Source organism: Pseudarthrobacter oxydans (assembly GCF_030812335.1).
GTDB lineage: Bacteria > Actinomycetota > Actinomycetes > Actinomycetales > Micrococcaceae > Arthrobacter > Arthrobacter oxydans_B.
On sequence record NZ_JAUSSN010000008.1, the window covers coordinates 171,362 to 227,702 of the forward strand.

At 67.7% G+C, this 56,341-nt stretch carries 53 protein-coding genes (1 of these 53 only partly in view); 20 read left to right on the top strand and 33 right to left on the bottom strand.

Annotated features, from left to right (window positions below):
• On the bottom strand, nucleotides 1-1,087 hold the 5' end (the start) of the coding sequence (locus J2W14_RS14575; protein WP_307463787.1) for an excinuclease ABC subunit UvrA. The gene continues 1,547 nt to the left of window position 1, outside the view; 1,087 of the gene's 2,634 nt are visible here — the first part of the coding sequence; the start codon lies at nucleotides 1,085-1,087; its stop codon lies beyond the left edge, outside the window.
• Between the two features lie 48 nt (nucleotides 1,088-1,135).
• Between J2W14_RS14575 and J2W14_RS14580 the strand changes: the two genes are divergently transcribed.
• Complete coding sequence (locus J2W14_RS14580; RefSeq protein WP_307463788.1) at nucleotides 1,136-2,227, top strand: adenosine deaminase; 1,092 nt, start codon at nucleotides 1,136-1,138, stop codon at nucleotides 2,225-2,227.
• 180 nt (nucleotides 2,228-2,407) lie between these two features.
• Nucleotides 2,408-4,141, top strand: a complete 1,734-nt coding sequence (locus J2W14_RS14585) for a SulP family inorganic anion transporter (protein ID WP_307463790.1) — start codon at nucleotides 2,408-2,410, stop codon at nucleotides 4,139-4,141.
• Between the two features lie 87 nt (nucleotides 4,142-4,228).
• Here J2W14_RS14585 and J2W14_RS14590 read toward each other — a convergent pair whose 3' ends face one another.
• Genes J2W14_RS14590 through J2W14_RS14600 form a run of 3 tightly spaced genes read right to left on the bottom strand, consistent with a single transcriptional unit; the run spans nucleotide 4,229 to nucleotide 6,986 of the window.
• Nucleotides 4,229-4,663 (bottom strand): DUF2177 family protein, encoded by a 435-nt coding sequence (locus tag J2W14_RS14590; protein WP_307463793.1) that lies wholly within the window; start codon nucleotides 4,661-4,663, stop codon nucleotides 4,229-4,231.
• Nucleotides 4,660-6,528 (bottom strand): AMP-dependent synthetase/ligase, encoded by a 1,869-nt coding sequence (locus J2W14_RS14595; RefSeq protein WP_307463795.1) that lies wholly within the window; start codon nucleotides 6,526-6,528, stop codon nucleotides 4,660-4,662. The genes J2W14_RS14590 and J2W14_RS14595 overlap by 4 nt, the downstream gene beginning before the upstream one ends.
• A complete protein-coding gene (locus tag J2W14_RS14600) occupies nucleotides 6,525-6,986 on the bottom strand; it encodes a MarR family winged helix-turn-helix transcriptional regulator (protein WP_307463797.1) in 462 nt (153 codons plus the stop codon). Before J2W14_RS14600 ends, J2W14_RS14595 begins: the two co-directional genes overlap by 4 nt.
• A gap of 164 nt (nucleotides 6,987-7,150) precedes the next feature.
• Between J2W14_RS14600 and J2W14_RS14605 the strand changes: the two genes are divergently transcribed.
• The 3 genes from J2W14_RS14605 (at nucleotide 7,151) to J2W14_RS14615 (ending at nucleotide 10,279) form a co-directional block, all read left to right on the top strand.
• The gene (locus J2W14_RS14605; protein WP_307463799.1) at nucleotides 7,151-8,017 is read left to right on the top strand and encodes a DUF1295 domain-containing protein; all 867 of its coding nucleotides are present in this window, start codon (nucleotides 7,151-7,153) and stop codon (nucleotides 8,015-8,017) included.
• A 274-nt stretch (nucleotides 8,018-8,291) separates the two neighbouring features.
• Nucleotides 8,292-9,257 carry a pullulanase X25 domain-containing protein gene (locus tag J2W14_RS14610; protein WP_307463801.1) on the top strand — a complete coding sequence of 322 codons (966 nt, stop codon included), beginning with the start codon at nucleotides 8,292-8,294 and terminating at the stop codon, nucleotides 9,255-9,257.
• Between the two features lie 227 nt (nucleotides 9,258-9,484).
• On the top strand, nucleotides 9,485-10,279 hold the full coding sequence (locus J2W14_RS14615) for an alpha/beta fold hydrolase (protein ID WP_307463804.1): 795 nt from the start codon (nucleotides 9,485-9,487) through the stop codon (nucleotides 10,277-10,279).
• A gap of 366 nt (nucleotides 10,280-10,645) precedes the next feature.
• Here J2W14_RS14615 and J2W14_RS14620 read toward each other — a convergent pair whose 3' ends face one another.
• Both J2W14_RS14620 and J2W14_RS14625 read right to left on the bottom strand, forming a co-directional pair.
• Entirely contained in the window at nucleotides 10,646-12,430 is a 1,785-nt protein-coding gene (locus tag J2W14_RS14620) for a glycoside hydrolase family 13 protein (protein ID WP_307463807.1), read from the bottom strand.
• Between the two features lie 137 nt (nucleotides 12,431-12,567).
• On the bottom strand, nucleotides 12,568-13,833 hold the full coding sequence (locus J2W14_RS14625) for a mechanosensitive ion channel family protein (RefSeq protein WP_307463809.1): 1,266 nt from the start codon (nucleotides 13,831-13,833) through the stop codon (nucleotides 12,568-12,570).
• A 185-nt stretch (nucleotides 13,834-14,018) separates the two neighbouring features.
• On the opposite strand from J2W14_RS14625, the gene J2W14_RS14630 reads away from it, so the two are divergent.
• The 3 genes from J2W14_RS14630 to J2W14_RS14640 all read left to right on the top strand — a co-directional run bounded on the left by J2W14_RS14630 (nucleotide 14,019) and on the right by J2W14_RS14640 (nucleotide 16,733).
• Nucleotides 14,019-14,741, top strand: coding sequence for a hypothetical protein (locus tag J2W14_RS14630; RefSeq protein WP_307463811.1), 723 nt, complete (start codon nucleotides 14,019-14,021; stop codon nucleotides 14,739-14,741).
• 1 nt (nucleotide 14,742) lies between these two features.
• Nucleotides 14,743-15,600 (top strand): hypothetical protein, encoded by an 858-nt coding sequence (locus J2W14_RS14635; RefSeq protein ID WP_307463813.1) that lies wholly within the window; start codon nucleotides 14,743-14,745, stop codon nucleotides 15,598-15,600.
• A 98-nt stretch (nucleotides 15,601-15,698) separates the two neighbouring features.
• Nucleotides 15,699-16,733 (top strand): alpha/beta fold hydrolase, encoded by a 1,035-nt coding sequence (locus J2W14_RS14640; RefSeq protein WP_307463814.1) that lies wholly within the window; start codon nucleotides 15,699-15,701, stop codon nucleotides 16,731-16,733.
• A gap of 56 nt (nucleotides 16,734-16,789) precedes the next feature.
• Here J2W14_RS14640 and J2W14_RS14645 read toward each other — a convergent pair whose 3' ends face one another.
• From J2W14_RS14645 to J2W14_RS14655, 3 genes are read right to left on the bottom strand one after another with little or no spacing between them, the layout of a single operon-like run.
• A complete protein-coding gene (locus J2W14_RS14645; RefSeq protein WP_307463816.1) occupies nucleotides 16,790-18,046 on the bottom strand; it encodes an ABC transporter permease in 1,257 nt (418 codons plus the stop codon).
• A gap of 4 nt (nucleotides 18,047-18,050) precedes the next feature.
• A complete protein-coding gene (locus J2W14_RS14650; RefSeq protein ID WP_307463817.1) occupies nucleotides 18,051-19,007 on the bottom strand; it encodes an ABC transporter ATP-binding protein in 957 nt (318 codons plus the stop codon).
• Between the two features lie 53 nt (nucleotides 19,008-19,060).
• Entirely contained in the window at nucleotides 19,061-19,324 is a 264-nt protein-coding gene (locus J2W14_RS14655; protein WP_307463818.1) for a YegP family protein, read from the bottom strand.
• Nucleotides 19,325-19,526: 202 nt separating this feature from the next.
• Here J2W14_RS14655 and J2W14_RS14660 point away from each other — a divergent pair, with 202 nt between their 5' ends.
• Complete coding sequence (locus J2W14_RS14660; RefSeq protein WP_307463820.1) at nucleotides 19,527-19,832, top strand: acylphosphatase; 306 nt, start codon at nucleotides 19,527-19,529, stop codon at nucleotides 19,830-19,832.
• Here J2W14_RS14660 and J2W14_RS14665 read toward each other — a convergent pair.
• Nucleotides 19,807-20,631 carry an alpha/beta fold hydrolase gene (locus J2W14_RS14665; RefSeq protein WP_307463822.1) on the bottom strand — a complete coding sequence of 275 codons (825 nt, stop codon included), beginning with the start codon at nucleotides 20,629-20,631 and terminating at the stop codon, nucleotides 19,807-19,809. The two genes, J2W14_RS14660 and J2W14_RS14665, sit on opposite strands and share 26 nt — an antisense overlap.
• Nucleotides 20,632-20,771: 140 nt before the next feature.
• Here J2W14_RS14665 and J2W14_RS14670 point away from each other — a divergent pair, with 140 nt between their 5' ends.
• Complete coding sequence (locus J2W14_RS14670) at nucleotides 20,772-21,107, top strand: cupin domain-containing protein (RefSeq protein WP_282383819.1); 336 nt, start codon at nucleotides 20,772-20,774, stop codon at nucleotides 21,105-21,107.
• Between the two features lie 77 nt (nucleotides 21,108-21,184).
• On the top strand, nucleotides 21,185-22,525 hold the full coding sequence (locus J2W14_RS14675) for a diacylglycerol/lipid kinase family protein (RefSeq protein ID WP_307463825.1): 1,341 nt from the start codon (nucleotides 21,185-21,187) through the stop codon (nucleotides 22,523-22,525).
• A gap of 50 nt (nucleotides 22,526-22,575) precedes the next feature.
• Here J2W14_RS14675 and J2W14_RS14680 read toward each other — a convergent pair whose 3' ends face one another.
• Entirely contained in the window at nucleotides 22,576-24,207 is a 1,632-nt protein-coding gene (locus J2W14_RS14680; RefSeq protein ID WP_307463827.1) for a PucR family transcriptional regulator, read from the bottom strand.
• Nucleotides 24,208-24,341: 134 nt separating this feature from the next.
• Here J2W14_RS14680 and J2W14_RS14685 point away from each other — a divergent pair, with 134 nt between their 5' ends.
• The 6 genes from J2W14_RS14685 (at nucleotide 24,342) to J2W14_RS14710 (ending at nucleotide 30,711) form a co-directional block, all read left to right on the top strand.
• Nucleotides 24,342-25,613, top strand: coding sequence for an alpha-hydroxy acid oxidase (locus J2W14_RS14685; protein ID WP_307463829.1), 1,272 nt, complete (start codon nucleotides 24,342-24,344; stop codon nucleotides 25,611-25,613).
• An 84-nt stretch (nucleotides 25,614-25,697) separates the two neighbouring features.
• Entirely contained in the window at nucleotides 25,698-26,600 is a 903-nt protein-coding gene (locus J2W14_RS14690) for an ABC transporter substrate-binding protein (RefSeq protein WP_307463831.1), read from the top strand.
• A 6-nt stretch (nucleotides 26,601-26,606) separates the two neighbouring features.
• A complete protein-coding gene (locus J2W14_RS14695) occupies nucleotides 26,607-27,644 on the top strand; it encodes an amino acid ABC transporter permease (RefSeq protein ID WP_307463833.1) in 1,038 nt (345 codons plus the stop codon).
• On the top strand, nucleotides 27,641-28,408 hold the full coding sequence (locus J2W14_RS14700) for an amino acid ABC transporter ATP-binding protein (RefSeq protein WP_307463835.1): 768 nt from the start codon (nucleotides 27,641-27,643) through the stop codon (nucleotides 28,406-28,408). Before J2W14_RS14695 ends, J2W14_RS14700 begins: the two co-directional genes overlap by 4 nt.
• Nucleotides 28,409-28,566: 158 nt before the next feature.
• On the top strand, nucleotides 28,567-29,169 hold the full coding sequence (locus J2W14_RS14705; RefSeq protein WP_307463836.1) for a class I SAM-dependent methyltransferase: 603 nt from the start codon (nucleotides 28,567-28,569) through the stop codon (nucleotides 29,167-29,169).
• A gap of 180 nt (nucleotides 29,170-29,349) precedes the next feature.
• On the top strand, nucleotides 29,350-30,711 hold the full coding sequence (locus J2W14_RS14710) for an MFS transporter (RefSeq protein WP_307463838.1): 1,362 nt from the start codon (nucleotides 29,350-29,352) through the stop codon (nucleotides 30,709-30,711).
• Here the strand turns inward: J2W14_RS14710 and J2W14_RS14715 are convergent.
• From J2W14_RS14715 to J2W14_RS14750, 8 genes are all read right to left on the bottom strand, one after another.
• Nucleotides 30,647-31,393 (bottom strand): YoaK family protein, encoded by a 747-nt coding sequence (locus tag J2W14_RS14715; RefSeq protein ID WP_307463840.1) that lies wholly within the window; start codon nucleotides 31,391-31,393, stop codon nucleotides 30,647-30,649. The two genes, J2W14_RS14710 and J2W14_RS14715, sit on opposite strands and share 65 nt — an antisense overlap.
• Entirely contained in the window at nucleotides 31,386-32,624 is a 1,239-nt protein-coding gene (locus J2W14_RS14720) for an amidase (RefSeq protein WP_307463842.1), read from the bottom strand. Before J2W14_RS14720 ends, J2W14_RS14715 begins: the two co-directional genes overlap by 8 nt.
• Nucleotides 32,621-33,748, bottom strand: coding sequence for an acetamidase/formamidase family protein (locus J2W14_RS14725; protein ID WP_370871309.1), 1,128 nt, complete (start codon nucleotides 33,746-33,748; stop codon nucleotides 32,621-32,623). The genes J2W14_RS14720 and J2W14_RS14725 overlap by 4 nt, the downstream gene beginning before the upstream one ends.
• Before the next feature lie 67 nt (nucleotides 33,749-33,815).
• Nucleotides 33,816-34,517, bottom strand: coding sequence for a FadR/GntR family transcriptional regulator (locus J2W14_RS14730; protein ID WP_307463844.1), 702 nt, complete (start codon nucleotides 34,515-34,517; stop codon nucleotides 33,816-33,818).
• 62 nt (nucleotides 34,518-34,579) lie between these two features.
• Entirely contained in the window at nucleotides 34,580-35,962 is a 1,383-nt protein-coding gene (locus tag J2W14_RS14735) for an MFS transporter (protein ID WP_307463846.1), read from the bottom strand.
• A gap of 190 nt (nucleotides 35,963-36,152) precedes the next feature.
• Nucleotides 36,153-37,205 carry a sigma-70 family RNA polymerase sigma factor gene (locus tag J2W14_RS14740; protein ID WP_307463848.1) on the bottom strand — a complete coding sequence of 351 codons (1,053 nt, stop codon included), beginning with the start codon at nucleotides 37,203-37,205 and terminating at the stop codon, nucleotides 36,153-36,155.
• A 253-nt stretch (nucleotides 37,206-37,458) separates the two neighbouring features.
• A complete protein-coding gene (locus J2W14_RS14745) occupies nucleotides 37,459-38,484 on the bottom strand; it encodes an integrase catalytic domain-containing protein (RefSeq protein WP_307463849.1) in 1,026 nt (341 codons plus the stop codon).
• Between the two features lie 24 nt (nucleotides 38,485-38,508).
• Nucleotides 38,509-38,703 (bottom strand): hypothetical protein, encoded by a 195-nt coding sequence (locus J2W14_RS14750; protein ID WP_307463851.1) that lies wholly within the window; start codon nucleotides 38,701-38,703, stop codon nucleotides 38,509-38,511.
• Nucleotides 38,704-39,008: 305 nt separating this feature from the next.
• Between J2W14_RS14750 and J2W14_RS14755 the strand changes: the two genes are divergently transcribed.
• Nucleotides 39,009-39,428: an ester cyclase gene (locus tag J2W14_RS14755; protein WP_307463853.1), complete on the top strand. Its 420-nt coding sequence runs from the start codon at nucleotides 39,009-39,011 to the stop codon at nucleotides 39,426-39,428.
• 158 nt (nucleotides 39,429-39,586) lie between these two features.
• Here J2W14_RS14755 and J2W14_RS14760 read toward each other — a convergent pair whose 3' ends face one another.
• Nucleotides 39,587-39,997: a hypothetical protein gene (locus J2W14_RS14760; RefSeq protein ID WP_307463855.1), complete on the bottom strand. Its 411-nt coding sequence runs from the start codon at nucleotides 39,995-39,997 to the stop codon at nucleotides 39,587-39,589.
• Between the two features lie 85 nt (nucleotides 39,998-40,082).
• Between J2W14_RS14760 and J2W14_RS14765 the strand changes: the two genes are divergently transcribed.
• Both J2W14_RS14765 and J2W14_RS14770 read left to right on the top strand, forming a co-directional pair.
• Complete coding sequence (locus J2W14_RS14765; protein WP_307463856.1) at nucleotides 40,083-40,226, top strand: 4-hydroxythreonine-4-phosphate dehydrogenase PdxA; 144 nt, start codon at nucleotides 40,083-40,085, stop codon at nucleotides 40,224-40,226.
• A gap of 201 nt (nucleotides 40,227-40,427) precedes the next feature.
• A complete protein-coding gene (locus J2W14_RS14770) occupies nucleotides 40,428-40,808 on the top strand; it encodes a VOC family protein (protein ID WP_307463857.1) in 381 nt (126 codons plus the stop codon).
• On the opposite strand, the gene J2W14_RS14775 is transcribed toward J2W14_RS14770, so the two are convergent.
• The 13 genes from J2W14_RS14775 to J2W14_RS14835 all read right to left on the bottom strand — a co-directional run bounded on the left by J2W14_RS14775 (nucleotide 40,809) and on the right by J2W14_RS14835 (nucleotide 56,289).
• Nucleotides 40,809-41,891, bottom strand: a complete 1,083-nt coding sequence (locus tag J2W14_RS14775) for a glycerophosphodiester phosphodiesterase family protein (protein ID WP_307463859.1) — start codon at nucleotides 41,889-41,891, stop codon at nucleotides 40,809-40,811.
• A gap of 395 nt (nucleotides 41,892-42,286) precedes the next feature.
• On the bottom strand, nucleotides 42,287-42,865 hold the full coding sequence (locus tag J2W14_RS14780) for a cysteine hydrolase family protein (protein ID WP_307463861.1): 579 nt from the start codon (nucleotides 42,863-42,865) through the stop codon (nucleotides 42,287-42,289).
• Entirely contained in the window at nucleotides 42,862-43,206 is a 345-nt protein-coding gene (locus J2W14_RS14785; RefSeq protein WP_307463864.1) for a hypothetical protein, read from the bottom strand. Before J2W14_RS14785 ends, J2W14_RS14780 begins: the two co-directional genes overlap by 4 nt.
• A 97-nt stretch (nucleotides 43,207-43,303) precedes the next feature.
• Nucleotides 43,304-43,702 (bottom strand): hypothetical protein, encoded by a 399-nt coding sequence (locus tag J2W14_RS14790; protein ID WP_307463867.1) that lies wholly within the window; start codon nucleotides 43,700-43,702, stop codon nucleotides 43,304-43,306.
• Nucleotides 43,703-43,900: 198 nt separating this feature from the next.
• A complete protein-coding gene (locus J2W14_RS14795; protein ID WP_307463870.1) occupies nucleotides 43,901-44,353 on the bottom strand; it encodes an SRPBCC family protein in 453 nt (150 codons plus the stop codon).
• 55 nt (nucleotides 44,354-44,408) lie between these two features.
• Complete coding sequence (locus J2W14_RS14800; protein ID WP_307463872.1) at nucleotides 44,409-46,178, bottom strand: RecQ family ATP-dependent DNA helicase; 1,770 nt, start codon at nucleotides 46,176-46,178, stop codon at nucleotides 44,409-44,411.
• 248 nt (nucleotides 46,179-46,426) lie between these two features.
• A complete protein-coding gene (locus J2W14_RS14805; RefSeq protein WP_307463874.1) occupies nucleotides 46,427-47,572 on the bottom strand; it encodes a flavin-containing monooxygenase in 1,146 nt (381 codons plus the stop codon).
• Nucleotides 47,573-47,610: 38 nt separating this feature from the next.
• Nucleotides 47,611-47,919 carry a hypothetical protein gene (locus tag J2W14_RS14810; protein ID WP_307463876.1) on the bottom strand — a complete coding sequence of 103 codons (309 nt, stop codon included), beginning with the start codon at nucleotides 47,917-47,919 and terminating at the stop codon, nucleotides 47,611-47,613.
• Between the two features lie 106 nt (nucleotides 47,920-48,025).
• The gene (locus J2W14_RS14815) at nucleotides 48,026-49,723 is read right to left on the bottom strand and encodes a helix-turn-helix transcriptional regulator (RefSeq protein WP_307463878.1); all 1,698 of its coding nucleotides are present in this window, start codon (nucleotides 49,721-49,723) and stop codon (nucleotides 48,026-48,028) included.
• A gap of 347 nt (nucleotides 49,724-50,070) precedes the next feature.
• On the bottom strand, nucleotides 50,071-51,444 hold the full coding sequence (locus tag J2W14_RS14820; RefSeq protein ID WP_307463880.1) for an MFS transporter: 1,374 nt from the start codon (nucleotides 51,442-51,444) through the stop codon (nucleotides 50,071-50,073).
• 39 nt (nucleotides 51,445-51,483) lie between these two features.
• The gene (locus J2W14_RS14825; RefSeq protein WP_307463881.1) at nucleotides 51,484-52,959 is read right to left on the bottom strand and encodes an NAD-dependent succinate-semialdehyde dehydrogenase; all 1,476 of its coding nucleotides are present in this window, start codon (nucleotides 52,957-52,959) and stop codon (nucleotides 51,484-51,486) included.
• Nucleotides 52,960-52,978: 19 nt separating this feature from the next.
• Entirely contained in the window at nucleotides 52,979-54,229 is a 1,251-nt protein-coding gene (locus tag J2W14_RS14830; RefSeq protein WP_307463882.1) for an iron-containing alcohol dehydrogenase, read from the bottom strand.
• Between the two features lie 164 nt (nucleotides 54,230-54,393).
• Nucleotides 54,394-56,289 (bottom strand): helix-turn-helix domain-containing protein, encoded by a 1,896-nt coding sequence (locus tag J2W14_RS14835; RefSeq protein ID WP_307463884.1) that lies wholly within the window; start codon nucleotides 56,287-56,289, stop codon nucleotides 54,394-54,396.
• Nucleotides 56,290-56,341: the final 52 nt, after the last annotated feature.

A 56,341-nucleotide genomic window follows, 5' to 3' on the forward strand; every position in this document is an offset into this window, starting at 1 on the left:
TGACGCGTTGGAGCAGGTCCCGGGTGATGGCGACCGCCACCTCATTGGACTCACCGGAGCTCTGCTTGCGCGAGGCGGTGCCGGCCTCCGTGAGCTCGGCGGTGGGGCGGATGATCCCGGCCAGCTCGCTCATGGGCACGGCGTTGAGTTCGGCGATGGTGCGGCCGGCGAACGTCACGGCCAGGGCGGCCGGGGTCAGGCCGGAGCCCCCGCAGACCGGGCAGGGGCCGGTTTCCATAAAGCGCAGCACCCGGTCGCGCATCGTGGTGCTCTTGGAATCGGCGAGGGTGTGCAGCACGTAGCTCTTGGCGCTCCAGAAGCGGCCCTTGTAGGGTTTCGCGACCCGGTCGCGCTGGGGCGTCACCTCCACGACGGGCTGTTCCTCGGTGAAGAGGATCCAGTCGCGGTCCTTCCGGGGCAGCTTCCGCCAGGGGGTGTCGACGTCGTAGCCCAGATGCGTGAGGATGTCGCGCAGGTTCTTGCCCTGCCAGGCGCCGGGCCAGGCGGCGATCGCGCCGTCGCGGACGCTCAGTGAGGTGTCCGGAACCAGCGAGGACTCGGTGACGGTGTGGGCGATGCCGAGGCCGTGGCACTCCGGGCACGCGCCGGCGGCGGTGTTGGGGGAGAACGCGTCCGAATCGAGCTGGCCGGCGCCGTCCGGGTAGCTGCCGGCGCGGGAGAAGAGCATCCGCAGCGAGTTGGAAAGTGTGGTGACCGTGCCGACCGTGGACCGCGAACTCGGCGTGCCGCGGCGCTGTTGGAGGGCGACGGCGGGCGGCAGCCCCGAGATCATTTCCACCTTGGGGTTGTGGCCCTGCTGGATCAGCCGGCGGGCGTAGGGCGCCACGGACTCGAAGTAGCGGCGCTGGGCCTCGGCATAGATGGTCCCGAAGGCCAGCGAGGACTTGCCGGAGCCGGAAACCCCGGTGAACGCGACGATCGCGTCGCGGGGCACGTCCACGTCCACGTTCCGCAGGTTGTTCTCCCGGGCACCGCGCACCCGGACAAAGCCGTCCGTGGGACGGTCGGCGCCCAGCCCCTCAAGGGCCGGAACGGAAAGATGGGAAGCATGCTGATCACTGTGCATCCAATCGACTCTATCGGTCTCTGCTGCCCGCGGGCATATCCTTACCGAATGGAAACTAACGACGGCGTCGCTGCCACCGGGGACGCTGCAGCGGACAGCCCGGTACCTCCCGCCCCCGAGAGTCCCGCCTTCGCCGAGGTTCCCGAGGAGGTTCACGGTCCGTTGCCGGTCGCTGAGCTGCATTTGCATATCGAGGGAACCCTCGAGCCCGGGCTGATCTTCGACCTGGCGGAACGCAACGGCATCCAGCTGCCGTACGCGGACCTGGACGAGTTGCGTTCGCGCTATGAATTCACGGACCTGCAGTCGTTCCTGGACCTCTACTACGCCAATATGGCGGTGCTGCGGACCAAACAGGACTTCGCGGACATGACCCGGGCGTACCTGGCCCGGGCTGCGCTCGCCGGAGTCCGGCATGCCGAGATCATGCTGGATCCGCAGGCGCACCTGTCCCGCGGGGTGGCCCTGGAGACCTGCGTGAACGGTGTGGCGTCCGTGCTGGCCGTGTCGGAGGAGGAGTTCGGGATCTCCACCCTGCTCATCGCCGCGTTCCTGCGCGACCTGACCGAGGACGCCGCCCTGGAGGTGCTGGAGAAGCTGCTCGCCATGAACGCACCGATCGCGGGCATCGGCCTGGATTCCGCCGAGGTGGGGAACCCGCCGGCCAAATTCGAACGGCTCTTCGCCCGGGCCAAGGACGCCGGGCTGCGCCGGACCGCGCACGCCGGCGAGGAGGGCCCGCCGTCGTACATCATCGATGCGCTGGACCTCCTGGACGTCGAACGGATCGACCACGGGATACGCTGCATGGAGGACCCGGACCTGGTGGAACGGCTGGTGCAGGAGCTCACGCCGCTGACCGTGTGCCCGCTGTCCAACGTCCGGCTCCGCGCGGTGGACACCCTGGCGGACCACCCGCTGCCGGCCATGCTCGCCGCGGGGCTGAACGTGAGCGTGAATTCGGATGACCCGGCGTATTTCGGCGGGTACGTGGACGACAACTTCGCGCAGCTGAAATCCGTGATCGGGCTGTCCGAGTTCGACTGCGTGCGGATGGCGGCCAACTCGATCCGTTCCTCCTTCGCGAGCGAGGAACGCAAGTCCGAGCTGCTGGCCGAACTGGCCGCCTCCGGGCACTAACCCTCCCGTTGCCCTATCACTCCTGGTTGCTAAAACCGGCGGATAGGGCCCAAAACTGATAGGGCAATTGGGCGTGACGGCGGTCCGCCGCCGTCTGCTGCGCGGCCCGCTGCGCCCGTCGGCCCGGATCACCCCCGGCGGAGGATGCACCGGGCGCCGGTGCCCGGCAGAGTGCTGCTTATGACGACGACCGGACAACGCCGGAGCGGCTGGCTGCGCCAGCTGATGCCAGGGCTCGACGTCGCCGCGACGTACCAGAAGAGCTGGTTCGGCAAGGACATCGTCGCAGGCATCGTCCTGGCGACACTGCTGGTTCCGCAGGGCATGGCTTACGCGGAACTGGCCGGGCTGCCCCCGATCACCGGGCTGTACACCACCGTCCTGTGCCTGCTCGCCTATGCGGTCTTCGGCCCGTCCCGCATCCTCGTGCTCGGGCCGGACTCCTCGCTCGGCCCGATGATCGCCGCGACGGTCCTGCCGCTCGTCGCGTCCGACGGCGACCCGCAGAAGGCGGTCGTCCTCGCGTCGATGCTCGCGCTGATGGTCGGCGTCATCATGATCCTCGCGTCCGTCGCCAAGCTCGGCTTCATCGCGGACCTCATCTCCAAGCCGACCATGATCGGCTACATGAACGGCCTCGCGATCACCATTCTGGTCGGCCAGCTCCCGAAGCTCTTCGGGTTCTCGGTGAGCGGCGAGGGTTTCATCGGGGACCTCGTCGGCTTCATCCAGGGCCTGGCCGCGGGCGAGGCGGTGGTGGCCGCGGCCGCCGTCGGAATCAGCGGGATCGTGCTGATCCTGGCGCTGCAACGGTGGCTGCCCAAGGTCCCGTCAGTGCTGGTCATGGTGGTGCTCGCGATCGGCGCGACTACGCTCTTCGGCCTCGCCGACCGGGGCGTCTCACTGGTCGGGGAGCTCCCGCAGGGCTTCCCGCCGTTCACCATCCCCACCCTGGACTTCTCGGACTTTGCCCTGATGTTCGCCGGCGCCCTGGGGATCGCGCTGGTGTCGCTGACCGACACGATCTCGACAGCCTCGGCGTTCGCCGCGCGCTCCGGTGAGGAAATCCGCGGCAACCAGGAAATGATCGGCATCGGGGCAGCGAACCTCGCAGCGGGCCTGTTCCAGGGCTTCCCGGTCAGCACCAGCGGCTCCCGGACCGCGGTCGCGGAACGTGCCGGCTCGAAGACCCAGCTCACCGGCGTAACCGGTGCCGTGCTAATCCTCCTCATGCTGGTGCTGCTGCCGGGGCTGTTCCGGAACCTGCCCCAGCCGGCGCTGGCGGCGATCGTGATCACGGCATCAATATCCCTGGCCGACATCCCGGGCACCATTCGGCTCTGGCACCAGCGCAAGACCGAGTTCAATCTCTCGCTCGCGGCCTTCCTCGGGGTGACCCTGCTGGGGGTCCTGCCCGGCATCGGCATCGCCGTGGGCCTGTCCATCCTCAACATCTTCCGCCGGGCCTGGTGGCCCTACGAGACGGTGATCGGGCGGGTGCCGGGAGTCGAGGGATTCCACGATGTGCATTTCCACCCGGACGCGCAGCACCTGCCCGGCCTGGTGATCTACCGCTTCGACGCCCCGTTGTTCTTCGCCAACGTCAGGCCGTTCCGCGAGAACATCCGGCGGCTGGCACGCACCGAACCCAAGCCGCGCTGGATCGTCATCGCGGCCGAACCCATCACCGACGTCGACACGACCGCCTCGGACGTGCTGCTCGAGCTGGATCAGGAGCTGAACGCGCAGGGAACGTCCCTCGTGTTCGCGGAGCTGAAGCACGGGGTCCGGGTGAAGATCGAGCGCTATGAACTGACCCGCCAAATCGACCCGCGCCACTTCTACCGCACCGTCGATGCCGCCGTGGCCGCCTACATGGCCGAGACCGGGGCCGAATGGAGCACCGGGGACTGACGGCCAAACAACGCGGGGTCACTCCCGGCCCATCCCAGGGTCCGGGACGGGCCGGAAGTGGCCCCGTGTTGGTTGGTGTCGGCGAGCCTACTTTGAGGTGCCGGCCCGGGCGAACATGCGCCGCAGGAGGGTGGCGGTGAGCCACGTGACGGCGCTGCAGACCGCGACGCCCCAGGCGATGTCGGTCAGCGCCACGACGGCGGGGAAGTCCTTGAGGACGGCGAGCGCGGTCAGGGCCCAGGTCGCGTAGGTGAAGAAGCCGAACAGGGCGGCTCCCGTCACCCGCTGCCGCAGGGTGGCGTCCGGGTCGTTGGGCCGGATGCCGTAGTGCACGATCCCCACGACGTAGATCAGGTAGAAGGCGACGGCGCCGGCGAGGTTGACGCTCGGCGCCAGCAGGTCGCCGATCTGGCTTTCGTACTGGTTGTTCGCCACGGTGCGGATCCAGACGACGTCGACGACGGCGAAGATCACGGCGGCGACCGCGTAGGACAGCAGCCACTTTTTGACGTGAGTGCTCATGCTTGGCTCCTTTGGTCCGCGTAAAGGTTGTCGACGATATGGCGGGCGCGTTGGGTGAACGCGCCGCGCTTGAGCTTCATGGTGGGGGTCACGAAGCCGTTGGCCTCACTGAGATCGGCGAGCAGCAGCACAAAACGCCGCACCTGCTCGGAGCCTGCGATCTTCGCGTTGGCGGCGCTGACCGCCTTGCCGATCGCGGTGAGGAGCCGCGCGTCGTCGACCTGGACGGCGCCGCCGTCGTCCGGGATCCGCACCCCGGCCAGATCGGCGATGCCCTCGCGTTCCGCCCAGGCCGCGACGGATTCCGGGTCCAGCAGCACGAGCCCGCCAAGGTAGGGCTTTCCCTCTCCCACCATCACGGCGTGTGCCACGAGGGGGTCGCCCTCCACGTAGCCTTCCCAGATGGCGGGAGAGACGGTCTTGCCGCCGGCGGTGACGATGACGTCCTTGATCCGGCCCTTGAGGGTGAGCCGGCCCAGCTCATCGAGCTCCCCGAGGTCGCCGGTGCGGAAGAACCCGTCCGTGAACGCGTCCGTGTTGTCGGCCGGCCTGCGGTAGCCGGCGAACACGCCGACGCCGCGGGCGAGCACCTCGCCGCGGTCCGAGAGGCGCACGGTTGTTCCCGGCATCGGGACGCCCACCGACCCGGCCTTGATCGACCCGGGCATGTTCCCAGTCAGCGGGGCGGTTGTTTCGGTGAGGCCGTAGCCCTCGATGACCGGCAGGCCCAGGCCGCGGAAGAAAAGGGACAGTTCGGCGTCCAGCGCTGCGGCACCGGAGAGCAGGTAATCGAGGCGCCCGCCCACGAGCTTCCGGAGCCGGGCGTAGAAGAGGCGGTCGAACAGTGCATGCCGGACCCGCAGGCCGAGCGGTGCCCGGGCGGCCGGGTCGGCGTCGCGGGCTTCGGCGAACCGGCCCCACGCGACGGCGGTGCGCTGCGCTGACGCCCACACCGGCCCGAGGTGTTTTTTCCTCGCGGCGGCCTCGGCGGAGGCCTGGATCTTCTGCAGCACGCGGGGGACCACCACGAGGAAGGTGGGCTTGAGGGCACCGAGGGCGGGCACCACATCCCGGGGGTCAGACAGGTGAGCGATGCGCATGCCGTTGGCCAGACAGGTCAGCTGCAGTCCGCGGGCCAGCACATGGGCCATCGGCAGGAAGATGATGGTGTTGCCGCCCTCGCGGACCACCTCCGTGTAGGCGGCGGCCACGTTCAGCACCTGCCCGACGAAGTTGCCGTGGGTGATCAGCGCGCCCTTGGGCGCGGCGGTCGTGCCGGAGGTGTAGACGATGGTCGCCACCGAGCCGAGATCTGCCAGCAGGCGCCGTTCCTCGACCGCGCTGTCGGAAATTCCGGCGCCGCGGAGCACGAGGTCGTCCAGGTCCGCTCCGGGGCGGGCGTCCATCGTCCAGATCCCCAGGCACGGCGTCCCGGCCTGCTCGAAGCCCTGTTCCAGGAGGAGGGCATGCTCAGCGGTGCCGGCGATCGCGAGGCGCACGGCGGCGTCGGAGAGGATCGCGGTCACCTGGGGAGCGGCCGACGTCTCGTAGATCGGGACGACGACGGCGCCGGCGAACCACGCTGCCATGTCCGCCAGCGCCCACTCATACCGGGTGGGGGACATGATGGCGAGTGATTCGCCGGGCTGGAGGCCGACCGCGATGAAGCCCTTGGCCAGGGCGCGCACCTCGTCAACGAACTGCCGGGTGGTCACCTGGCGCCAGGGATCCGTGATCGCCGCGTCCGGTTCCCGTACCTCGAAGGCGACGTGGTCGGGGGAGGCCCGGAACCGCTGCATGAGCAGCTCGGTCGCGTTCCGGTGACCGGTTGCCTCAACCAGCAGCTGGGTCGTGAACTCTCTCATCGGGTGTCCTTCTCCGAAAGTGTGTGCAGGTGGTCCTGCATCAGGTGCTGGGCGACGTCGAGGAAATCGGCGACGACGGCCTGGTGGTCGGCTGGCAGGGCTTTGATGTGCTCGTTCGTGGCGGTCATAAGGGGTCGCATCAGGTTCATGATTCCAAGGTTGGCTGCCGGGGTGACGCTCACCTGGACCTGGCGGCGGTCCTCGGTGTTCCGGTGGCGTGCCATGTAACCGCGGGCCTCCATCCGGCTCACGATCGCGGTGGCGGTGGCCGGCGTGGCACCCAGGTCCTCGGCGAGTTTGCCCACCGTGACCGGTCCCGACTGGGCGAGCGCCGACAGGGCGCGGTAATCGGTGAGGTTCAGCCCGAGTCTCCGGGCGACTTCACGCTCGGTCTCGTTGGCGAGTGAGAACAGTCCCTGCAGGGCCAAGGCGGCCGGGTGATAAGACGACGCGGTCATAGTGCCTCCTTAGGTTCCGACGTTCGGTGCGATTCAATCTTGTTCGATGAACTATTATTCAATCTTATTTGATCATCTAATAGCATTGCTAAAACTGCTGATGCCCGGCGGTACTTCGTGGGTCGTGCCGGGCGCGGCCGGCACTGTGTGAAAGGAACTTCCTGATGAAGGAATCAGACCGTAAGGCGCTCATCGCCCTCCCCGTGGTGGTGCTGATCGGGGCGCTTGTCGCCGTGGCCGGCAGCCAGGGCGGCGCCACCCTGGGCGGGATCCCCGTCTTCGCGATGGCGGTCGGGGCCGCGTTCCTCATCCAGTGGCTGGCGTTCATCCCGTCCTTTATGGCCCAGACCGAGAAGTTCTACGACCTGACCGGCACCCTGACCTACACCGCCATCACCCTTCTGCTCATCGTGCTCACGCCGGGGGTTGACGCCCGCGCCCTGCTGCTGGCGGCCATGGTGCTCGCCTGGACACTGCGGCTGGGCACGTTCCTGTTCCGCCGCATCAGCAAGGCCGGCAAGGATGACCGCTTTGACGAGATCAAGCCCTCGTTCATCCGGTTCCTCAACGCGTGGACCATCCAGGGGCTCTGGGTCGTCTTCACCGCGGCTGCAGCGTGGGTGGCGATTACCTCGGCGACCCGGGTGGCGCTGGACTGGTTCGCGCTGGTCGGCTTCCTGGTGTGGGCCGTCGGTTTCGGCATCGAGATTGTGGCCGACAACCAGAAGGGCCGCTTCAACGCCGACCCCGCCAACAAGGGAAAATTCATCTCCACCGGGCTGTGGTCCAGGTCCCGCCACCCGAACTACTTCGGCGAGATCGTGCTCTGGATCGGTGTCGCGATCATCGCCGTCCCCGCGCTGCAGGGCTGGCAGTGGGTCGCCCTGGTCTCCCCGGTATTCGTCACCCTGCTGCTCACGAAGGTCAGCGGCGTGCCGCTCCTGGAGAAGAAGTCCGACAAGAAGTGGGGCGGCCGGGAAGATTACGAGGCCTACAAGAAGAACACTCCCGTCCTGATCCCCAAGGTCTAGCAGCAGCCCCAGGATCAACGCAACGCGGGGTCAGCTAGGGCCTATTCCGGGCCTCGGGACGGGCCGCAGATGACCCGCGTTGTTCTTGCTACCCGCGAGTACCCGGCCCGCGTTGTTTTTGTTACTCGCGGGTACCCCTGTCCGGGGCCCCTCGCGCCCGCCGCCATGGGGTGTAATAGTGGGTCACGACACACAGAGTTAACCGATCCGACTCGCGGAAACTCGATGATCCTTGGCAAAATGCAGATGGATCAATTGCTTCTAAAGGAGACCCATGGGCGAGAACACTGCCGAAAACACCACCCGTCGACTGAAGGCCGTATTGGATGTACTGGCAGAGGGGGTGTGGACGGGCGAGCAGCTCAACGCCGGAGCGGTGCTGGGCGAGGCAATCGCACGCGTTCCGCTCAACGACTTCGAGCGTGAACTGCTCAGCGGCGGAATTCCCCGCGGCCACAAGACCCTGACCACCGCCACCGCGAAGCTGGTCAAGGCCGGCTGGCTCGTCAAGGGCCGTGCAGGCTGGACCATCACCGAGGACGGCCAGCGCGCCACCGTCGCGTTCGCTGACCCTGACGCGTTCGCCGCAGCGCTCGACGCCGGAACTCCCGTTCCCGCCGACACCCCGCTGCCGTCGGCGCCTCCCGCCGGAACGCCGGTTCGGAAGGCCGCCGCTCCGACGACGGCTCCGAAGGCTGCCGCTCCCAAGGCTGCTCCGAAGGCCACCAAGGTGGCCGAAAAGGTCGCCGGCAAGGCTGCCAAGCTGGTCGAAGAAGCCGTTGCCCCGGTCGCCAAGGCAGTCCGCAAGCGCAAGACTGCCGACAAGCCCGCCGAGGCACCCGCGACGGCCCCGGCTGCTGCGGCACCTGCCGCCGCCGGTTCTGCGGCTCCCGCGGCATCTCCCGCGGCCGCGGCACTCGCCACGAGTGTGGAGACCATCGAGCAGCCGGAAGCCGTCGCCGTCGCGGGTGACTTCAACATCCTGTTGGGCGCCCCCGCCAACTGGGCTCCGCAGTACGACGAATCCCAGATGGAACTGGATCTTGTCGATCAGCTCTGGAAGCTCGCGGCGGATCTCCCGGCCGGCACGTACACCTTCAAGATCGCACTCAACCGCTCCTGGGACGAGAACTTCGGTGCCTTCGGTGCCTTCGACGGCGCCAACCACGAGGTGCACCACTCCGGTGGCCAGCTGGTCATCCACTACGATCACAGGACCCGCGACATCATCCTGCCGTAGCCAGCGACACGCATTTCTGCTGCCGCTGCGCTAAGAACCCTTCGACGCCTGAATACGGGCGTCGGAGGGTTTTTTGCGCAGCGCCGGCCGCTGAACGCGTCGTCAGCCTTCGCTGCGGGCCGTCGTCGGGCGTCCGGACCTGCAGCTCGCGTCGTCGTCGGGCGCCCGGGTCCGCGGCCGGGTTAGGACCCTGCGACGTCAACCGCCGACCGGCCTAGCATTGGATTATGGAAACCGTCGAGGTTGATGGGCTGCGGATCGCGTACCAGCGGGCCGGCCAGGGACCGGCGCTGGTCCTGTTCCACGGCGCCGGGGAGGACAGCCGGATCTGGCGCCCCCAGCTGGAGGGCCTCTCGGACGAGTTCACGGTGTACGCCTGGGACGCTCCCGGGTGCGGTCAGTCGGACGACCCCGACCCGGAGATGTCCGCCGCGGAGCTCGGGGCCATCACCGCCGGCTTCCTGCGCGCGGCCGTCCCCGCGAAGCCACACCTTCTGGGGCTGTCGTGGGGTTCCATGGTGGTCCTGGAGCTGTACCGCGGAGATCCCGGACTGCCCGCGTCGCTGGTGCTGGCCTCCGCCTACGCCGGCTGGGCGGGTTCGTTGCCGCCCGAGGAAGTGGAACGGCGCCACGCCCAGGTGGAGGCCGAGATCGATCAGCCTCCGGAGAAGTTCATCGACGAGTGGCTGCCGACACTGTTCACCGACAAGGCCGATCCCGCCGTGGTGGCCGAAGCCAGCAGGATCATGGCAGACGTGCGCCCGGCCGGGCTGCGGGCACTGCTGTCCGCCAGCGGCCGGGCCGACTACCGGCCGGTGCTGCCGACCATCAGCATTCCCACGCTCCTGCTCTACGGCGCAGACGACCAGCGGTCCCCGCTGCACGTCGCCCACGAGCTGCACCGCCAGATTCCGGGTTCAAAACTCGCGGTGATTCCCGACGTCGGGCACGTGGTCCACCTGGAAGCGCCCGACGCCTTCAACACCGAGGTTCGGACTTTCCTGCACGGCATTGCCGGTTGAGCCGCCCAGCCCGCGGGAGGGAGGCCAGCACGCGGGAGACCAGAACGCAGGGGAGGGCCAGCCCGCCGGTTAGGCCGGCCCCCAGGCTGGCCAATTGAGCCCGCACGCCGGTTGGGCCCAACTAGAACCGCGTCGGGTCCGGCCGTGGCGGCGGGACCGGGCCGGGGTCCGGAATCGGCAGCGGCCCCGGCGTGGGAAATGGCCCGGGGGTCGGCGCGGGACCGGGCTCCGGGATCGGCGCCGGGGGCGGAACCGGTCCGGGGTCGGGAAACGGCTCCCCGGGCTGAGGCTCGGGCGTGGTCGGCCCGGGTTCCGGCGGAAACGGCTCAGGTTCGTGCGGCGGTGGGATGGTCATGGCAGGCTCCCTCACTCGTGGTGGATGGTGTGTGCTGCGCCGGCGCGGAAGACCTTCAGCTCCCACGGCCGGAGATGTAGGCGGGGCACTGCCGCGTCGGCGGGGTAGTTGCCCAGGACCAGTTCCGCGCTGTCCCACACGACGGGAACGTCGGCGTCGTCGAGCGCCACCTCCTGGATCTGGCCGGAGAAGTTGCCCAGCACCAGCAGCTTGGTCTCCGGCAGCGAACGGACGAAGGCGTAGACGTGCTCGTCCCGCGGCAGCAGCATAGTGAAGTCCCCGTGCGACACCACGGGCTCGCTATGCCGCAGAGCGATCACCGCCCGGTAGAAGCTGTACACCGAATCCGGGTCGTCGACCTGCGCGGCGGCGTTGATGTGGTTGGCGTTCGGGTTCACCGCAATCCAGGGCGAGCCGGTGGTGAAGCCGGCGTGCCGCGAGGCGTCCCATTGGACCGGGGTGCGCGCGTTGTCGCGGTTCAGCGGCGCGAGCGCGGCGAGGACGTCGGCGTCGGTGTGGCCCAGGTGGGTGGTGGCCTCGCGGTGGTGGTTGAGGACCTCAATGTCCCGGTAGTCGCTGATCGCCCCGAAGGTCATGTTGGTCATGCCGAGTTCTTCGCCCTGGTAGACGTAGGGCGTGCCGCGGTGCAGGTGCAGGACGCCGGCGAGCATCTTGGCGGAGAGTTCCCGGTACTTGCCGTCGTCCCCGAAGCGCGACACCGCCCGGGCCTGGTCGTGGTTGCCCCAGTAGAGGCTGTTCCAGCCCCGCTCCGCCAGGCCGGTCTGCCAGTGGCCCAGGGTCTTCTTGAGGTCCGTGAGCTTGAGTTTCTTGGGCCGCCACTTGTTGCCGTCCTCCTGGTCCAGGGCGACATGCTCGAACTGGAACACCATGTCCACCTCGGCGCGCTCCGGGTCGGTGAACAGGATGGCCTCCTCCACGGTGACACCGGGCATCTCGCCGACGGTCAGCAGCGGGCCGGGGCGTCCGTCGAACACCTCGCGGTGCATCTCTTGCAGGAATTCGTGGATCCGGGGACCGCCGATGTAGAACGGGGTGCCGTCGCCGTAGAGCATCCCGGCGGCGATGGGGCCGTCCGGCAGGGCGGTGTCCTTGGAGATGAAGTTGATGACGTCCATCCGGAAGCCGTCCACCCCCCGGTCCAGCCACCAGTTCATCATTTCGTAGACCGCCGCCCGGACCTCCGGGTTCTCCCAGTTCAGGTCCGGCTGCTTCCGGGAGAAGATGTGGAGGTAGTACTCGCCGGTGGCCTGGTCGAACTCCCAGGCCGGGCCGGAAAACGCCGAGCCCCAGTTGTTCGGCGCCGCTCCCGGGCCGCCGGCGGAGCCGTCCGTGGACGCCTCCCGCGGCGGCCGCCACCAGTACCAGTCCCGCTTGGGATTGTCCTTCGAGGAGCGCGACTCCACGAACCAGGGATGCTCGTCCGAGGTGTGGTTGACCACCAGGTCCATGACCAGCTTCATGCCCCGGGCGTGCAGCCCGTCCGTCAGCTCCCGCAGTTCCTCGAGCGTGCCGAAGATCGGGTCCACATTGCGGTAGTCGCTGATGTCGTACCCGTTGTCATCCTGCGGGGACGTGTAGATCGGGGACAGCCACACGACGTCGACGCCGAGCCGGTGCAGGTAGTCCAGCTTGCTGATGATGCCCCGCAGGTCCCCGATGCCGTCCCCGTTGGAATCGGCGAAGCTGCGCGGATAGATCTGATAGACGACGGCGCTCTGGAACCAATCGCGGGCAGGAACCTCAACGGATTCTTCAGTCGGCTGTTCTACCGTCATGGGGACTCCTCAGCTGGTCCGGCAGCCAGCACCGACGCTGGCTCACCAACGTCTGATTATTGAACAGTTCCCCCGGGCAGGGAAGACCCCGCCCGTGCCATGTGGACGGCACCGGGCAGGGCACCCGGCCCGGTGCCTTAGTTCTGCGAAGCGATGCTCTTGTCCCGGTCCTCGAACACTTCCTCTCCGGGGCCGGTGAAGGCCCGGGAGCGCTGGATCGCCTCGATCGAACCGGTGAACAGCTGGGAGTCGTGCGGATCGGCCGGGTGCCGGCTGGGCTCGTCCGCGGCGGAAACCTTGCCCGCTGGCTTCGCGGCGGTGCCGGACGCAGCGGAGGGGGTGCCCGCCCCGAGCGAAACGGCACCGAGCGATTCGAGCCGGACGTGGGGGAGCGCCGTCGGGTGTTCCTGCTGCAGGAACAGCACCAGCTCCTCGCGGATCAGGCAGCGCAGGTCAAAGAGCGTGGCGCTGTCCGCGGCGCTGACCAGGATGCGGACCCGGACGAAACCGGCAGTCGCGTCGGTGATTTGCAGGATGCCCACCCGCTCGTCCCAGAGCTCGGTGCCGGCCAGGACCCGCTTGAGTTCGGCGCGCATGTCCTCGACCGGGGCACGCCAGTCGAGGTCGAACTCCACGGTGCCCATGACCTCGGACTGCCGTCTGGTCCAGTTCTCGAACGGGGTGGTGGTGAAGTAGGTGGAAGGCAGGATCATCCGCCGGTCATCCCAGATGTGGACCACCACGTAGGTCAGGGTGATCTCCTCGATCCGGCCCCATTCCTTCTGCACCACGACGACGTCGTCGACCCGGATCGCGTCGGTGAAGGCGAGCTGGATGCCCGCGAAGACGTTAACCAGGGAGGTCTGCGCGGCGAGGCCGGCGACGATCGAGATCACACCGGCGGAGGCCAGCAGCCCTGCGCCGAGGGCCTGGATGGCGGGGAACGTCAGCATCGCGATGCCCAGCGCCACGATAACGATCAGGGCGACGCCGATCCGCCGGGCCAGGATGACCTGGGTGCGGAGCCGCCGGGCGCGGCGGTTGTCCGCCACGTCCACCCGGTATCGGGTGAGCACCATGGTCTCGATGATGAGGAACACCGCGATGGCCAGCCACGCGAGCGACCCGATGAGCGCGATCTGCAGCGCGTGGTCCAGGTTGCGGCGCCATTCGGCGTCCTCTGTGGTGAGTCCCAGGGCGATCCGAACGCCGATCAGGCAGAGCGCAAGCCGCAGCGGCAGGCGCGCCACCCGGGACGTCTCGCGGAGGGCGGGCTGGTTCCGGTTGAGCCGGAGCACAATCCGGCGCACCAGCCAGGAGGCGAGGAGCCCGCCGGCCACGGCGAGGGCCACTGCGAGGATGGGGGCCAGAAACGGCATGGCGGGATCGAGGACGTCTTGCATTACTTAAGCTCTAGCAAGCTTCAGCGGGCAACTGAAATCTGCGGGGGGCAACGTGGGTAGCATCACGGCCGCACCGGGACCGGATTCCGTGTCGGTCAGGGCGCCAAGGGCCCAAAGGCCCTAGTTTCCTCGCGGAAAAATCCGAGAATTGTCCAACCACTTTATTTTCCCAGGGGGAGGGTGCCATGCGCCGCGTCGCGTCGTTCGCCACAGCTTTTTCCGCTTTCTGCGCCGCTGCCGTGCTGGCGGGATGCGCGTCACCAGCCGCAGCACCGGCCACCAGTTCCCCGCCTGCCGCAACGGCCACGGCCACCACGAGTGCCTCGCCGGGCACAGCCACCTCGCCCGCCGTCACCGCGCCGGCGGGCTGGAAGACGTTTACGACGGCGGACGGCTCGCTCGCGTTCGACTACCCGGAGTCGTGGACCATCAAGGACCCGGCTGGCCAACCCGCCGAGGGCGGCGCCTTTGTGGAGCTGGTGAGTGACTACGGCAAGACGATGGCGACCCTGCGGACCAACATGGTCACGGGCGCCGAGTGCACGGAGAAGTTCCCTTTCATGATGTATGACTCCGAGCCGGTCCCGGCGCTGGCCCAGGACGGCGTGGCGCCGCGGTTCGTCTACGAGGGGCGGACCGACCCGGACACGAGTGACCCTGCGGCGTCGCTGACCCTGGCCTACGGACTCACGTCCGCGCCCGAGCCCACGGGGGACACCGCCTGCCCGATCTTCCACTTCTTCACCTGGCCGCCCAGCGGCGCCATGTTCGGCGGAGTCTACGATCCGTTCGACACCACCCCGGGAGGTCCCATGCACGTGGATACCCCCGAGGTGTACATGGACACCACCGAGTACAAGTACGTCAAGCAGGCAATCACGTCACTGCGGCCGGCCGGAAAGCAATGACGTGAGGAGGCCGGCGGGGACACCCGGCACTCTCACCGGCTCGGCCCCCGGCCCTTTTCCCCGAGCGGTCCCGGACGCTGTTCACCGCAGCGCGGCAGGCGCCAAGCTGTGGACCAGCCTGGGACTGGTCCTGCTGCTGACGTCCTGCGGCCTGTTCCCCGCCGAGGCCGAGGGCCCCGACGCTTCCGCAAGCCAGACCCAGGGCAGCAGCCCGGCTCCGTCCACTCCGGCTCCGTCCACTCCGGCTCCGTCCGCCACGGCGTCGGACGCCCCTGCGTCCCAGGGGCCGACGTCGGGCTGGCAGACCTTCACGACGACGGACGGGGGACTGTCCTTCGACTACCCCGCGGGCTGGACGGTGAAGGACCCCGGCGGGGCGCTCGGCGGCGACTTCGTGGACGTGCTGAACGCCGGGGGGAAGCCGATGGCGGGCCTGCGCACCAACATCGTCACCGGGGCGGAATGCGTCGGCAAGACCCCGTACGAGGTCTACGACTCCGAGCCGATGGTCGCCCTCGCCGAGGGCGGGGGCGCCGACGGCGGCGTGCCCCGGTACGTGTACGAGTCCCGGGGCGAGGACGCTGGTCCGGTGGCCACGCAGTCCACCATTGCGGCCTACGGCATCACCATGGTCCCCGAAGAGGCCGGCGAACTGGCGTGCCCGATGTTCCACCTGTTCCTGTGGCCGCCAAGCGGCGCTTTCTTCGGCGGGACGTACAACCCGGAGCACAACGAGACGCCCGGGGACCCGGCGCTGCCGTATCTGGAGAAGGCCAGGCTGTACGCGTCCACCCCGGAGTACCGGGACCTCCGGACGATGATCACGTCCCTGCGGCCGGGGGAAATGCCGGCGGGTTAGCAGCCGGGGCCGGCCTGCCCTGGAAGGCGCCCGCGGGGTTACGCTGGCCCTGCCAGCCCGTTCGTCCTGGCACCGTTTCTGCCACTGAAAGGCACGCCATGAGGATCAATCCTCGTCGCACGGACGCGTCCCCGCCCAAGCCCGCTGCCGCCACGGATGCCAATCCCGCTGCCGGCCGGCGCCGGACGAGGCGCCGAAAACGGCTGCGCATCCTCGCCATGGCGGCCCTGATCGCCGTCGGGCTGGGCCTGGTCTCGGCCGTCGCCAACCTGCTGCTGGAGCGGCAGGAACGGGCCAGCATCACCCCCTATGGCGAACGGATTGAGATCGCCGGCGGAACCGTCAACGTGTACCGGAACGGCCAGCCCGGCCAGCCGATCGTGCTCCTCAGCGGGCTGGGAACGGCCGCACCGGCGCTCGACTTCGCGCCGCTGATCCGGGAGCTGGGTGACTACAACGTCACCGTCGTGGAGGGATTCGGCTACGGCTACAGCGACATGAGCGCCAGCGAGCGGAGCAACAAGAACATCAGCACGGAACTCCACGAAGTGCTGGGAAAGCTCGACATCCCGCAGCCGTACGTCCTGGCCGGGCACTCGATCGCAGGCTTTTACATGCTGGACTACACCAACCGCTACCCGGCGGAAGTCGGGGCAGTGATCGGGATCGACGTCACCGTGCCGAAAGCCACGAGCGGGCCGGTGGAGGTGCAGTCGGGAGGCATCGATGTGTTGCGGCTGCTCGCCGTCACCGGAGTCGTCCGCGCCGCCCTCGTGGTGGCCCCCGGGCTTGGCGAACCGGCCGGCGACGCCTACACCCCGGAGGAACGGGAACGCATGCGCCTGATGACGATCTGGAATTTTGGCAGCCCGGCCGTGGCCGATGAGACGGCCCGGATCGGGAACAACGCCTCGGACCTCCGCGGACTCAGCTATCCCGACGGACTGCCCGTGCTGGCCTTCGTCGCCGACGCCGGATCCCCGGAGGCAGCCGGCAAGGCTGAGTCGCTGGAGAACCTGCTGAAGAATGTCCAACGCCACAAAATTGTCCCGCTGGCCGGAGGCCACTACCTGCATTGGACCCAGTCCAAGCCCATGGCCGAGGAGATCAGGACCTTTTTGGAAAGCCGTTAGCCCGGTAGCCGTTAGCCCGGTAGCCCGGTAGCCCGGCCGCCGTCAGCCGCCCGCCCTCAGCTGCCCGTCGTCGGGGGCCCCTCAGCGGGGTGCCGCGACCCGGCACGCAGCGCGGTCCGGACGTTCACCTTCGAGGTGTAGGAAATCGAGCCGTACTGGAAGAGGCGCACGGCGAGGCGGAGCATCACGGCCGCGCCGGTGAAGAGGATCGCGATCACAATGCCGGCCTCGAGCAGGCCCAGGGAGCCGAAGGCGTTGCGCAGCAGTGCGGTCACCGGGGCGGAGAACGGGAAATAGGTGAAGATCTGCACGATCACGGACTGCGGATCGGAGACCACCAGGGCCACGGCGTAGAACGGCACAAAGATCAGCGCCATCATCACGCCCATGAAGTTTCCGGCCTCCTTGGCGGTGGGCATCACGGCGCCGATGGCCACGAGGGTGGTGGTGAACAAGGCGAAACCGCCGACGAGGATCAGCAGGCCAACGGTCATCCGGACCGGGTCCAGGATCAGCGGGGGCACGTCCAGGGCCGTGAGGCTGAGCTCCTCGGGGAAGAACAGCCGGCCGATCAGGACGGGGGAGAGGAACACAATCATCTGCACCAGGCCGATCCCGAACAGCGCGATGACCTTTCCCGCGATGAGCGTCGTCGGTTTGAGCGTGGTCAGGATCATCTCGGTGACGCGGTTTTCCTTCTCCTCCAGCGTGGAGTTGAGCATCTGCCCGGCCAGGAGCACGATCAGCCCGTAGAAGATGACCAGGAAGACCATCGGCGGGATGACCGAGCCCAGGCCGCCGGATTCCTCGGTGCCGTCATAGGTGACGGTTTCGATCTGTACCCGTCCGGCCGCGAGCGCGGACAGCTGCGGGGAGCCGATCCGCTGTTCGACGGCGTGCGTCAGCATGGCTTGCGCGACGGCGGCATACTTGCCGTTCTCGAAGAGGCCCCGGTCCGCGCCGTAGACGCGCACGGGAGTCGACTCGGGCTGCGTAGGGTAGTCGAAGAACGCGTCGACGGTGCCGGACTGCACGGCGGTGATCCCGGCGTCGGGGGAGTCAGCGGCGGTGGCACTGAAGAGCGCGGCGTCCTCGGCGGTGATCAGTCCCGAGGCGTCCGTGTAAGAGATGCTGAACTGGGCGCTTTTTTGCGCCGCGGCCGCGGTGTCCGTGCTGGTGTTGCTGAGGAAGATCAGCCCGAAGACCACGGCAATGATGAGCGGGACGGACAGGGTGCCGATCCAGAAACGGCCTTTGGTCACGGTACGGATGAACTCGAAACTCAGGACCGTACCTAGATTGTGCTGCGCCACGGCACTACGCCCCGTCCCGGGCGGGGGCCGGTGCCGTGCTGAACGTCCCTGCCGCGGCAGGGACGTTCTGGTCGCCGTAGACCCGGATGAAGATGTCCTCCAGGGAGATTTTGGTGGTGGTGAAGCTCCGGACGGTCACGCCGGCGTCGATCAGGTCCTTGAGGATGACGGCTTCGTCGGTGGCATCGGTGAGGGAGAGCTCGGAGTAGTTCGTCTCCTCGAGCACCGCCTCGTAGTGCGGCGAGGGCGGGATGGCGCCGGTGTGCCTGATCCGGATGATGCGGCCGCCGTACTTGTTCTGCACCTCGTCGATGGTCCCGTAGGCCTCCGCGGTGCCGTCCTTGAGCAGGATGACCCGGTCGCAGAGCCGCTCCACTTCCTCCATCTGGTGGGTCACCATGACCACGGTGGCGCCGCCCTGCTTCTGCTCGGCGATGATGTCCATCAGCAGGCGCCGGTTGACGGGGTCAAAACCCTTCGTGGGTTCGTCCAGGATCAGCAGTTCGGGGTTGTTCATGATGGTGACACCGAGCTGGACCTTTTGCTGCTGCCCGCTGGAGAGCTTGTCCAGCACGGCGGTCGCCCGGTCTGCCAGGGCCACCCGGGCCAGGTACTCGAGCGACCATTGCCTGGCGGTGCGCCGTCCCATCCCCTTGAGCCGGCCGAAGTAGGTCATGATGTCGATGACCTTTTCCTTTTTGTAGAGCCCGCGCTCTTCGGGAAGGTAGCCCAGCCGGTCGCCGTGCTCCGGTTTGAAGTCCCGGCCGTTGATGTGGAGGATCCCGGCAGTGGGCTCGTAGATGCCGAGCAGGGCCCTGATGGTGGTGGTCTTGCCGGAGCCGTTGCTGCCGAGGAAACCGAAAGTCTCGCCGGCGTGCACGTCAAACGACAGGTCGCGGACCACGGTGGTGTCGCCGAAGTCCATCCGGAAGCCGCTGATGTGGACCCGTGCCTCGTCCATTGCGGCTCCCGATGATGCCGGGCTACCCGCCCGGGATTTTGCCGATGCCCCGCCTATACGGCGGGGGCATGCCGGTGACGGCGGTGGGCCGGTGTCGGCAGGCCTGCCCTGGTCTTGCCGGTGCCGCCCCAGGCGTTGGAACGGGCTTCCTTGATCAGTCCTGTGCCTGCGCATTCGCGGACCGCCATGATGCCGTCCGCGGCGGCCCGCTTGTCCTCAAACGCCTTGGAAATCGCCAAAACCGTGCCGTCGGCGCCGAGGAGCCGGAACCGGACGTTGGCCTCAGCGTCCGTGAAGATCTCGAATTGTCCTGCCATCTTGTTTGTCCTTTCGGGCAATGCAGCACGGCGGGAGGGTGAGGCACTTCCATGTGCCATGCCGTTTTCTCGACATGTCCCCGCAGCGCGTCTGACCATCCTTCCGGCTCAGGTCTGCGGACGGTAAGGGGCAAAGGTCCCTATGTGGAAAGTGCACGATTCCTCTGGCGGCGCCCGCCGGGGGGAGCGCTAGATTGGGTGCATGGCTGAGTTTCCGAGGGGCGATTCCGGCGAGTGGGTCCGTCTGACGGCGCGGGTGGACGGCGTGGTGCAGGCCGTTGGCTTCCGCTACTGGACGGTGCGCCAGGCCGATGAGCTGGGGCTGACCGGCACGGTCCGGAACAACACCGACGGTTCGGTGGGCATCGTGGCGGAGGGACCCCAGTCGGTGGTGCTGGAGTTCCGGCGCTGGCTGCGCTCGCCGGAAGCGCCGGGACGGGTGGAGAACGTCGAGGAATCGATCTCCCGGGCCACGGGGGCGTTCAGTAATTTCCGGGTGGTGTACTAGGCCCGGTGAAGCGGGCCAGGAACTCGAGCACCGCGGGGTGGGCAGGGTTGATGAGATGACCGCCGGGCACCAGCGCGCTCTCGGCCGCGGGCAGCAGCTCCGCGAGGCGCGCATTGACGCTCCGCAGCACGCCGGGCGAGTCCTCCGCGGAGACGAGCAGTGCCGGCTGCCGGACGGTGGCCAGCTCCTCCGGTCCCAGGGCGGGCGGGTTCTCGCTGAGGTCCAGTCCGTCGCCCCTGATCTCGGCCAGCACAGCCGGACTCGTGTCCTCGAACATGTCCCGGAGCTCCCCGGGAAGCGCCTCCCACACCTGGTCGCCCACGGCCTCCCGGATGACAACGGCCGCCGCGGCGCGCGGGTCCGTTGCCGCCGCCTCCAGCACCTGGTCCCGTAGCCGGTCGGCCCACGCCTGGGCCTCGGGGTCCAGCCAGAACACCGCGGGTTCCAGCAGGACCAGTGCCGTCACCCGCTCCGGGTGCCGGTGCGCGAGGGCGAGGGCGATCTCCCCGCCGGTGCTGCGTCCGATGACAACTGCCGGCGTCGCGGAGAGGGCATCCAGCAGGGCGTACGCATCGTCGACGTGCTCGGACAGGTCGACGGCGGCAAAGGGTTCCGGGCGCTCGCTGCGGTGGAAGCCGCGGCGGTCGTAGGTGATGCAGCGGCAGATCCTGGCGAGCTCGGCGGCCGGTTCCTCCCACAGCACCGCGGAGCTGGGCGTCCCGTGAATGCCGAGGACGGGCAGCCCGGCGCCGCGCTCTTCGTAGTACAGCTCGACGCCGTTGACGCTCACCCGGGGCATGGATTAAGCGTAGGACGGTCGCCGCCTGGAGTCACCGTCGTGTGCCATGACCAGGCCGGGGCCTAGAGTGAAGGCCGATCCAGGCGTGACCGGGGCAAAGGTCCCTCGGCAGCGGGCCCGTTTCTGAGTAGGGTGGCCCCATGCAGAAGATATCGCTCGATGCCCTTGCCCGTCAGCAGCTGGCGGCTGCGGTGGCGGCACCCAGCGGGCGTGCTGCGGATACGGCGTTTGGTGGCCATGAGAAAACCCTCCGCCAGACGGTGATGGCGTTCCGGGCCGGGACGCAGTTGAGCGAGCACCAGAACCCCGGCGAGGCGACCGTGTTTGTGCTCCGCGGCTGCGTGCGGCTCCGCGCGGGCAATGAATCCTGGCAGGGCAAGACCGGGGACCTGCTGATCGTGCCGGACGGGCTGCACAGCCTGGAAGCAGAAGAGGACTCCGCGATCCTGATGACCGTCGCGAAAATCAAGACCTGACGGACCGGCCGCAGGCCGGGAGACGAGCCGGGCCACGGTCGAGGCGGCCAGGGCCGGATTACCGCAAGGAGCTGGACATGACTGTCGTTCCGTTCGATGAGGTTCCACAGACCCGGCGGTGGTGGGCGCGCGCCGCTTATCTCGCGGTCTTCTGCGCGGCGCTGGTCCCGCTAGTGGCCGCGGGGTTGGCGGGAACCGTTGCCCTGCTCGTGACCGCTGCCGGCGGCCTCGTGGTGATGGTGGCTGGGATCTACTGGTTCCTCATCAGCCGCGGTTTTCTGCGCTGGTGTGCGCTGGTGCTGGCGGTGCTCGCCCCGCTGGTGGTGCTCTTCCTCTTCGTTCAGGCGGGCCTGCTGTTGGAGGTCATGATCACCGTGGGGCTGGTGTTTGTGGCGCTCGTCTGTGCCCGTGCTGCCCTCCGTGAGCCCCGGGCAGGGTCGAAGATGACCGAGTACCCCGCCCCCAAACCGAAGCACCCCTTCGTGGTGATGAATCCGCGCTCCGGCGGCGGCAAGGTGGTGAAGTTCGAGCTGCAGCGGAAGGCGGAGGAGCTCGGGGCCGAGGTGGCGCTGCTGGAGGGTCCGGGCAAGGTGGATGTCGCGGCCCTGGCCCGGGATGCGGTGGCCAGGGGAGCCGACCTGCTCGGCGTCGCCGGCGGTGACGGAACCCAGGCGCTGGTGGCCGGCATCGCGGCCGAGCACAACCTCCCGTTCCTGGTGATCAGCGCCGGCACCCGCAACCATTTCGCCCTCGATCTCGGCCTGGACCGGGAGGACCCCACCGGCTGCCTGGATGCCCTCCGTGACGGGGTGGAGCTGCACGTGGACCTGGGGAAGATCAACGGCCGCACCTTCGTCAACAATGCTTCCTTCGGGGTCTACGCCGAGGTGGTGCAGAGCCCGGAGTACCGCGATGACAAGGCCGGGACCGTGCTGCAGATGCTCCCGGATCTGATCAAGGGCGCCAAGGGCGCGCGGCTGCACGCCAAGATTGACGGCACCACCGTGGACGGGCCGCAGGCGGTGCTGGTGAGCAATGGCCCGTACGGCAGCCACGACCTCGCGGGCCTGGGCCGCCGCACCCGGCTTGACCGGCGCGTGCTGGGGGCGGTGGCGCTCTCCGCGTCGACCACCCGTGAAGCTGTCGGCCTGCTGCGGCGGGCGACGAAGCGCGGCCTGATCCAGCGCACCGCGGCGGAGGTGGTGGTCGACGCCGATGTGCCCGAGATCCCGGTCGGGGTGGACGGCGAGGCGCTGCTTATTCCCACCCCGGTGCGGTGCACCATCGAACCCGCCGCCCTGCGCGTCGTGGTTCCGCGGAAGCGTCCGGGCGTCCCGCCCGCCCAGCCGGCGCTGGACCTGATCCGGCTCCGTGAGCTGGCGTGGGGGCACCGGACGGCGGTGCACGCAACGGCCTAGGGGGCCGCTAGCGGCGGATAACGCGGGTGCACGCGGATGACGCGGGCGTCCTAGTTGCGCCTCGCCCAGAGCTGCAGCCAGATCAGCAGGCGCGTCTCGGGATCGTCCAGGTCAATGCCGAAGAGCGGCTCCACCCGGGACAGGCGGTAGCGGACCGTGTTGACGTGCACGTCCAGGGATTTGGCGGCTTCCACGGCGTTACCGCTGCAGTTCAGGTAGGCGTAGATGGTTTCTTCGAACGACTTCCTCTGGTGTTCGTCATACTCGGCGATCCGGAGGGCATGGGCGCCGGGCAGCTGGCCGGACGCCGTCAACGACGTCACCATCTGGCGCAGATGCAGGCTGGAGCCGAGGGATTCGTCGTCGGCGACGATGTCATCGGAATCGGCCGCTATGCGTCCCTCCGCGACATTCCGCACCAGCTCGGACAGGACCAGTTCGGCGTTGACCCGGGACTCCCCGAGCCGGTCGATCGGGGCCGCCACACCGAGTGCGGCCAGGACCGGCCGGGCGAGCAGCCGCCGGGCGTTCTGCACAATCTTCAGAAGCGTGCCGCGCTGGAACTGCCGGGAGGATCCGGCGGTCTGTGGCAGGACGATGTAGACGACGTTGTCCGCGAACCCGCAGACGGCCGACGGCAGCCGGATGGCGCAGGCGGTCCGGATGGCGTCAAAGAGCCGCAGACGGGATTGCAGGGTTTCGGACGCCATGGCATCCGACGGCCAGATGCCCAGGGCCGCGACGCGGATCGAGGACGCCGAGATCCCGAGCCGGATGGCGGCGAGTTCGGCGCGCTGCGGCTCGAACAGCAGAGGCTGGACCAGGTCGATCTGGCGGGTCAGGTTCGAGACGTAGGTGGTGCGCTTGTGCAGGATGTGGAGTGCCGCAACATTGGCGGCGTCCCGGAGGATCCGGTGCGTGTCCTCGTTGTGGTGTTCCGCCCGTTCGAGGAGCCAGAGCGAGCCGAGCACGGCGTCGCCGGCCCGGATGGAAACGGCCGTGCGCCGGAGCAGCGGATCCGCCGTCGCCACCTGCAGCACCCCGGTGGCGGCATGGACGCGGCGGTAGTCCTTGTCGGTTTCGGCCGACGGCGGCACTTGCAGCCGGAGGATGGAGCTCCTGCGCGTCTCGTCGATGGGCTGGTCCGGGAGGGTCGAATACGCCAGCACCGTCTGGTCGGGAGCGGCGATCGCGACGGCGCCGCCCGCCTGGGCGGCCACGGTGTTGGCGAGATCGAACAGGTCACCCGGGCGGATGTCCACCAGCGTGCGGCCCGATTGCCGGTGCGGGACGACGGCGGCGTCCATAATCTCCGCGACCTGGTTCCACGGGACCGAGTCCGAGGCCCGGAAAAGGGCGATCCCCGCTTCCCGGGCAGCCGCCCGCAGCGCCTTGTCCGGGCTGCCGTTGGACTTGTAGACAATGGCCACGTACCCGGCATCGCACAGCTCCCGGACCTTGGCGCCGAGACGCTTCCCCGACAAGGACAAACCGATGGCCAACGCAACGGCACCGGGGAACCTGGCCGGCAGGGCCGTCGAATCGTAAAGCACGGCGCCCGCGACAATCTGCTGGTCATCGGCCGGCCTCTCGACCAGGCTGACAATTTCCGACCCAGCCGAGCGGGCGACGTCGGCCAGGGTAGGCAGCGGGTGCCTCTCCTCCGACGGAGCCGCCGTCACGGCTTCGCCAGTTTCACCGTTTGGTAGTTACTGCTAATGATGAGCCTCCCAGTTTGTCGCTAGCTCCATAGTTGCGCGGCCTTCCACTTCCTACGCTGAACCATAACGCAGGACAGCAACAGGAAAGGCCCTCATTGAAAATCAGCGATGCCAGGCAGCTCATCCAGGTGAAGGCCCCCGTCCTCTCACGCCGACGCCGGGTCCTGGCCAACGCCTTTAACGTCGAGGAGTACCGGAAGTCGGCACAGCGGGTCCTGCCGGCCGGGATCTTCGATTACCTCGACGGCGGCTCCGAGGACGAAGTGACGCTCCGCCGCAACCGCGCCGTCTTCGACTCCTGGGCGCTGATGCCCAGCTGGGGCCCGGTCTCCGGACCCGATACCAGCACCACCCTGCTCGGAAGAAGCAGCGCCCTGCCCCTGACCCTGACGCCCACCGGCGCAACCCGGCTGTTCCACCCCGAGGGCGAGCTCGCGGTCGCGGCCGCCGCGGACCGGGCACACATCCCCTACGGGCTGGCCGGGCTGAGCACCGTGGCCATGGAAACCATTGCGGAGAACCAACCGGGACTCGACCGCTGGTTCAACTTCGGGCTCACCTCCGACGCCCAGGCCCTGAAGGACAAACTGGCGCGCTGCGAAGCCGCCGGATTCAACACACTGATTGTCGGCGTCGACACCCGGGCCCTCGGCGCCCGGGAACGGGACCTGCACAACGGCTTCACCGCACCTCCCGCACTGACGCTGTCAACCATCGCGGACATCGCCCGCCGGCCCGCCTGGTGGATCAACTTCCTGAAGTCGGACGGCATCAGTTTCCCGAACCTGGACCCGCGCAGTGCCGCGGCCACCTCCGTGGTCACCCCGTCCATGTGGCAGCACATCCTTGGCCACTCGGACGCGACGAGCGGATGGAAGGAACTCGTCGCGTTGCGGCAGGCCTGGCAGGGCAAGATCGTGCTCAAGGGCTGCGTCAACCCGGCCGACGTCGCAAAGGCCGCCCGGATCGGCCTGGACGCCGTCCAGCTGAGCAACCACGGCGGCCGCCAGCTCGACCACATGCTGAGCCCGATGGATGTGCTGCAGGAATCCCGGCAGCGGGTGGGCGATTCGATCGAGATCTATGTGGACTCGGGAATCCGCCGGGGCAGCGACATCCTCAAGGCGCTGGCGCTGGGCGCCGACGCCTGCTCGATCGGCAGGGCCTACCTGTACGGACTGGTGGCGGCGGGCTCGCCCGGCGTCGGGCGCATCATCGAGATTTTCGGAGACGAGCTGCGGCGTACGATGACGTTAGTGGGCGTTTCCAGCATTCCGGAGTTGAAAGCTCGAGGCGGGGAAATTCTTCGGGACATCCGTCATTCCGGAGAAATCCTCGAAACAACAGCGTCAGGCAACACGCACTAACGAGTTCTGAACTTGCAGGCACCCGGCGCCCTCCTCCCGCAGACTTGCGGGAACAAGGGCCAACTCTGAACAGCTAAGGAAACCATGCGCACCCGATACGTACTTCCCGTTCTCACCATAGCGACGGCACTCGCACTCTCCGGCTGCGTCGACAACAGCGCACCGGCCGCCACCGGAACGGCCTCCGGAAGCGCCGACGCCATCGAGGTGAAAAAGAATGACTCCATCGCCGCGATGCTCCCGGAGAAGATGAAGACCGCGGGCGTCCTGAACGTCGGCATGGCCAACAACTACCCGCCCAACGAGTTCAAGGACGACAACGGTGCGCCGGCCGGCTGGGCCGTGGACCTCACCAACGCCCTCGGCCAGGTCATGGGCCTGAAGGTCAACTTCGACATCGGCACCTTCGACAACATCCTTCCGGCGGTGAAGGCAGGAAAGGACGACATCGGCGTCTCCTCCTTCACCGACACCCTGGAACGCGAACAGCAGGTCGATTTCGTCAACTACTACTCCGCCGGAATCCAGTGGGCCGCCCCGAAGGGCAAGACCGTGGACCCCGAGAACGCCTGCGGGCTCAAGGTCGCCGTCCAGGCCACCACCTACCAGGACACGCACGAGGTGCCGGCGAAGTCGAAGGCCTGCACCGACGCCGGCAAGCCCGCCATCACCATCTTCAAGTACGACGCCCAGGACCAGGCCACCAACGCCCTGGTGGTGGGACAGGTGGACGCGATGAGCGCCGATTCCCCGGTGACCCTGTACGCGATCTCCAAGACCAAGGACAAGCTGCAGACCGCCGGCGACGCCTTCGAAGTGGCGCCCTACGGGATGCCGGTCGCCAAGGGCAGCGAATTCACGCCAGTCCTGCAGAAGGCCCTCCAGACGCTGATCGACGATGGCACGTACAACAAGATCCTCGCAAAGTGGGGCGTGGAAGCCGGCGGCGTCAAGACGGCGGATCTCAACGTCGCAGCCAAAGGGTGATAGCAGATGAGCGAGCCCGAATCCGACCGGATGATTGAGTCGGAACCCGGCAGGAGCGGGGCGTCCGGCAGGACGCCCCGGGCCGGACGGGGACGGCACGACGACGACGCGCCGCCGGAAGAGATCGTCGCCATCCCGCTCCGCCACCCCTGGCGGAACGTGGTGGCGGTACTCCTCGTCCTCGGGCTGGCGGTCTTTGTGCTGGACGCCGCCCAGCGCGCGGACTATGGCTGGCCGGACGTGGGAAAGTACATCTTCGACCGGCGGATCAGCCAGGCTGCATGGGTCACGTTGTGGCTGACGGTCTACTCGATGATCGGCGCGATCGTGATCGGCCTGTTGCTGGCCATCATGCGGCTCTCGCCGAACCCGGTGCTGAAGAGCATTGCCTGGCTGTATATCTGGATCTTCCGGGGAACCCCGGTCTACGTGCAGCTGGTGTTCTGGGGCATCGTGTCCCTGATCTATCCGGTGTTCACCCTCGGCATTCCGTTTATGGAGCCGTGGGTCACCATCCCGAATGAGGTCTTCACGAACCTCTTTATCACCGCCGTAATCGGGCTGGCCCTGAACGAAGCCGCGTACATGTCTGAAATCGTGCGCGCCGGGCTCCTGTCCGTGGACCAGGGCCAGGAGGAAGCCTCGACGGCGCTGGCCATGTCCTGGGGCCAGACGATGCGGTATGTCGTGGTTCCGCAGGCGATGAAGATCATCATTCCGCCCACCGGCAATGAGGTGATCTCGATGCTCAAGACCACTTCGCTGGTGGCCGCGATCCCGTTGAGCATTGACCTTTACGGCGTGTCCCGCGGGATTTCCGCGGTGACGTTCACCCCGGTGCCGCTGCTGATTGTGGCGTCCCTCTGGTACCTGCTTTTCACCTCCATCCTGATGGTGGGACAGCACTTCATTGAGAAGCGGTTCTCCCGGGGAACCGGGCGGGTCAAGACGGGCAAGGAACCGGCGACGCCGGGACCGGCAGCGACGGCGGTTCCCGGCGGGCCCACCCCGCCGATCGGCACGGATTTTGGAGGAAAAGGATGACGGACGCGCCGATGGTGCTCGCGGAGCGGGTCTCCAAGAATTTCGGCACCAACAAGGTGCTGCGCGGGATCAGCCTCGAGGTCGACCCCGGCGAGGTGCTCTGCATCGTGGGGCCCAGCGGTTCGGGCAAGTCGACGTTCCTGCGGTGCATCAACCACCTGGAACGGGTTGACGGCGGCAGGCTTTCGGTCGACGGACAGCTGGTGGGCTACCGCCAAAAGGGGGACAAGCTCTACGAGCTGAAGCTCAAGGAAGCAGCGTTCCAGCGCCAGGAAATCGGGATGGTGTTCCAGCGGTTCAACCTGTTTCCGCACCTGACCGCGGTGGAGAACATCATCCTCGCCCCCATGCGCGTGAAGGGTATTTCCAAGGCCAAAGCCACCGCCCGGGCCATGGAACTGCTGGAGCGCGTGGGGCTCGGTGACAAAGGGGACGCCTATCCGGCGCACCTGTCCGGCGGGCAGCAGCAGCGCGTGGCCATCGCCCGTGCGCTGGCCATGGACCCGAAGCTGATGCTCTTCGACGAGCCGACGAGCGCCCTGGACCCCGAACTGGTGGGCGAGGTGCTCGACGTCATGAAGGAACTGGCCAAGAGCGGCATGACCATGATCGTTGTGACCCATGAGATGGGCTTCGCCCGCGAGGTGGCGGACACACTGGTGTTCATGGACGAAGGCGTGGTGGTGGAGGCCGGACCGCCCCGGGAGATCCTGAGCAATCCGCAGCACGACCGGACCAGGACGTTCCTTTCCAAGGTTCTCTGACCCAGGGAGTTGACGGCGGCGGGTCTGGGCCGCCCGGCGCTGGCCTGCTTGGGCCTGGCCTGCCCGGCTCTGGCGGCGGGCCCGGCCCTGGCAGGGGGCCCGCCCGCCTGACACCGGGAGCTGTGGCTTCGCCGCCGTGCGGGTGGAAAAATGAAGTCGTGGAAAGCCTCGCGGACAGCAAGGTCTGGGCTGACTACAACGCGGCCCAGGCGGAGCGTCCCGTGCGCTCCCTCTGCCTGGACGCCATGGCCTTCGCCGGTCCGGGGAACGGCCGCCGTGCCATCGACCTGGGCTGCGGCGCCGGGAAGGAAACGCTGGCGATGCTGCGCGCCGGCTGGCACGTGCACGCCGTCGACTCCCTGCCGGACACCAGCGAACGGCTGCTGGCAATCGCCCCGCCGGACGCGGACGGACGGCTCAGCATCGAGATGCGGGCCTTCCAGGACCTCCGGGCGCTGCCGCTGGCCGGCCTCATCTTCGCCGGCTATTCGCTGCCCTTCATCCACCCGGCCAGGTTCGCCGGCTTCTGGGACGTGGTGCTCGGTGCCCTCCGGCGCCAGGGTGTTCTGGCCGTGAACCTCTTTGGCGACCGCGACTCCTGGGCGGACGTCCCGGAATGGAACTTCCACACCGAAGCCGCGGCGCGGCAGCTCTTCGACGGGCTGGAGATCCTGAAGTTCGAGGTGTACGACGACGACGGGCAGTCGTTCCGCGGCCCCAAGCACTGGCACATCTACGACGTGATCGCCCGCAAGCCGTGATGCGGCCGTCACGGGCAGCAGTCTTTTCCCTCCCCGCAGCGGGAGTTTCCCCGGAATCCCGGGGCTTCCCGGGTCCCTCAGAGCCAAAAGCCTGCCCTGCGTGACGCGTCAGCCGACCGGCCGCGGCGGAATTTGACGTCCGGTTCGATTTTGGCCGGTACCGTGGGACAGACTGTTGCCGTGAGCAACTCTCCCCGGACGGGTCTCGCCGTCGCAGGACTCAGCCTGGGCACGGCCCTGAACCCGCTGAATTCCTCGATGATCGCCGTCGCCTTGGTGGTGCTGCGCGCTGACTTCGGGCTCGACGTCGCCACCGTCACCTGGGTGATCACCTCCTTCTACCTCACCTCCGCGGCGGGCCAGCCGCTCATGGGCCGGCTGGCGGACCGCTTCGGCCCGCGGCGGCTGTTTATGATCGGCATGGCCCTGGTGGCCGTGACCTGCGCCCTGGCCCCCTTCTCGCCAAACTTTGCAGTGCTCTGTGTGGCCCGCGCCTTCATGGCCCTCGGCACGGCCGCCGCCTACCCGAGCGCTGTGGTGATGGTCGGCGCCCTGGCGAAGCAGGCGAACGTGAAGTCCACCCGGCCGCTGGGCCGGATCCAGATGGCCAACACCTCCGCGGCCGCCGTCGGTCCGGTGGTGGGCGGGCTGCTGGTGGGGTTCGTCGGCTGGGAAGCCCTGTTCCTTATCAACGTCCCGCTGGCGTTGGCCGCGATCCTGCTGGTCCGCCGCTTCGCCCCGGCGGACGAGGACCGGGAACGCGGCCGGGTTTCGGAGCTGCTGCGGGACTCGGACATCCCCGGCATCCTGGCTTTCGTCGGCTCCATGGTCCTGGTGATGATGGCGCTGCTCAACGTGTTGCCGGCCTACCGCTGGTGGCTGCTGGGCGCAGGCACCCTGCTAGCGGTGCTCTTCGTGTGGCGCGAGCTGCGTTTCGCCCCGCCGTTCCTGGACCTCCGGCTGCTGGGCAGGAACCGGGCGCTGCTGCTGGTCTATCTGGGGTTCGCCCTGTTCAGCGCCGTCTACTATTTCGCATTCTTCGGCCTGCCGCAGTTGCTGCAGGAAGCCGGCGGCTACGAGCCCGGGGTGGTGGGCCTGCTGATGTTGCCGCTGGCCGCGATGTCGGTGGTGGTGACCCCTTTTGCGGTCCGCGCCATCGACCGGTTCGGGGTCAAGCGGGTGCTGGTCTCCGGCGTCGTTCTACTCATTGTGGCCTCCGCGGCGATGTGGCTGCTGACGGGCTCGTTCGCCATTCCGCTGGTGCTGGCGCTGACCGCATTCCTGGGCGTGCCCTACGGGGTGGCCAGCATCGCCTACAACCAGGGCATGTACCTCTCCACCCGGCCGGAGGAGCGGGGTGTGGCCGCCGGGATCTTCCAAACCTGCCGGTATCTCGGCGCGATCACGGCCACGGTACTGATCGGCATCTTCTACGGCACGGGAGTGAACCAGGCCAACTGGGGGCTGATGGTTTTTGTCATGCTGGGACTCGGCGCGGTGGTGTTGGTGGTGTCGCTGATGTGGCGGGAGCGGCGGGGCTAGGCGTCCCGCGCCGGGCGACGCCACCGGTGATCGCCACTCCCAGGCTCAGCAGCGCCGTCAGCAGGACACCCAGCCCGACGTGGACCTCGAGCAGGGCCGCACCCACCGCGGCGCCCACCAGGATCAGCACTACGGCGCCCAGACGCCGGCCCCAGTGGGCGCCGGTTCCGCCGCCTATACGGGAATCTGCGGCCAGCCCGGTCAACGTTGAAGTCACAACGACAGTGGTGACGTCCTTGACGCTCAGATGCCGGGCAGTCGCCGCCTGGAGACCCATGGCCAGGGCCAGGGCCGCCGTGATGGTCAGGGTGATCGGCGCGCCGGCCTGCGGGGGATAGATGAACAGGACGCCTGCAACGGCGGCCATGACCACTCCGACGGCGGTCAGGAGGGCCGTGGTGCGCCGGCTCCAGCCAGCGGCTTCGGGGCGGAGGATCCTGCCGGCGATGACGGCGCCGACCACAAAGCCCGCCAGGGCAATCGCCGGTCCCAGTACAGGCAGCTCGTCCGCTCCCACGAAGGCCATCCCCAGGATCACGACGTTGCCGGTCATGTTGCCGGTGAAGACACGGTCCAGGCCCAGATAGCCCACGGCATCGATAACGCCGGTGGAAAAGGTCAGGACCAACATGAGGATCAGATGGAGCCGGCCGTGGTCGGAGGATTTCAGGCGGTTAAGCAAGGGAAGCCTTTCGTGGGGAGAGGAGCGACTCGCTGAGGCGGACCGCCAGGACGAGGAGTTCGGCGTCGCGGTGGGCAGGGCCAATGACACTCAGGCCGCAGGGGAGCCCGTCTTCGGTGGACAACGGCAGAGTCACGGCAGGCAGCCCCGCGATTCCGGCGATGCAGCTCAGCTGCATGGTGTCCCTGCGCACCCGCTCGATGACGTCCCCGCCCAGGGCGGCCTCGCTGAGCAGCGGCGCCACGGACGAAACCGTAGGAAGGACCAGCAGGCCGCCGCCCACCACGGCCCGGATCTGCTGCCGGGCGGCCCGGAGCACATCCCGCGCGTCATCGGCTTGCCGTTGCTCAACCATAGACGCGACCCCGAACCGGCTGGCCACGTCGGGGCCGAGGGAGTCCCAATGCCGGCTCACCCACGGGCCGTGCTGCTGCCACGCCTCATGTCCCTGGACGGTCTGGAAGGCAGCGAGCCACACGGGGAGGTCTCCGGTCAGCAGGGTCGTCGCGTCCAGGCTCGGCAGGCCCGGCGTTCCGCCCCAGTCTTTGAGGCAAACCTTCACGGCCCGGCCGACGTCGGGTTCCGCCAAAGCGAGCAGTTCCGGCGCAAAGGCCGCTTCCGCCAGCGGCGCCCCGGTGTCTTGCGGGGGCAACAAGACGTGGCCGACGGCGGCTAGCGTCGCCGCGTCCCGGGCCATCCAGCCGACCGTGTCGAACGAAGGGGCCAGGGGGAGCACCCCGCTGATGGATACCGCGCCGTGGGTGGTGCGGATGCCGAAGAGGCCCTGGTAGGCGGACGGCACCCGGATGGACCCGCCGGTGTCCGTCCCCAGGCCGATGGTGGCCTGGCCCAGCGAGACCGCGCTCGCGGACCCAGACGAGGAGCCGCCACTGATCCGGCTCGGCGCCCGGGGGTTCGGCGGCGTGCCGTAGTGCGCGTTCGTGCCAGCCAGGCTGTACGCGAACTCGTCCGTCCGGGCGATCCCGGCCACCACGGCGCCGGCCGCCAGCAAAGCGGCGGCCGCGGGCGCCGTCCTCGTCTCCACGTCAGCCTCGGCGAGCCATTCCTCGCTGCCGGCCCCGACGCGGAACCCTTCCAGCGCAAACAGGTCCTTGACCGCGACGGACATTCCGGTCAGCGGCCCCGTGCCGGTGGCCTGCAGCAGGGGGCTGCCCTGTTCGCGCCACACGGTCGGATCCGCCGTCGCCGGGGCCTCCGGCACTGCCGTCACGGGAGGAAGTCCTCAACCCGGATGCGGGCGTGGACCCCTTTGACGAGGTCAACGACCTGGGAGATGTTGAAGTCCGTGGCGGCGCTGAGGTAGGCGTAGGCAAGGCTGGGGTCCATGCCGTAGCGGGCCTGGAGCAGCCCGACGGCGGCGCGCACGCAGTTTTGTACGGCGGTGTCGAGGTCCTCGTCCATTCCGGTGGGGACCAGAAACTCCGGGGTCTGCGCCATCGGGCCGGTGAGGACGCCGAAGTTGCGCACGGCCTCATCCTGCGGGACGACGTCGAACCGCAGCTTGACCCGGAGCGAGGCTTCCATGGCGGTCAGCGAGACCTCCCCGTCGCCTTGGGCGAAGTGGGGGTCGCCCACGTAGGCCAGCGCGTCCGGGACCTGGACCGGCAGGTAGAGCGAGCTGCCCGCGGTCAGGAGGTTGATGTCGATGTTGCCGCCGTGCGTGCCGGGCGGCACCGAGTGCGGCCGCTGCGTGCCATCCACGGCGACCCCCATGATGCCCAGGAAAGGCTTGAGCGGGAAGTGCACAGACGGCTCAGCCCCGGGGCGCAGCGGCAGCCAGCCGGACGGGGTGCCGTCCGAGGTGTCGCGGACGGTGGCGAAGGCGCTGTAGGTGTCAGGCCCGAGGGGGAACTCGCCGGCCAGAGATCCCCGGCCGTGGCGGCTGGAGATAACGCCGTAGGGCACCCGGGGTGTGGTCTCCAGCACGGTGATCTTCAGCAGGTCTCCGGGCCGCGCGCCCCTCACGGCGATGGGCCCGGTCACCACGTGGGGACCCAGCCCGCCAGCCAGCCGCTGGACGCCCGAGGCTGCCAGCTCGACGGCGTCCCGCAGGACCATTTCGGCGTCGACCCCGTGGGATCCGAAGAACGCCCGCGGATCCCGGCCCTGATCCTCGAGGATCCCTTCATGGCTGATCGTGTCGATGGTGACGTCGGTACCGGCATCGATGCTGATGACGGGCCTGTCGCCGGCGCAGGGCAGGGACCCCCAGAGCACATTTTCCGTGGCGGAGGGCAGGTAACGGGTTCCGTCCTGGATGCCGTCCCAGGGCTGCAGCGCGCGGGCGGGGGCGGACGGGGTGGCGGGGGCGGGCGGGATCAGAGCGGTGGTCACGGGTTTTCTCCGGTCAGGTGGGGAGCGGCAGGGTCAGTTCAGGTGCGGGACGGGGCACAGGGTTGTCTCATTCATGGCCCCGGATCAGGATGGCGACGTCGGCCAGGTGGTCGCGCATGGCGATGCCCGCGCCGGTCGCGTCCCGGGCTTCGATGGCGGCGAGAATGTGGCGGTGGCCCTCGATCGAGCACCGCCGCCCCTCGAGAGTGGAGTGGGAGCGGAGCCGGACATCGGCGGTCCACGAGTTGGTCAGCGTGAGGACGGTCGCCATCAGCTGGTTCCGGGCGGCCTGGGCCAGGATCGTATGGAACTGGATGTCCAGGCGCAGGGCCTCCTCGGGTGAGAGGTGTTCGTTGGAGCTGTTGAGCACGTCCTGGAGCTGGATCAGGTCCGCCGCGCTGGAGCGCACCGCGGCCAGCTCCGCCACGAGGGGCTCCATGGATCCGCGCAGTTCCGCCACGTCCTGCTGTGCATGGCCGACGCCGGCGAGCCGGGCATAGAGCTCGCTTACCGGCGCCGGCGGTGCAGCAACCAGCGTTCCCCGTCCCTGGGTCCGTTCCAGCAGGTGCTTGCTTTCGAGCTCCTGCAGGGCGGACCGCACCGTGGCCCGCGAGACAGACAGTTGCGCCGCCAGATCGCGCTCGGTGGGGAGTTTGTCCCCGGGGAGCAGGCCCCGGGACGCGATTTCCCGTTCCAGGTAGGCGGCCACTTCCGCGCTCCTCGGGGCGCTGCGCCGGAGGGTGGGGCGGGGGTCTGGACTCGGGGTCACGGTGCGGCCTTTCTGCGGACTGCGGGGTGGGAACGGGGTCGAGGAGGGAACGGCGTCGGGGGCTATTTGGCGAGAGCTGGTTCGTCGGCCGGTCGGGCCGCCGGTTCCAGCTCCGGCACAGCCGCCGGCTGCGTGAAGCAGAATGCGACCGCGCCGATCAGGAGCAGTACGGCGGAGAGGTAGAAGCCGGCTTCGAGGGCGCCGGTGGCATCCGCAAGGGCGCCGGTGATGTAGGGGGCAAAGATGGAGGAGAGCATACCGGCGAAGTTGAAGTAGCCATAGGCCCGGGAGTACATGGACCGCGGGGTGTTTTCCGCCAGGAAGGCGATGAGGATGGGATCGAGAGCGAGCTTTCCGACCAGGCCGTAGACCACGAGGCCAACGATCATGAGGGAGTAGTCACCGGTCATCGGAACCAGAATCTGGCACAGTCCGCCGAGGACGGCCAGGAGAACGATCAGCGGGCGGGTGTTGCGGAGGCGGCGGGCCAGCATGCTCAGCAGGATGGCGCCGGGGATGGAGGCCCAGGGGACCAGCGAGGCGATGATGCCGGTCTGCGAGGGAGCAACGTCGCGGACCTGCTGCAGGTAGGTGGGCAGCCAGGTCAGCATCGAGAAGAAGCCGTAGAGGGAGCAGAAGATCAGCACGTAGGTCAGGAGGTGGTTGCGGGTGAAGAGCGCCTTGTTGGATTCCTTGACCGCCGGAGCCGCCCCGTTCAGTTCCGCCTCGGCGGTCTTGGCGGCCTGGGCCTTGTGCTCGGCGTCGATCGGGGAGAGGTAGTAGTTGATCAGGAAGGCGACGATCAGGGTGGCGGCGCCGAAAATGAGGAAGGTGACGTGCCATTCCAGGCCCAGCGTAAAAGTGAGGTAGCTGGAGCCGATGAAGCCGAGCGAAATGCCCACGGCCATGCCGCTGTTAATCAGCGCGGCGGAGACGCCGCGCCATTTGTCGGAGATGTAGCTGGAGGAGATGCCGTAGACGGGGCTGTAGAAGGTTCCCTCGCCGATCCCGGTGAAGGCGCGCATCAGCAGGAAGACCATGAAGCCGGGGGCGAAGCCGCTGAGGATGGTGCCGATGCCGAAGACCACGTAGCCGGCCACCACGACCTTGACGCGGCCGATCCGGTCGGCGAGGTAGCCGGTGGGGATCTGCATGAGTGCGTAGGTCAGGAAGAAGACGGTGGACATCAGGCCGAGCTGGCCCTTGTTCAGGCCCCACTGTTCCTGGATGACGCTCATGACCGGCGAGAGGATGTTGCGGTCGGCGTACATAAAGACCCAGCCCAGGGAAAACAGGACGGTGACGGCGACCGGTCCTGGCCGTTTTCCGCTGACGGGCAGGAGCCGACGTCGGGTGGCTGGCGGTGTGGTGTCCGCGGCGCCCGGCTTTTCTGCTGTGGAAACGTTCAAGGGATGCTCCTGGAGGCTCTTGGCTGCTTGGTTCATTGGTCGAACCAATTACCAAGCTAGGGGGCAAAATCCTTGAAATTCCGGTTGTTAGGACCAATTAACAGCCGCGAAATTGGGTTTAACATCCCGTTCACATGGGCGTCTCCCGCGTGACTCAAAGGACCATTCAAGTGTCGGTCTCGTTGCGGGACTCGGATGTTCCCCGGCCACCTGGCCTTCATCGCCTTCATGGGCCCTCGCCGCCCCAGTGATACTGCCGCAGGCGGTTGGACCGGGCAGGGTCCTTGAGCTTCTCCATCGCCCCGACCTCGATCTGGCGGATGCGTTCTCGGGTGGTGCCGAAGACCTCCGCCACCGCGTCCAGGGTGTTCGCCCCGCCGCCGGTCAGACCGAAGCGCATCGCAATGACCCGGGCCTCCCGGTCCTCGAGTGTGCCGAGCACGGCATGTAGCTGCGCGTTCAGCTGTTGCTGGAAAAGCGCATCGGTCGCGTCGGGGGCGGACGAATCCCACAGTTGTTCGGCCAGGGCTTCGGTTCCGCCCTTGCCGTCAGGCACCTGAGCGTCCAACGAGCAGACTGGCTGGTCCGAGGCCAGCAGACACACAACCTTCCCGGTCGAACTGCCCGTCAGCCGGCTAATGTCCTCGACGCTGCAGTTGGCCCCTGTCATGGCGGCCGTCCGTTGCGCTAACCGCACTTTCCGCAGCTGGTCGATGACGTGAGTCGGCAGCCGGATGAGTCGTGACTGATCAGCCAGCGCCCGGATGATGGCGCTCCGGATGTGCCACGTGGCGTGGGTGGAGAACTTGAAACCCTTGGTGAAGTCGAACGTGCGCACGGCCCTGTGCAGTCCCAGGTTTCCTTCCTGGATCAGGTCCTCAAAATCGAGGCCGTAGCGGGTGTAGTGCTTTGCGATCGACACGACAAGCCGGAGGTTGGCGTGGAGCAAGGCGTCTTCGGCACGCTTGCCCATGAGGTCGAGGGACCGAAGCTCCCCGCTGTCCTGGCCGGTCCGCGAGGTGCCGTCCGTCAGGAGCTGTTCCGCGAAAATCCCGGCCTCGATCTCCTGCGCCAGGTCCAGTTCCTGCTCGGCGGTGAGCACGTCGTATCGGCCCAGCCGGCGCAGGTAGTCCCCGACGGCGTCGTCGGTGACCCCGCCGGAGGCCGCCAGTAGTTCCGGCCAGCCAGGGTCATTCGGCTCGAACGAATCGGGGACCGAGGCGGCTGCTGGAGGCGCGGAAGGCGTCGTGTCGATTGCCTCGTTTATCCGGTCAGCCATGTCATCCCCTGTTGGACGGTTCAAGCTTGTGAAGGCAGACTACGGGGCCGGTGTGACAAATATCGGGGCGACTACAGTGGCCGCCATGCGAAGGCTCATAGTCCAGCAGCGGGTTACCCCACCGTCCGGGAGCTCAAGGAGCAGAGCGGCAAGGACATCTGGCTGTGGGGGAGGTTGCTGCGCTACGAGATCAAGAAATAGGCGGAAAGTCCGCATGATGAAGAGCCGGCTGAGACCTCCTTGTTGCCTCACGTCAATACCTCCGGGAACGTTGAGTCGTTGCCTCAGATGAAAATCTCCGGCTGCCGTACTGGTTCCACTGCGTGTTTACGGCGGGTTTGGCGGGTGCGGGCTGTTTGGCGGTGGCGGTGGTTTCGAGCCGGCCGGTGAGGGCAAGAATCTGTCGTGAGAGGGCGGCTGGCCGGATCTTCTTGAAGCAGGCATTCATCCGGATCACGGGCATCCGTGCGAGGGCCGGGTCGGCTGCGGCGCGACGGTGCGGGGTCGCGGCCCGGTCATGGGTTTTGCTCACTTTGCCTCCGTGGCGGACCTTGGCGATGAGTTTTTGCTGGGGCAGCAGGTAGCTGGTGAAGATCCGGTCCAGCTCCCAGATCTCGTTGAGCAGCTCCAGTTCCGCAGCGGTGTCATAGCGAAGGTAGCCGACCAGCTCACGGACCGGGGACCAGTTCTTCTGCTCCACGTGGGCGCCGTCGTTCTTGTTGCCTGGACGGGACCGGGTGAAGGTGATGCGGTGCTGGATGCAGAACTCGAAGAGCTCGTTGTTGATGAACTCACTGCCGTTATTCGAGTCGATGCCGATGACGGGAAACGGGAGGACCGCCAGGACGTGCTGCAGGGCCGCGAAGACGTGCTTCTGAGCCTTGTTCGGCACGGACCGGTTCACGGTCCAGCCGGTCGCGATATCCGTGACCGTGAGTGTGAAGCAGAACTGGCCGGCACTGTTGGACCCGTCGTGGCCGACCAGATCGATCTCCACGAAACCCGGTGTCGCGTCGTCCCACTGGGCCCAGGTGCGGACCGGGATCTGGGACTTCAGCAGCGATCCGGGCTTGGTATGGGAGCGGCCATGCGGCAGGAGCTTCGCCCGCTGGCCCGCCAGCCGCCGGTCGATGGTCGCGGCATTCATGCGGGCGAGCAGCGCTGCCTGCCCGTCGGTGATGTCCAGGGCCTTCTCGGCCCGCAGCATCGGCAAGAGATCCGGCAGCATCGGAGCCAGCAGCTTGCCCGCCGGGGCCCGCAGCACCGCCCAGCACAGCACTAGTCCGTCCTGCAGATCAGCCCCCTAGACCGGTGCACGGCCCGGCCTGACGGGCCGTGGCGGCGGCGGATCGAGCGCATGCCGCAACACCGCCCGGGCATGATCCCGGTGCCAGCCGGTCAGCTCGACCAGCTCATCCAGGATCCGCCCCTTCCTGGCCCGGTCGCCCGCCCGGTAGGACTCGGCCAGATGCTTCGTGACAGCCTTGCGCTCACCCATCGTTAATCCCATCCCTCAAGGATGTCCGCGGCCAGCCTTGCCGGACCTTTTCCCACGAGGCAACGTATCCGGCTATGCGGAGTTTTTTTATGAGTCAACTCGACCTCTTGACAGGCTCGGAACACCGGATTACCTTCTGCCTTAACAGGGCATTTCGCCCATTCCACACTGTTTTTTCACAGTCGTTCTCGGCGCTCCGCGCGGGCCCCTGCCGGAATGGAAGCCTCTCGGCGTGGGTTCGTGCGGCGTGCCCGGACAAGGCGCTGGGGGATCCAATTCGGTCTCTCGCCCACAAGGAGTCGGAAATGTCAGAAGAAAAGGTGTTGATAGTGCGGTTCTACAAGGAGGTCATAGAGAGCGGAAACCTCGCCCTCATTGATGAGTTGACGTCAGAGAGCTTCGTGAATCACGAGGAGGGCCTCCCCGGGCAGCCTCCCGGCCGGGAGGGCGTCAAATACTTCGTGAACACAATGCGGTCGGCGTTCCCGGATATCAAGGTCAAGGAGATCACGCCCTCCCTGTCCGCCGGGAACCTGGAGGCATGCCATGTAGTCCTGACGGGCACGCATCGTGGGGAACTGGCCGGCATCCCGCCGACGGGCAAGACGGTGGAATTCGATTGCACCGACATCGTCCGAGTCGAGGACGGCAAGGTAGCCGAGCATTGGGGAACCACGGACAACATGGGCATCATGCGGCAGATCGGCGCCATGGCTATGGCCTGAGAAGAACCGAAGCGTGACGGCGGCCGGAACGACCGCCGCCGGGCACAACGAAGGCTGTCCACGTTCCGAAAGGGAACACAGACAGCCTTTCGCTGCACTGGGTCCAGTTGCCGGTTGCCCGGTCCCCAGTTGCCCGATTGCCCCGTCGCCCCGCTGCGTCAGGCGGCCTGTACGGGAGGGATCTCCACGACCTGGACCGTCACGCCGGACTGCCGGAAAAGTTCAATCTGCTGCGGGTCCGCGCGGTCGTCGGTGACGAGGATCCACGGCGCAGGGAGCTGCACCCACGCATGGAACGGCCGCGTGCCGGCGTCGGGCCCGAAGTCACGGTGGGCGCGCTGCTGGCCGAAAATGCCTACCGGGACTGCCGCCCGGTGGTCATCGGGGACATGTACCGGCTGAACCTGGGCGCGAAGGCCCTGGGCGTCGAGGCCGACATCGTGGAGATCCAGGACGTTGCGGACGCCGTCTTTGGACCGGGACGGATCAACGTGATCGATCCGAAGCTCCTCTCGCCCGAGCTGCCGTGGGGGCAGGAATCCGCCGAGGCCGGCAACGCCGCCTACCACTACATCCGGATCGCCTGCGAGCTCGGCATGAGCGGGGCACGGCCGCGTCAAGGTCCTCGGCATCGAAGCCGGCGTCAACATCACCGTGGGGCTGCCGGTGATCCGCACCTCCGTGGACCACGGCACCGCCTTCGACATCGCGGGCAAGGGCATCGTCGACGTGCGCAGCATGATCGAGGCGCTGCGGCAGGCAGCGGAAATGTCGCCGAGCCTCGTGCTGCAGAAGTAAGAGTCTTCACAAGGGAGGCGGCCACTTAGTGGCCGCCTCTTTCGTTAATGCGGGGCCAGCGGACCAGACAAACGCGGCCAGGGGACCAGGCTTCTTCCAAGCGCGATCACCTGATCCGCTGGAAATTTTCACCCCTGTTTCCGCCGGCCCGAAGCGGTCCATAATGGCCACATCATCTTCGGGACACGGAAGGGAATCATCATGCTCAAGGATTCAAACATCATGGCCGTCCTCCCCGCGAAAGACATCAGCAGGGCGAAGGATTTCTACCGCGACAAGCTGGGAATGGAACCCTCCGAGTCCATGGAGGACGACAGCGTGATGTACCGCTGCGGTAACGGAACGGGCTTCCTCATTTACCAGACCGAGAACGCCGGGACTGCAAAGAACACCCAGATGGGCTGGGAAACGGACAACCTCGAACGCGAGATGGAGGAACTCCGGGGCCGCGGGGTCGCCTTTGAAGACTACGATTTCCCCGGCTTGAAGACGGAGAACGGCGTTGCCACCAGCGATTGGGGCAAGTCCGCCTGGTTCCTGGACAGCGAGGGCAACATTCTCAACATCTCCCAGCGCGCATAATCAGCCCTTGAGCTCATAGGCCTTGGGCAGCTTCAGCCCGCGCTCGTCCATGACGGTGCGCAGGCGGGTGGGGTAATCCGTGATGATGCCGTCCACGCCGAGGTCCATCAGGCGTTGCATGTCCGCCGTGGTGTTCACGGTCCAGGGGATCACCGGCAGGCCGAGCTCGTGGGCCTCCGCGATCATGCCGGGGGTAACGGAGCGGAAGGCGGGGGAGATGACGTCGTAGCCCTGTGCCGCCGCTGCCTTGGCAAGGGATCCGCCGTAGGTGTCGATGTCGATACCGCCGAGGTTGGGGCTGGCGCCGGGCTGGCCGACTGCGAGCCAGGCGTCGCCGCTGGACAGCGCAACGAGCGGCAGCTCCGGGGCGATCTCCTTGGTCAGGTTCAGCGATGACCAGTCGAATGACTGCACCGTGATGCGGTCCGCCATGCCGGAGGCATGGATCTCGGCGACCACGGCCCTGGTCAGCGCCACCATGCCCTCGCCGCCGATCTGGCTGCTTTCCACCTTGGTCTCAATGTTGAAGCGGACCTTCTCGGCGCCGGCGTCGCGCACCAGCTGGAACACGTCCTTGAGCTCGGCGATCCGGTTGCCCTCGATCACGTCCTGCCCGGGGTAGCCCTTGAGCTGGGTGAACCCGCAGTCCAGCGTCTTGATCTGGGCCAGCGAGAGCTCGGCCACCCGGTCACCGACATAGGGGAAGGCAGTGTCGCCCGGCGTGGCCGGCGCCGTGTCCAGGCATTTGTCCGCCTGGATGGTGTCGTCGTGCCAGACAATGACCTTGCCGTCCGACGTCAGGTGGGTGTCCAGCTCCAGGGTGGTCACGCCCAGTTTCAGCGAGTTGGCGAACCCGGCCAGCGATTCCTCGGTCCACTCGCCGCGGCCTCCCCGGTGTGACTGCAGGTCAAAGGAACCGTTGCTCTCGTTGGTCTTGATGCTGGCTTTCGCTGTGGCGGCGGCCGCTCCGGCAGTGTTCGACGACGGCGCGGCGCCGGCTTCGGCGGATGAAGCGGCGACGGCGGGGCCCGCCAGGGCGGCGATGAGCGCGGCGGTGGCCGCGGCAGTCAGGGGTGTGCGCATGGTGATGGTTCCTCCCGGGTGACGGTTGCCGGCGCTGCGCCGGCGACCCGACCACCCTAGGGAGGCGAGATGGACTGCCGCGCCCGGGGAACTGGACCCCGGGTGAACACTTCACTGCGCGTTTGCCCGCGCCAGCTTTACAGCTCGGACCCCGCCTCGATCGCCTCCAGGTCACGGATGGCGTAGCGGCGCTGCTCCCATTCCTCACCGAGAATGGTGTGCAGGCGCGGGAGCGTGCTCTCCGGTTGACCGCGTGCCCAGGGGTTCCTGCGGGCGGCGGACAGGTGTCGTAACCGGCTGTCCCGTACTCCACATTGGGCTGGCGGACGGGGTGGTATGGCTGTTCGATCTCCAGGATGGCCCAAGCCAGCGCTCTCCATCCAGTGCGGGTCAGGTCATGGCGAGGGTTCCTGTCCGTTGAGCGGAGCCATCAGGCGGTCCTTGATCTCCCTGATTGAAAGAACCTGTTGACGGTATTCGCGGCAGAGAATGTCCTGGACGGCAGCTGCTGCCTCGGGGTTCTCCGAAGCCGTCGCCTCGGCGGCGTAGACGACGCGGACGTTGTGACCGAACGCGTCTGCGGCGGTCTGTGCGATGCAGTTGTGTGTGGAGACCCCGACGAGCGCGATCGTGTCGATGTTCCAGTTCCGCAACCGCAGCAACAAATCCGTTCCCAGGAATGCACTGTCCCGTGTCTTTACCATCTGAGGCAGACCCTCGGTCCTGAGCCCGGAGACGAAGTCAGACTGGGACGTTCCCCGAAAAATGAAGCCCTGATCGTCCTCCAGCATGTTCAGGGTCCAGGTCGACTTGTCCTCTTCGTGCTCGGTCTTCACCAGCAGGACCTTCGCGCCGCTCTCCTGCGCCGCGGCGATGATCCCGTTGCACGCCATCGTCACGCTCTCGCGGCAGTTGCTGAGGACGGGATCCTCGAAAAAGGCGTTCTGCATGTCTATGACCAGTACCGCGATCACTTCGGTCCCTCCGAGCGTTGGTCACGGGCGCGCCGAACGGACTTTGACGACGGTCCGCCCCCGCCGCGCCGCCAGACCACGGCTGCCGCACCGATCGCAAGGATCAGCGCTACGGCTATCACATAGGGGGCGTAGTCCACTCGGGTTTCCTTGGCCTCCGGCGGCTCGCCGGTGCCCGGATCCACAGGACCGGGAGGCGTGGCTGTATCGGTAGGGGTGGCCGCGGAGACCGGGCTCACAGCGCTCACGGGAGGCGAGGCTGCGCCGGCCGCAATCCCCGGAATCAGGACTGTCGCGCACAGCACCAAAGCGGCGAGGGCAGTTCTCAGGACAGCAGACATCGGATTCTCCTTGAGTTAAACGAAGGTGTGGACATCGGCCGGCGCCGGCTGGCCGGTCGCCAGGCCGGGGCGGATCTGACCGTCCGGCACGCGACGTTCATGGCACCGCGTTCCGCATGCCTCGGCCCTCATTGACAACAGCGCCCTGCGCCGTCCCCTGCTGGACCTGCCAGTCCCGCACCCCAGCCACAGGATCAGTTTCACTCCCGCCTGAGGGGTGACGTTGCGGCGTTTCCTTTCCCTCGCGCAGCCTGACGCGGGCGGCAGGGACACCTATCAGCGTCGCGTGGCCCCCGTCTTCGGCTTCCAGATCCAGGTGTACCAGCCGGCGTCGGCGCTCTTTTGCCAGGACCGCGAAGCCGGAGCCCGCGATTTTCAGGATCTGCCCCTCCCGGACCTCACGGAGGCTTTGCTCAACAAATAGGTGACCGCCTGCGAATTGCTTACTCATGAAACCGACCCCCTTTGACAGGCTCATCTGGCGGATGTCACTCATCAGTATGCTTACTATATGTGCGCCCGCGCGCCTGTGCCAGATAGTCCGGCAAAGTCCCCATGCCAGCGGGCCAGAGGCAGAATGTATCCCGCGGCAGTGCCTTACCTCCCCCTCGGCCGGCCGAGGGGGAGGTAAGGCACTGGCCCCGGATCCGGCGCGTCCGTGAAGGGCTGCCGGGGCGCCTGACGCGGCCGGTCCCTACGTGCGGCTACCCAACACCGCCTGCAATTTCTCGAACGACTCGGTCCATCCGCTGCGGTGCAGGGCCAGCCGCTCCTCGGTCAGGAAGGGTCCCTGCGAGAGCGCCAGGCGCGTGTCCTCGCCGGTGAGCCCAAGGGAGAGGTCGACGACGGTTTCCTGGTCGTCCGGTGTCGGTTCCTCCCAGCGGAAGGTGTACACCAGGCGCCAGGGAGGATCAATCTCCAGGAACTCCCCGGAGAGGTGGAACGGTTCGCCGTCCGGCGGCGCCATACGGAATCCATAGCGGCCGCCTTCGGTGAGGTTCAGTTCGGCCGCGGGAATCGTGAAACCGTGCGGACCCCACCACTTCACCAGTTCGGTCGATTCGGTCAGCATCCGGAAGACTTCTTCCGGGGGAGCATCGAGCGTGTATTCGAGGTTCAAGACCAGTCCGCCGGTTTCCTCATTCATTGCTCAACTCTGACAGCCTGCGGACGATCACGGAAGGGGACCTCGCACCCGCCTGTCAGGTTGCCAGCGCCAGTAGCTTGCCTTCCGTCACAGCCTGGCGGGACAGCGTTTTGTAGCCCTCCTGCTCGAACAGCACCGTGATCACGTCCTCCTCGTGCCGCATGACCAGGCCCGGCCCCCATTCCTTGTGGATGACGGCGGCCTGGAGCGGGAAAGGATTCCCGTCCGCGGCGGCCATGGCGCCGTCGTCGTAGTCTTTTTCCTGCGCGGAGCCGTCGGCGCAGGTATCGCAGTTGCCGCAGGGCTCGGGGAGGTCCTCGCCGAAGTAGCCCAGCAGGAACTGGCGCCGGCAGCCGTCCGTTTCGGCGTAGCCGCGCATCATCTCAATGCGGGAGCGGTCCACCCGCTGGCGTGCCTCGGCATGTTCGACGGCGCGTTCCACCACCGTTGGCAGCTGCGCGCCCGAGTCCAGCCGGATGCCGTGCTTGCCGGCCCGGACGGCGCGGGTTTCCTGCAGCTGGTTCAGCAAACCGGTGAGCTTCCGCGGGGAGAAGCCGGTCTGCTCCGCAAGGGCCTTTTGCTTCAGGGGTCCGTCCGCGGCGCGCAGGGCCTGCAGGACGGCCAGGAGCGATTCCTCGTCCGGGGCGTGCGTGCCAAAGAACTTGCGCAGGCCCAGGTCCTCGGCCCGGTAGTGAAGGGTAGCCGAGGCGGCTTCACCGTCACGCCCCGAGCGGCCGATCTCTTGGTAGTAGCTGTCCAACGAGTCAGGAATGTCGGCGTGGACGACGAAGCGGACGTTGGGTTTGTCGATACCCATGCCGAAGGCCGTGGTGGCCACGACCACGTCGAGTTCGTCGTCCAGGAACTGCTCGTGGACGCGGTCCCGCTCGCCCTGCTTCCGGCCGGCGTGGTACGCCTCGGCGCGCAGGCCCAGTCCGATGAGCTCGGCGGCGTAGGCCTCTGCGTCCTTGCGGGTGGCGGTGTACAGCAGTCCGGGACCTTTAAGCCCGGACACCTGCTCTGTGACGTCGCGGCGTTTGTCCCGGTCCCTGTGGTGGCGGATCACGTCCAGCCCGATGTTGGGTCGGTCGAAACCGTGGACCAGAACCAGCGGGTCCTTCATGCGCAGGCGCTGCTGGATCTCCTCGCGGACCGGGGGAGAAGCGGTGGCGGTGAGGCCGACGACGGTCGGGTTGCCGAGCTGTCCGCGGACCTCGCCGAGGCGCAGGTAGTCGGGCCGGAAATCGTGGCCCCAGGAGGAGACGCAGTGTGCCTCGTCCACCACGAACAGGGAAACGTCCAGGGCGGCGAGTCGTTCGATGGTGTCGGCCTTCGCGAGCTGTTCGGGGGCGAGGAAGATGAAGACGGCGTCGCCGCGTTCGGCGGCGTCCCAGGCCGCATTCACCTCCGAATCGCTGCGGCCGGAGTTGATGGCCACGGCGGCCTCGCCGCCCAGCGTCTCCAGCAGTCCGTCCAGCTGGTCCCCCTGCAGGGCGATCAGCGGGGAAACCACGACGGCGGGACCGCGGCTCAAACTGCCGGGTTCGGCGCCGTTTCCGGCCGCGTGGTCCTGGTCTCTGCCCTGGCTTTGGTGGAGGTGCAGCGCGGCCACCTGGTAGATGGCGGATTTGCCGTAGCCGGTGGGCATTACGGCAAGGACGTCCCGGCCGTTGACGAGGGCGCGCATTCCGGCGAGCTGGCCGGCGCGGAGGCGGGGGAGCCCGAAGGTGGCGTCTGCGAGCTGGCGGAGGCCGGCGTCGGGATCCTGAGTCGTGCCGGTTTCAGCGGTGTCAGCCGGGCCGGCGGGGCCAAGCGCCTCGGTCATGATGGCAGCTCCGTGGGGTGCGATCCGATGGCCGGGCTGCTTCAGCCGAAGAATCCAGCATAACGCTTTGGCGTTGTCACCGGGAGCCGCCAGGGGTAGGCCTCGGAGCCGCCAGGGGTAGGCCTCGGTGACGCCTGCACGGTGGGCCCTGTCACCTGCCCCTCACTGCCCGTCCAGCCGAGGTTTAGGGGCCGGTGAGCTCCACGCGTTTCCGAGATCTGTCCTGGCCACGGAAGTCTCCCCCTGCCTTATGCCGCCAGCCCGCTCCGGACCTCCGCTGCGGGCTGCGGCGTCCGGGTGGCGGCGAGCCGCTTCGCCAGGTACTTGGCGTCCCGGCCCACGCCGGGGAGGGTCTCCGATGCTTCGGCGAAGATGAGCTCTTTCCCCAGCAGGTACAGGCCCGGCAGGGCATCCACGATCCCGCGGTGCTGCTGCTCCCGCCAGTTCGCGGGCAGCGCCGGGATGTCCAGCCAGGGGTAGGCCTCGGTGAAGCCGGTGCACCAGATGACGTTTGCCACCGAAAGGCGCCGGCCGCCGTCGAGCATTACTTCGCCGTCCTCAACTCCGGTGACCCGAGGCACCAGGTGGACGCCGGCGGCGCCGAGGTCCGCGAGCTTGGTGCGGATCAGCGGCCTGGCCATGGCCCCGATCTTGGGCAGCGCCTTGCGCCCGACCGGGGTGTTGGTGGTCAGCACGTGCAGCCCGGCGAAGCGGATCACCGGGAACACGAAGCGGGCCGCGGCCCGGCCGTGCCGGAACGGGAGCTCGCCGCTCGGCTTGCCGGCCAGCCAGGTTTCGTGCGTGCGGCTGGTCTCCAGTGCTATTTCCGCCCCGGAGTTGCCCACCCCCACCACCAGCACGGAACCGGGCTGGAGCTGGCCCGGGTTCCTGTACTGGTGGGAGTGCAGCTGCACGACGTCGGACGGCAGTTCCGCCGCGAAGCCCGGCGTCCTGGGCAGCTGGCAGGCGCCTGTGGCGAGAACGACGTTCGCCGCCGTCCAGCGCTGCGTCCCGGCCGTGACCTGGAACCGCTGCCCGTCGTGGCTCAGCCGGGTGACGGCCGAGTTGGGCCGGACCGGCAGGTGGAACCGGGAGGCGTAGTCCTCCAGATAGTCCGCCTGTTCGTCCTTGGTGGGGAAGGCGAGGGGATCGCCCGGGAAGGGCCGGCCGGGCAGGCCGTCGTACTTCGCGGGGGTGAACAGGCGCAGCGAGTCCCAGCGGCTGCGCCACGCGTCGCCAACCCGCGTGCCGGCGTCGAGAATGACAAAGTCCCGGTGCTGCTGCGCCAGGTAGTAGCCCAGCGCGAGGCCGGACTGTCCGCCGCCGATGATGACGGTGTCGACGGCGGCAGTGCCGACAGCGCCGCCGGTGTCGGTTGCTGGGGTGGTGTTCATGGTGGTGCCTCCTAGTTGTGGTACGTGCAGTGGAGCGGTTATGAACGCTGTGCCCGCTGCGCCTGCTGTGTAAAGGGGGTGCCCGCAGGTCCGGACCGGAAGCGCAGGTACCAGATGAGCAGGAGCGCGGAGGCGACGACGTAGAAGAAGTGCAGGAGCCAGATCGGTCCCGGCGGGAGGCTGAGGACGTAGACGGAGTGCACTGCGTTGGCGACGTTGCTCAGCGCGAGGTAGCCGAGGCTGTAGGAGTCAAGATCCCTCGTGTGGAGGGCCTTGAGCAGCATCGGCAGGTAGCTCACGGCGAAGAGGCCGGTGGAAACCATTCCTGCGAGCACGTAAACGTTCATGCCATTAACGCTATTTTTCGTCGCCCCGCGGCGAATCGGGCGAATCACCCATTTCCCGCGAGAACTCCGGCGGTGGGGAATGGGTAATTCTATGCAGGGAGGCAGGTCAGGCGAGTCCGTGCTGGTAGGCGTAGGCCGTGACGGCGGCCCGGGAGGTCAGGCCCAGCTTGGTGAAGATGTTGCTCAGGTGCCGGGCCACCGTTTTTTCGCTGATGAACAGCTCGGCCGCGATGGTTCGGTTGCTCAGTCCGGCGGAGACGAGCCGGACCACCTCGGTTTCGCGGGCCGTGAGCGGCCCGGCGTCGGCGGCGTGCTGGGCGTCGTGCCCGGTGGGCGCCGGGGTTGTCCTCGCCGCGGCTGTCCGGGAAGGAGCAGTCCGGGCGTCCGGCGCTGCGGGCAGCGGTTGCTCCAGCCCCGCCAGCGCCGGCGCGGCGCCCAGCTCGGCAAATACTGCCCGGGCCGCCTCGCGTTCCAGCCGGGCGGATTCCTCATCGCCGAGCGCGGCGCACAGCCTGGCCAGGAGGGCGCGGCAGCGGGCTGCTTCGAACGGGGCGTCGAGGCCGAGCCAGCGGGACCACGCGCGGCGGAGCGGGACCAGGGCAGCCGCGGGGTCGCCGTCGTGGAACAGGAGAGCGGCCTCGGACTGCTCGGCGAGGGCGTGCAGCAGGGGCATGTCGACCGCGGCGCACAGTGCGGCCAGCTCCTCCACGGCGGCCCGGGCCGCCGGTGCGTCGCCTGCTGCCAGTTCGATCTCCACCCGGGCAGCGAGCATCCGGCGGCGGTAGGCAGGGTCGATGCCGTCCATGGCCTGCCGGAGCAGGGACTGGGCCTGCTCCGGCCTGCCCTGGGCCAGGCGGAGGAGCGCCAGCCCGGGCTGCGGCGGGAACCCGGTCTCCTGGGCGTGCAGGTAGCAGGCCTCGGCGGCGTCGAAGTCGCCCCGCAGCCGGTGGATTTCGCCTTGTTCGTAGAAGCCGCCGTAGATGGCCATGCGGTCGCCGCGGTAGGCGAAGTCCTGCGCCGTTTTGGCCGCGTCGATCGCCTCGGCCCAGGCACCGTGCAGCCGGTACAGCTCGGCCCGGTGCATCTGGCACTGGCCGCTGAAGGCCACCAGCTTCTGCTGCGCGTCGCACCACCGGTCCAGCGCCCGTGTCCACTCGTGGGCGCGGTGCAGATCGAAGGCCAGGTGGCAGGTTTCGATCACCGCGCAGTAGATGATCCCGGCGGGGACCGGGGAGATTTCCCCGACGGTGACGGCGACCATGGCTTCGTCGAGCAGGGCCAGGCCGGCGTCGAACTCACCCAGCAGGACCTTGGCCTGCCCGAGGCCCAGCGTGCCGAGGGCGGCCGAGTCGGCGTCGCCGCGCGCCCGTCCGAGGTCGGCGGCCCGGGTGAAGGAGGCCGCGGCGGTGGCGCCGTCGCCCTGGTAGAGGGCGGCCAGCCCGACAGGGACGGACAGCAGGCCCTCGAAGGGGCAGGGCTCGGGCAGGTCCTCGACGATCCGGTGGGCGCGGGCGAGCCAGCCGGCGCCGCGGGCCGGTTCGCCCAGCAGGATGAGGTTCAACCCGGTCCAGACGGCGCAGCGGGCGGCGGCGGTGTAGTCGCAGTCGGCGAGGTACTTCAGGTGCGCCCGGGCCAGGATGTCCACTCCCTCGGAGCCCCGGCCGGTGAGGATGACGGAGGTGGCCAGCTGTTCCAGGTCGCCGGCCGGAAGTTCGGCGTCGTGGTCGGCGGCGGTGTACTGCCCGACGGCGTCCGGCCAGCGCCGTTCGGCGTAGGCTTCCCGGCCGTCTGCGAGTGTCGACATCGCGCCTCCCCGTTCCCGGTGGCGGGTCTGAGCCTGTGGGCGCTGCGCGGCACTCCCGGAACAAGTTGTGGGCGGCGCGGCCCGTCATCTACTTTTCAGGCTACCGCCGGGGTTAAAGGGCGGCAAGATGCGGGCCGACGCGTCAACTGGGCGGGCATATAAACCACGACGGCGGCGCGCGGGTGGCGCTCGCCGGCCGCCTCAGGTGTACATCAGGGAGCCGCACGCAAGGCACAGCGATGCCGTCAGGACTCCCGTCCCGACGGCAGGAGTAGAAGGCGCAGAAAGAAGGGCGCCGTCCAGGTCTGCCTTTGACCCGGACGACGCCCGCCTTACTTCAGGGAGTATCAGTTAGCGCCGACGCGTTCCTCTGCGATCCGTGCGTTCTTCTCGTCCGACTCCTGGGCGGCGGTGATGCGCCGGTCCAATTTCTCGAGCGTCTCCGGAGCCAGCAGCGTCGCGACGACGGTGATGACGCCAATCACGCTGAAGTAGAGGATCACCCAACCGGGCTCGCCGTTTCCGGCGTTCAGGAGCGCCACCGCGACCAGCGGCGCAATGCCGCCGGCGAGAACCGAGCCGAACTGGTAGCCCATGGACGCGCCGCTGTACCGCAGCTTGGTGGAGAACAGCTCGGAGAAGAAGGCAGCCTGGGGGCCGTACATCGAGTTGTGGAAGACGGCGAGGCCGATGATGATGGCGAGCGTTGCCAGCAGCGCGCTGCCGGTGTCCGTCATGACGAAGTAGAGCGGGAAGAAGAGGAGCCCGCCAATAGAGCCGAACAGGTACAGCGGCTTGCGCCCGATCTTGTCCGAGAGGATGGCCCAGAGGGGCACCGCGAAGACTCCGATTGCTGAGGCGATCAGGACCGACAAGGTCCCCTGGTTGGCGCGCTCGGCTCCAAATGTCCGCATGATGTAGACCACCGAGAACGTGGTGTACAGGTAGAACGCGGAGTTCTCCGCCAGGCGCATGCCGACAACGAGCCAGATGCCCTTGGATTCCTTCTTCATGGCTTCGCCCAGCGGCTTCTTCGAGGTCTGCTTCGTCGCAACAAGTTCTTTGAAGTCGTCTGAGTCCTCGAGCTTGGCCCGAACGATCAGGCCGATGACGATCAGCACCACGCTGAGCAGGAACGGCACGCGCCACGCCCAGGCATCAAAGACCTCGGCGGGCACGGCGGACTTGACGATCAGAACGCTCGAGTTGGCGAGCAGCATGCCTGCCGGGACGCCCATCTGCGTGAAGCTTCCGAAAAATCCGCTGCGGCCGGGAGGAGCGTGTTCGATCGAGATGACGGCCGCGCCGGCCCACTCAGCTCCGGCGCCGAAGCCCTGCATCAGGCGCAACACCGTCAGCAGGATGGGAGCCCAGACTCCGATCTGGGCGTAGGTGGGAAGCAGCCCCATGGCCAGGGTGGCGAAGCCCATGATGAGCAGCGACAGCACCAGCATGGGTTTGCGGCCGATTTTGTCGCCGAAGTGGCCGGCGAACATGCCGCCGAAGGGGCGTGCGACGAAGCCGACGGCGTATGTGACGAAGGCAAGGAGGAGCCCCGTCGCCGGGTCCTGTTCGGGGAAGTACAGCCGGCTGAAGACGCCGGTCGCGGCCAGCAGGCCAAAGATGTAGTAGTCATACCACTCGATGGTGGTGCCCGCGAAGCTGGCGAGCGGTACGCGCCAGGCTGCTTTCGGCTTGGCTTTGGTATTGGAGATCGTCATTGGTCTTTTCTTTCGGATGGAATCGTAGGGAGCGGCTAGCTACCAGTCGAGTGCGATGTATTTGGTTTCGGTGAAGTCCAGCAGACCCTGATGGGCACCTTCGCGGCCGAGGCCGCTCTGCTTGACTCCGCCGAAGGGCGCTGCGGGGTCGGAAACGAGTCCTCGGTTGAGGGCCACCATGCCGCTTTCGATGCGTTCGGAGACCCTGAGTCCGCGGCGAAGGTCCTCTGTGAACACGTAGGCTGCGAGGCCGTACTCGGAGTCGTTGGCGGCGGCGATGACTTCCTCTTCGGTGTCGAAGGGGATGACCGAGGCCACGGGCCCGAAGATTTCCTCACTGACCATGCGGGCCTGGAGCGGCACGTTGGTGACGACAGTGGGCGGGTAGTAGTACCCGGCGCCGTCGATGGCCTTGCCGCCGGCGAGGAGCCTGGCTCCCTGGCTGACCGCGTCGCGGACCAGCGAGTCGACTTTGCGGACGCTGGCCTCATCCACGAGCGGACCGACCTCAGTGTCGGCGTCGGTGCCCGGACCCACGCGCATGGCGCCCATGCGTTCGGCCAGCCGGCGCGCGAATTCGTCGTGGATGCCGCGCTGGACGTAGATCCGGTTGGCGGCGGTGCAGGCCTGGCCGCCGTTGCGCATCTTGGCGATCATGGCGCCGTCGAGGGCCAGATCGAGGTCCGCGTCATCGAAGACCAGGAACGGAGCGTTGCCGCCCAGTTCCATCGAGCACTTGAGCACGTTGTCGGCCGCCTGGCGGAGCAGGTGGCGGCCGACGCTGGTGGAACCGGTGAAGGACAGCTTGCGGACCCGGGGGTCGGCGAGAATGGGCGTCATGACGTCGCTGGTCTTGCTCGTGGTGATGACGTTGACTACGCCTGCAGGGACGCCCGCGTCGATCATCAGCTGGGCGATCGCCAGGGTGGTCAGCGGCGTGAGCGTGGCGGGCTTCAGCACGGTGGTGCAGCCGGCGGCCAGGGCCGGTGCCAGCTTCCGGGTGGCCATGGCAGCCGGGAAGTTCCAGGGGGTGATCAGCACGCAGACGCCGATCGGCATGTGCTGGACCAAGATCCGGTTGGAGCCCGACGGCGAGACGGACACATCGCCGATGATCCGGACCGCTTCTTCGGCATACCAGCGGAAGAATTCCGCGGCGTACGCCACTTCACCGCGGGCGTCGGCAAGGGCCTTGCCGTTTTCGAGGGAGATGAGGTGGGCGATTTGCTCGCTGCGCTCGGTCATCAGTTCGAAGCAGCGCCGCAGGATTTCGGCGCGGCGGCGCGGCGGCGTCGCGGCCCACTCCGGGAGGGCTGCTGCCGCGGCGTCGACGGCGGCGAGGCCGTCCTCGACGTCGGCGTCGGCGATGCCGGTGATGGCGGAAGCGTCGGAGGGGTTGATTACCTCGACGGTGCCACCGCTGCTGGCGTCCTGCCAGTTCCCGGCGATCAGCAGCTGGCGGGGCACCGCCAGCCCGTCGACGTCGAGGGGTTCAGAGGTTGAAAGGAGAGTCATCAGTGGTCCTTATTGCTAATTAGCGGATGGTGCGGTCGCCGGCGTAGGCGGCGTGAACGATGGAGGTTACGGCGTCGAGATCAAGCGGCACGGGGTTGTTATCGATGAGCCGCTTGGAGTTCAGCGACAGCTTGGCGATCTGGTCGAGATCGCTTTCCTGCACGCCAAGGGCCTGCAGTGTCGGCGGCAGCTCGATGGCCACAATGACCTCGTCGATTGCCTCGACGCCTGCGACGGCGGCGGCACGCTCGTCGAGCCCGCGGATATCGCGCCCCAGGGCCTGGGCGATCTGCGCCAGCTGCGGCTGGATCGCCTGGAAGTTGTGGCGGACGACGTAGGGGAGCAGGAGGCCGACGCCCACCCCGTGCGGGGTGTGGGTAAGTGCGCCTACCGGGTACTGGATGGCGTGTGCCGCAGCGGTTCCGGCATTGCTCAGTACAACGCCGCCGTAGAGTGCCGCGAGCATCATCCCGGCACGGGCCTCGGTGTTTTCCGGGTCCTTGTAGGCGGTGACCAGGCTGCGGCCCACCAGCCCAATGCCGTTCAAGGCAATGGAGTCCGTGAGGATGTTCTTGCCGACGAAGACCCGTTCCGCGGCCAGGGTAGAGGTGGGTTCCCGCGTGATGGCGGTGAAGGACTCGACCAGGTGCACGAAGGTATCCGCGCCGGTGGCGGCCGTCAGGGACGGGGGGCAGGAGTAGGTAAGCTCGGGATCGCACACGGCAGCGAACGGGATGATGTGGGGGCTCGAGATGCCCATTTTCATGCCCAGCTCAGGATCGGAGACCACAGCGATGGCTGTCGCTTCGGACCCTGTGCCCGCCGTGGTGGGCAGTGCGATGACGGGCTTGGTGGGGCCGGGAACGGCGAATTCGCCGTAGTAGTCGCTCGGCTTGCCGCCGTGGGTGAGCAGCACGGAGACGACCTTCGCCATGTCCATGCAGCTGCCGCCGCCAAACCCGATGATGACGTCGATCTCCTGGCCCTTGAGCTCCTCGACGCACGCGATGATGCCCGGGGTCGGGAGCTCGGCCTGGGTGTCCCCGTAGACGCGTACGGACAGGTTCCGGTCCTCAAGGCTCCGGACCAGGGCCTGAAGTTCCTCTGAGACGGCCAGCCGCGGATCGGTGCAGACCAGGACGTTGGTCCCGAATTCGGCTGCGATATTGGCGACGGCGAAGCGCTGCTGGGCGCCGACGACGACGCTCCGCGGCAGGCGGAGGACGCCGAAAGTTGCGGGACGGATACCCGCTGCATGCGCACACGACATTGTGAATAACTCCTAGAGATGGGATGGGCGGCTCCCCAAAGGTGCCGCTGATCCCAGCATTCCAGAGCTACGTGACCCTCACCATGTGGCTCCGTGCCATATAAAGGCGCTGCGCATGTGTGCCCGTGCCATGCCCCTCGAGCTTTGGCAAGCAGGTCCGGCGCTCAGGAACCGGCGGAGCTGACGCCGGCTGTCTTCATCCGCCACAGGCGCAGGGCCACTTGGACGTCAAGGGAACGGCTTCCCCGGCGCCAGGAGGGACCGATCAGGGCGTCGATCCTGTCCAGCCGTTGCCGCAGGGTGTTGGGGTGGATGTGGAGGGAGTCGGCGGTTTCCTGGGCGGCGCCGCCGTTTTCGTGGAACGTCCACGCCGTGAGGACAAGCTGCGTTCCCCGCCGCTCGTCGTATCCCAGGAGTGGCCCCAGCTGTGCAGTGAGAAGCTGTCCGGCGAACGGGCTGTCCATCGCTCCGAGTAGCATTCCGGCGGTACCCAGGGCGGCCCGGTCCGCTGCCTCGCCGTGGCGCGAGAGGGCCTGCAGTGCACGGAGGACGGCGTGGGCTTCGGTGTGCGCGGCGGCCAGCCGGGCAAATCCGCTGACTTGTTCGGACGTCCCGACGGTGGCGGTGACGCGGCGCCGTTTCAGTTCGTCGATGATGGACTGGCCGGTCCGGCCGCCGCCGCCTGATTCGTTCGGGCGGTTGTCGTACCGTTCCACGGGTTCGATGATGCACAGGTGTGATTCGTGCAGGGCGATGATTCCCGGAGCGCCCTCGGACCGGTGCCGGAGTATGGAGAGTGCCCGCTGGCGCTGGTCGTCGGGGACCCCCACCACGCGCACCACGAGCTGGAGGTGGTTTGCGAGTCCGAACTGCCCGGCCCTGCGGGCAAGTGCTGCGGCGTTTTCGGCGCGAGGGCTGAGCAGGTCATCGATAAGTTCGAGCTGCAGCCGGTATTGGGCGTCCTGGAAGGTGCGTTCCAGCAGTAGGGACACACTGAGCACTAGTGCGCTGCGTTCCAGGACCGCGAGCCGGGCCGGGCTGAGTTCCTCGGCGACGATGAGGGAGGCGAGGTGCTGGTCGCCCGCGACGGCGGACATGACGGTGTACTTCCTGCCCTTGACTTGAAAGTGTACGGCCGCCCGCCTGGCCGCAGACTCCTCGGCGGCGCTCAGGGCCGGGAGGCTGCCGAAGTCTCCGTCCGAGGCCGGCCCCGCTAGCGGCTCGCCCATGGGAGAGACCAAAAAGACAGGAGTGTCCAGGGACTCTGCCAGAAGGTTGAGCAGATAGGGAAGGCTGCCGGTTGAGGCAAGGGTTTCCATGAGCCGCCGGTCCAAGTTGGACAGCTCCTCCAGGGCCCTTACGTGGGCCAGATTCTGCCGCTGCGCCTGGTCTAGCCGGGTGAGGGCACTGGCCATTTCACTGAAGTAGCGGGCGTTCTCCAGCGCCACGGCGGCGTGCGTACCAATAGATTCCATCAAGGCGACGTCGTCACTGCTGAACTGGTGCGCATGCCTGTCTGCGACCAGGAGCGCGCCGATCACTTTCCCTTCCGCGCGAAGGGGGACACCCATGATCGCCTTGACGCCCTCCGCTGCCACAGCAGTGTCGCTGGACTTCAGATGCGATTTGGTCTCGTCCATCAAGTAGTCGGGGCTCTGGGCTGGCGCCTCGCCGGTTGCGACGGCGCCGAGCACGCCTTCGCCGAGGGGCATGCGGATGTTGCGGAAGAGAGCGGTGGTTGCGCCGTCGGTCACTCGGACGTAGGACTCACCGCTGTCATAGTCGTTCAGGCTCAAGTAGGCGATGTCGCTGCCGATCAAGGACCGGGTGCGCCGGACGATGGCCTTGAGTACTGCCTCCACGTCGCGGATGCCGGTCAGGTCGGTGGCCGTATCGTAGAGTACGCGCAGCAGGCCCTCGCGGCGGCTGGCCTCCCCCAGCCGGGCGTTCAACCGGCGTGCCGCCGCCGCAGTGGACTGGTCAATGGCCCCGGCTTCCAGCCAAGCGGACAGCGTGCTTTCTAGATCGGCAGCGGAAACGCCATGGTCAAGCATGGCCATGAGTTGGCCGGCATCCTTGGTATCGCCAGGCGGAACTCCACCGCTACGAACG

Coding starts and splice junctions, on each gene's coding strand:
- J2W14_RS14755 (WP_307463853.1), top strand. CDS start 39,009: ATGTCAGAAGAAAAGGTGTTGATAGTGCGGTTCTACAAGGAGGTCATA.
- J2W14_RS14785 (WP_307463864.1), bottom strand. CDS start 43,206: ATGTCTGCTGTCCTGAGAACTGCCCTCGCCGCTTTGGTGCTGTGCGCG.
- J2W14_RS14820 (WP_307463880.1), bottom strand. CDS start 51,444: ATGACGATCTCCAATACCAAAGCCAAGCCGAAAGCAGCCTGGCGCGTA.
- J2W14_RS14605 (WP_307463799.1), top strand. CDS start 7,151: ATGAAGGAATCAGACCGTAAGGCGCTCATCGCCCTCCCCGTGGTGGTG.
- J2W14_RS14665 (WP_307463822.1), bottom strand. CDS start 20,631: ATGCCCCGGGTGAGCGTCAACGGCGTCGAGCTGTACTACGAAGAGCGC.
- J2W14_RS14775 (WP_307463859.1), bottom strand. CDS start 41,891: ATGCGCACACCCCTGACTGCCGCGGCCACCGCCGCGCTCATCGCCGCC.
- J2W14_RS14640 (WP_307463814.1), top strand. CDS start 15,699: ATGAGGATCAATCCTCGTCGCACGGACGCGTCCCCGCCCAAGCCCGCT.
- J2W14_RS14615 (WP_307463804.1), top strand. CDS start 9,485: ATGGAAACCGTCGAGGTTGATGGGCTGCGGATCGCGTACCAGCGGGCC.
- J2W14_RS14805 (WP_307463874.1), bottom strand. CDS start 47,572: ATGAACACCACCCCAGCAACCGACACCGGCGGCGCTGTCGGCACTGCC.
- J2W14_RS14795 (WP_307463870.1), bottom strand. CDS start 44,353: ATGAATGAGGAAACCGGCGGACTGGTCTTGAACCTCGAATACACGCTC.
- J2W14_RS14790 (WP_307463867.1), bottom strand. CDS start 43,702: ATGAGTGACATCCGCCAGATGAGCCTGTCAAAGGGGGTCGGTTTCATG.
- J2W14_RS14610 (WP_307463801.1), top strand. CDS start 8,292: ATGGGCGAGAACACTGCCGAAAACACCACCCGTCGACTGAAGGCCGTA.
- J2W14_RS14650 (WP_307463817.1), bottom strand. CDS start 19,007: ATGGACGAGGCACGGGTCCACATCAGCGGCTTCCGGATGGACTTCGGC.
- J2W14_RS14675 (WP_307463825.1), top strand. CDS start 21,185: ATGACTGTCGTTCCGTTCGATGAGGTTCCACAGACCCGGCGGTGGTGG.
- J2W14_RS14695 (WP_307463833.1), top strand. CDS start 26,607: ATGAGCGAGCCCGAATCCGACCGGATGATTGAGTCGGAACCCGGCAGG.
- J2W14_RS14750 (WP_307463851.1), bottom strand. CDS start 38,703: ATGGGTGAGCGCAAGGCTGTCACGAAGCATCTGGCCGAGTCCTACCGG.
- J2W14_RS14825 (WP_307463881.1), bottom strand. CDS start 52,959: ATGACTCTCCTTTCAACCTCTGAACCCCTCGACGTCGACGGGCTGGCG.
- J2W14_RS14740 (WP_307463848.1), bottom strand. CDS start 37,205: ATGGCTGACCGGATAAACGAGGCAATCGACACGACGCCTTCCGCGCCT.
- J2W14_RS14835 (WP_307463884.1), bottom strand. CDS start 56,289: ATGGCCATGCTTGACCATGGCGTTTCCGCTGCCGATCTAGAAAGCACG.
- J2W14_RS14600 (WP_307463797.1), bottom strand. CDS start 6,986: ATGACCGCGTCGTCTTATCACCCGGCCGCCTTGGCCCTGCAGGGACTG.
- J2W14_RS14810 (WP_307463876.1), bottom strand. CDS start 47,919: ATGAACGTTTACGTGCTCGCAGGAATGGTTTCCACCGGCCTCTTCGCC.
- J2W14_RS14690 (WP_307463831.1), top strand. CDS start 25,698: ATGCGCACCCGATACGTACTTCCCGTTCTCACCATAGCGACGGCACTC.
- J2W14_RS14630 (WP_307463811.1), top strand. CDS start 14,019: ATGCGCCGCGTCGCGTCGTTCGCCACAGCTTTTTCCGCTTTCTGCGCC.
- J2W14_RS14815 (WP_307463878.1), bottom strand. CDS start 49,723: ATGTCGACACTCGCAGACGGCCGGGAAGCCTACGCCGAACGGCGCTGG.
- J2W14_RS14735 (WP_307463846.1), bottom strand. CDS start 35,962: ATGAACCAAGCAGCCAAGAGCCTCCAGGAGCATCCCTTGAACGTTTCC.
- J2W14_RS14625 (WP_307463809.1), bottom strand. CDS start 13,833: ATGCAAGACGTCCTCGATCCCGCCATGCCGTTTCTGGCCCCCATCCTC.
- J2W14_RS14620 (WP_307463807.1), bottom strand. CDS start 12,430: ATGACGGTAGAACAGCCGACTGAAGAATCCGTTGAGGTTCCTGCCCGC.
- J2W14_RS14595 (WP_307463795.1), bottom strand. CDS start 6,528: ATGAGAGAGTTCACGACCCAGCTGCTGGTTGAGGCAACCGGTCACCGG.
- J2W14_RS14830 (WP_307463882.1), bottom strand. CDS start 54,229: ATGTCGTGTGCGCATGCAGCGGGTATCCGTCCCGCAACTTTCGGCGTC.
- J2W14_RS14580 (WP_307463788.1), top strand. CDS start 1,136: ATGGAAACTAACGACGGCGTCGCTGCCACCGGGGACGCTGCAGCGGAC.
- J2W14_RS14585 (WP_307463790.1), top strand. CDS start 2,408: ATGACGACGACCGGACAACGCCGGAGCGGCTGGCTGCGCCAGCTGATG.
- J2W14_RS14800 (WP_307463872.1), bottom strand. CDS start 46,178: ATGACCGAGGCGCTTGGCCCCGCCGGCCCGGCTGACACCGCTGAAACC.
- J2W14_RS14700 (WP_307463835.1), top strand. CDS start 27,641: ATGACGGACGCGCCGATGGTGCTCGCGGAGCGGGTCTCCAAGAATTTC.
- J2W14_RS14660 (WP_307463820.1), top strand. CDS start 19,527: ATGGCTGAGTTTCCGAGGGGCGATTCCGGCGAGTGGGTCCGTCTGACG.
- J2W14_RS14590 (WP_307463793.1), bottom strand. CDS start 4,663: ATGAGCACTCACGTCAAAAAGTGGCTGCTGTCCTACGCGGTCGCCGCC.
- J2W14_RS14670 (WP_282383819.1), top strand. CDS start 20,772: ATGCAGAAGATATCGCTCGATGCCCTTGCCCGTCAGCAGCTGGCGGCT.
- J2W14_RS14770 (WP_307463857.1), top strand. CDS start 40,428: ATGCTCAAGGATTCAAACATCATGGCCGTCCTCCCCGCGAAAGACATC.
- J2W14_RS14655 (WP_307463818.1), bottom strand. CDS start 19,324: ATGGCAGGACAATTCGAGATCTTCACGGACGCTGAGGCCAACGTCCGG.